This window comes from Streptomyces angustmyceticus (assembly GCF_040701845.1).
Classification (GTDB): Bacteria; Actinomycetota; Actinomycetes; order Streptomycetales; family Streptomycetaceae; genus Streptomyces; species Streptomyces angustmyceticus_A.
Genome location: NZ_JBFBHQ010000032.1, coordinates 1 through 56,123, shown reverse-complemented (window position 1 = coordinate 56,123; position 56,123 = coordinate 1). Strand labels below are relative to the sequence as shown.

51 protein-coding genes, 1 pseudogene and 1 riboswitch (1 of these 53 running past the window's edge) are annotated in these 56,123 nt (G+C 74.1%); of the genes and pseudogenes, 27 read left to right on the top strand and 25 right to left on the bottom strand.

What is annotated here, in order from left to right:
• From sufD to AB0411_RS34755, 10 genes are all read left to right on the top strand, one after another.
• Positions 1-670, top strand: the 3' portion of a protein-coding gene (sufD, locus tag AB0411_RS34800; protein ID WP_366421237.1) for a Fe-S cluster assembly protein SufD. It extends 515 nt beyond the left edge of the window; 670 of the gene's 1,185 nt are visible here — the last part of the coding sequence; its start codon lies off the left edge, out of view; the stop codon is at positions 668-670.
• Complete coding sequence (locus AB0411_RS34795; RefSeq protein WP_018091858.1) at positions 667-984, top strand: non-heme iron oxygenase ferredoxin subunit; 318 nt, start codon at positions 667-669, stop codon at positions 982-984. The genes sufD and AB0411_RS34795 overlap by 4 nt, the downstream gene beginning before the upstream one ends.
• A gap of 7 nt (positions 985-991) precedes the next feature.
• Positions 992-1,756 carry a Fe-S cluster assembly ATPase SufC gene (gene sufC, locus AB0411_RS34790; RefSeq protein WP_366421236.1) on the top strand — a complete coding sequence of 255 codons (765 nt, stop codon included), beginning with the start codon at positions 992-994 and terminating at the stop codon, positions 1,754-1,756.
• Positions 1,753-3,009: a cysteine desulfurase gene (locus tag AB0411_RS34785; protein ID WP_366421235.1), complete on the top strand. Its 1,257-nt coding sequence runs from the start codon at positions 1,753-1,755 to the stop codon at positions 3,007-3,009. The genes sufC and AB0411_RS34785 overlap by 4 nt, the downstream gene beginning before the upstream one ends.
• A 20-nt stretch (positions 3,010-3,029) precedes the next feature.
• Positions 3,030-3,488, top strand: coding sequence for a Fe-S cluster assembly sulfur transfer protein SufU (sufU, locus tag AB0411_RS34780; RefSeq protein WP_030411905.1), 459 nt, complete (start codon positions 3,030-3,032; stop codon positions 3,486-3,488).
• Complete coding sequence (locus AB0411_RS34775) at positions 3,485-3,820, top strand: metal-sulfur cluster assembly factor (RefSeq protein WP_086718002.1); 336 nt, start codon at positions 3,485-3,487, stop codon at positions 3,818-3,820. The genes sufU and AB0411_RS34775 overlap by 4 nt, the downstream gene beginning before the upstream one ends.
• Positions 3,821-3,948: 128 nt before the next feature.
• On the top strand, positions 3,949-4,269 hold the full coding sequence (locus tag AB0411_RS34770; protein ID WP_366421234.1) for a DMT family transporter: 321 nt from the start codon (positions 3,949-3,951) through the stop codon (positions 4,267-4,269).
• On the top strand, positions 4,269-4,808 hold the full coding sequence (locus tag AB0411_RS34765; protein WP_366421233.1) for a TetR/AcrR family transcriptional regulator: 540 nt from the start codon (positions 4,269-4,271) through the stop codon (positions 4,806-4,808). Before AB0411_RS34770 ends, AB0411_RS34765 begins: the two co-directional genes overlap by 1 nt.
• Positions 4,809-4,923: 115 nt before the next feature.
• A complete protein-coding gene (gene dapD / locus AB0411_RS34760) occupies positions 4,924-5,919 on the top strand; it encodes a 2,3,4,5-tetrahydropyridine-2,6-dicarboxylate N-succinyltransferase (RefSeq protein ID WP_366421232.1) in 996 nt (331 codons plus the stop codon).
• A 139-nt stretch (positions 5,920-6,058) separates the two neighbouring features.
• Positions 6,059-7,009 carry an EI24 domain-containing protein gene (locus AB0411_RS34755; RefSeq protein ID WP_366421231.1) on the top strand — a complete coding sequence of 317 codons (951 nt, stop codon included), beginning with the start codon at positions 6,059-6,061 and terminating at the stop codon, positions 7,007-7,009.
• Here AB0411_RS34755 and dapA read toward each other — a convergent pair.
• The 3 genes from dapA to AB0411_RS34740 all read right to left on the bottom strand — a co-directional run bounded on the left by dapA (position 6,918) and on the right by AB0411_RS34740 (position 10,147).
• Positions 6,918-7,877, bottom strand: coding sequence for a 4-hydroxy-tetrahydrodipicolinate synthase (dapA, locus tag AB0411_RS34750; protein ID WP_366421230.1), 960 nt, complete (start codon positions 7,875-7,877; stop codon positions 6,918-6,920). The two genes, AB0411_RS34755 and dapA, sit on opposite strands and share 92 nt — an antisense overlap.
• Before the next feature lie 157 nt (positions 7,878-8,034).
• Positions 8,035-8,184, bottom strand: a complete 150-nt coding sequence (locus AB0411_RS34745) for a hypothetical protein (RefSeq protein WP_167392758.1) — start codon at positions 8,182-8,184, stop codon at positions 8,035-8,037.
• A 124-nt stretch (positions 8,185-8,308) separates the two neighbouring features.
• On the bottom strand, positions 8,309-10,147 hold the full coding sequence (locus tag AB0411_RS34740; protein WP_366421229.1) for an endonuclease/exonuclease/phosphatase family protein: 1,839 nt from the start codon (positions 10,145-10,147) through the stop codon (positions 8,309-8,311).
• A gap of 246 nt (positions 10,148-10,393) precedes the next feature.
• On the opposite strand from AB0411_RS34740, the gene AB0411_RS34735 reads away from it, so the two are divergent.
• A complete protein-coding gene (locus tag AB0411_RS34735; protein ID WP_366421228.1) occupies positions 10,394-11,911 on the top strand; it encodes a hypothetical protein in 1,518 nt (505 codons plus the stop codon).
• A gap of 201 nt (positions 11,912-12,112) precedes the next feature.
• Positions 12,113-13,564 (top strand): alkaline phosphatase PhoX, encoded by a 1,452-nt coding sequence (locus tag AB0411_RS34730; RefSeq protein WP_366421227.1) that lies wholly within the window; start codon positions 12,113-12,115, stop codon positions 13,562-13,564.
• Between the two features lie 29 nt (positions 13,565-13,593).
• Here the strand turns inward: AB0411_RS34730 and AB0411_RS34725 are convergent, their stop codons facing one another.
• The 4 genes from AB0411_RS34725 to AB0411_RS34710 all read right to left on the bottom strand — a co-directional run bounded on the left by AB0411_RS34725 (position 13,594) and on the right by AB0411_RS34710 (position 17,319).
• Positions 13,594-14,469: a class I SAM-dependent methyltransferase gene (locus tag AB0411_RS34725; RefSeq protein ID WP_366421226.1), complete on the bottom strand. Its 876-nt coding sequence runs from the start codon at positions 14,467-14,469 to the stop codon at positions 13,594-13,596.
• 271 nt (positions 14,470-14,740) lie between these two features.
• Positions 14,741-15,985 (bottom strand): TerD family protein, encoded by a 1,245-nt coding sequence (locus AB0411_RS34720; protein ID WP_366421251.1) that lies wholly within the window; start codon positions 15,983-15,985, stop codon positions 14,741-14,743.
• A 75-nt stretch (positions 15,986-16,060) separates the two neighbouring features.
• Positions 16,061-16,333, bottom strand: coding sequence for a GlsB/YeaQ/YmgE family stress response membrane protein (locus AB0411_RS34715; protein ID WP_086721970.1), 273 nt, complete (start codon positions 16,331-16,333; stop codon positions 16,061-16,063).
• A gap of 176 nt (positions 16,334-16,509) precedes the next feature.
• Positions 16,510-17,319 carry an NAD-dependent epimerase/dehydratase family protein gene (locus tag AB0411_RS34710; RefSeq protein WP_366421225.1) on the bottom strand — a complete coding sequence of 270 codons (810 nt, stop codon included), beginning with the start codon at positions 17,317-17,319 and terminating at the stop codon, positions 16,510-16,512.
• Between the two features lie 208 nt (positions 17,320-17,527).
• On the opposite strand from AB0411_RS34710, the gene AB0411_RS34705 reads away from it, so the two are divergent.
• Complete coding sequence (locus tag AB0411_RS34705; protein ID WP_437044320.1) at positions 17,528-18,535, top strand: 5-dehydro-4-deoxyglucarate dehydratase; 1,008 nt, start codon at positions 17,528-17,530, stop codon at positions 18,533-18,535.
• Positions 18,535-19,764 carry a hypothetical protein gene (locus AB0411_RS34700; protein WP_366421223.1) on the top strand — a complete coding sequence of 410 codons (1,230 nt, stop codon included), beginning with the start codon at positions 18,535-18,537 and terminating at the stop codon, positions 19,762-19,764. Before AB0411_RS34705 ends, AB0411_RS34700 begins: the two co-directional genes overlap by 1 nt.
• A 133-nt stretch (positions 19,765-19,897) precedes the next feature.
• Here the strand turns inward: AB0411_RS34700 and AB0411_RS34695 are convergent, their stop codons facing one another.
• The 3 genes and pseudogenes from AB0411_RS34695 to AB0411_RS34685 form a co-directional block, all read right to left on the bottom strand.
• Entirely contained in the window at positions 19,898-20,608 is a 711-nt protein-coding gene (locus AB0411_RS34695; protein WP_366421222.1) for a response regulator transcription factor, read from the bottom strand.
• A gap of 248 nt (positions 20,609-20,856) precedes the next feature.
• Positions 20,857-22,020 (bottom strand): annotated as a pseudogene (locus tag AB0411_RS34690) (sensor histidine kinase); the annotation flags it as partial.
• Between the two features lie 226 nt (positions 22,021-22,246).
• The gene (locus AB0411_RS34685) at positions 22,247-23,017 is read right to left on the bottom strand and encodes an IclR family transcriptional regulator (protein ID WP_366421220.1); all 771 of its coding nucleotides are present in this window, start codon (positions 23,015-23,017) and stop codon (positions 22,247-22,249) included.
• 136 nt (positions 23,018-23,153) lie between these two features.
• Here AB0411_RS34685 and AB0411_RS34680 point away from each other — a divergent pair, with 136 nt between their 5' ends.
• Positions 23,154-24,695, top strand: coding sequence for an aldehyde dehydrogenase (NADP(+)) (locus AB0411_RS34680; RefSeq protein WP_366421219.1), 1,542 nt, complete (start codon positions 23,154-23,156; stop codon positions 24,693-24,695).
• A gap of 5 nt (positions 24,696-24,700) precedes the next feature.
• On the top strand, positions 24,701-25,240 hold the full coding sequence (locus AB0411_RS34675; RefSeq protein ID WP_366421218.1) for a GNAT family N-acetyltransferase: 540 nt from the start codon (positions 24,701-24,703) through the stop codon (positions 25,238-25,240).
• On the opposite strand, the gene AB0411_RS34670 is transcribed toward AB0411_RS34675, so the two are convergent.
• A complete protein-coding gene (locus AB0411_RS34670) occupies positions 25,191-25,880 on the bottom strand; it encodes a class I SAM-dependent methyltransferase (protein WP_366421217.1) in 690 nt (229 codons plus the stop codon). The genes AB0411_RS34675 and AB0411_RS34670 overlap by 50 nt on opposite strands.
• A gap of 79 nt (positions 25,881-25,959) precedes the next feature.
• On the opposite strand from AB0411_RS34670, the gene AB0411_RS34665 reads away from it, so the two are divergent.
• The 3 genes from AB0411_RS34665 (at position 25,960) to AB0411_RS34655 (ending at position 29,003) form a co-directional block, all read left to right on the top strand.
• On the top strand, positions 25,960-26,664 hold the full coding sequence (locus tag AB0411_RS34665) for a DsbA family oxidoreductase (RefSeq protein WP_366421216.1): 705 nt from the start codon (positions 25,960-25,962) through the stop codon (positions 26,662-26,664).
• 113 nt (positions 26,665-26,777) lie between these two features.
• A complete protein-coding gene (locus tag AB0411_RS34660) occupies positions 26,778-27,839 on the top strand; it encodes an aminotransferase class V-fold PLP-dependent enzyme (RefSeq protein WP_366421215.1) in 1,062 nt (353 codons plus the stop codon).
• 93 nt (positions 27,840-27,932) lie between these two features.
• Positions 27,933-29,003, top strand: coding sequence for an alkene reductase (locus AB0411_RS34655; RefSeq protein WP_366421214.1), 1,071 nt, complete (start codon positions 27,933-27,935; stop codon positions 29,001-29,003).
• Positions 29,004-29,127: 124 nt separating this feature from the next.
• Here AB0411_RS34655 and thpD read toward each other — a convergent pair whose 3' ends face one another.
• The 4 genes from thpD to ectA all read right to left on the bottom strand — a co-directional run bounded on the left by thpD (position 29,128) and on the right by ectA (position 32,559).
• The gene (gene thpD, locus AB0411_RS34650) at positions 29,128-30,027 is read right to left on the bottom strand and encodes an ectoine hydroxylase (protein WP_366421213.1); all 900 of its coding nucleotides are present in this window, start codon (positions 30,025-30,027) and stop codon (positions 29,128-29,130) included.
• Positions 30,028-30,124: 97 nt separating this feature from the next.
• Positions 30,125-30,541, bottom strand: coding sequence for an ectoine synthase (locus AB0411_RS34645; RefSeq protein WP_366421212.1), 417 nt, complete (start codon positions 30,539-30,541; stop codon positions 30,125-30,127).
• Between the two features lie 46 nt (positions 30,542-30,587).
• Positions 30,588-31,856 (bottom strand): diaminobutyrate--2-oxoglutarate transaminase, encoded by a 1,269-nt coding sequence (gene ectB / locus AB0411_RS34640; RefSeq protein WP_366421211.1) that lies wholly within the window; start codon positions 31,854-31,856, stop codon positions 30,588-30,590.
• Between the two features lie 136 nt (positions 31,857-31,992).
• Positions 31,993-32,559 (bottom strand): diaminobutyrate acetyltransferase, encoded by a 567-nt coding sequence (gene ectA, locus AB0411_RS34635; RefSeq protein ID WP_366421210.1) that lies wholly within the window; start codon positions 32,557-32,559, stop codon positions 31,993-31,995.
• A gap of 575 nt (positions 32,560-33,134) precedes the next feature.
• Between ectA and AB0411_RS34630 the strand changes: the two genes are divergently transcribed.
• Positions 33,135-34,226, top strand: coding sequence for an amidohydrolase family protein (locus tag AB0411_RS34630; protein WP_366421250.1), 1,092 nt, complete (start codon positions 33,135-33,137; stop codon positions 34,224-34,226).
• Positions 34,227-34,539: 313 nt separating this feature from the next.
• Complete coding sequence (locus AB0411_RS34625) at positions 34,540-35,517, top strand: SCO1860 family LAETG-anchored protein (RefSeq protein ID WP_366421249.1); 978 nt, start codon at positions 34,540-34,542, stop codon at positions 35,515-35,517.
• Between the two features lie 201 nt (positions 35,518-35,718).
• Here the strand turns inward: AB0411_RS34625 and cobC are convergent, their stop codons facing one another.
• The 8 genes from cobC to AB0411_RS34585 form a co-directional block, all read right to left on the bottom strand.
• Positions 35,719-36,810 (bottom strand): Rv2231c family pyridoxal phosphate-dependent protein CobC, encoded by a 1,092-nt coding sequence (gene cobC / locus AB0411_RS34620; RefSeq protein ID WP_366421209.1) that lies wholly within the window; start codon positions 36,808-36,810, stop codon positions 35,719-35,721.
• 2 nt (positions 36,811-36,812) lie between these two features.
• Complete coding sequence (locus AB0411_RS34615) at positions 36,813-37,652, bottom strand: sirohydrochlorin chelatase (RefSeq protein WP_366421208.1); 840 nt, start codon at positions 37,650-37,652, stop codon at positions 36,813-36,815.
• Positions 37,649-38,281, bottom strand: a complete 633-nt coding sequence (locus AB0411_RS38195; RefSeq protein WP_437044313.1) for a cobalamin biosynthesis protein — start codon at positions 38,279-38,281, stop codon at positions 37,649-37,651. Before AB0411_RS38195 ends, AB0411_RS34615 begins: the two co-directional genes overlap by 4 nt.
• Positions 38,282-38,447: 166 nt before the next feature.
• Entirely contained in the window at positions 38,448-39,869 is a 1,422-nt protein-coding gene (locus AB0411_RS34605; protein WP_366421207.1) for a cobyrinate a,c-diamide synthase, read from the bottom strand.
• A 25-nt stretch (positions 39,870-39,894) separates the two neighbouring features.
• A complete protein-coding gene (cobO, locus tag AB0411_RS34600; protein ID WP_366421206.1) occupies positions 39,895-40,491 on the bottom strand; it encodes a cob(I)yrinic acid a,c-diamide adenosyltransferase in 597 nt (198 codons plus the stop codon).
• On the bottom strand, positions 40,491-42,605 hold the full coding sequence (locus AB0411_RS34595) for a putative cobaltochelatase (RefSeq protein ID WP_366421205.1): 2,115 nt from the start codon (positions 42,603-42,605) through the stop codon (positions 40,491-40,493). The genes cobO and AB0411_RS34595 overlap by 1 nt, the downstream gene beginning before the upstream one ends.
• A 70-nt stretch (positions 42,606-42,675) precedes the next feature.
• Positions 42,676-44,217, bottom strand: a complete 1,542-nt coding sequence (locus tag AB0411_RS34590) for a cobyric acid synthase (RefSeq protein ID WP_366421204.1) — start codon at positions 44,215-44,217, stop codon at positions 42,676-42,678.
• Positions 44,218-44,227: 10 nt separating this feature from the next.
• Positions 44,228-45,289, bottom strand: a complete 1,062-nt coding sequence (locus AB0411_RS34585; RefSeq protein ID WP_366421248.1) for a cobalamin biosynthesis protein — start codon at positions 45,287-45,289, stop codon at positions 44,228-44,230.
• A gap of 151 nt (positions 45,290-45,440) precedes the next feature.
• Positions 45,441-45,589, bottom strand: a riboswitch (cobalamin riboswitch).
• Positions 45,590-45,794: 205 nt separating this feature from the next.
• On the opposite strand from AB0411_RS34585, the gene AB0411_RS34580 reads away from it, so the two are divergent.
• Genes AB0411_RS34580 through AB0411_RS34570 form a run of 3 tightly spaced genes read left to right on the top strand, consistent with a single transcriptional unit; the run spans position 45,795 to position 50,271 of the window.
• On the top strand, positions 45,795-46,238 hold the full coding sequence (locus AB0411_RS34580) for a hypothetical protein (protein ID WP_366421203.1): 444 nt from the start codon (positions 45,795-45,797) through the stop codon (positions 46,236-46,238).
• 5 nt (positions 46,239-46,243) lie between these two features.
• Positions 46,244-48,877, top strand: a complete 2,634-nt coding sequence (locus AB0411_RS34575; RefSeq protein WP_366421202.1) for a caspase family protein — start codon at positions 46,244-46,246, stop codon at positions 48,875-48,877.
• Positions 48,874-50,271 carry an extracellular solute-binding protein gene (locus AB0411_RS34570; protein ID WP_366421201.1) on the top strand — a complete coding sequence of 466 codons (1,398 nt, stop codon included), beginning with the start codon at positions 48,874-48,876 and terminating at the stop codon, positions 50,269-50,271. The genes AB0411_RS34575 and AB0411_RS34570 overlap by 4 nt, the downstream gene beginning before the upstream one ends.
• A 57-nt stretch (positions 50,272-50,328) precedes the next feature.
• Here the strand turns inward: AB0411_RS34570 and AB0411_RS34565 are convergent, their stop codons facing one another.
• Together AB0411_RS34565 and AB0411_RS34560 are read right to left on the bottom strand one after the other, a co-directional pair.
• Complete coding sequence (locus AB0411_RS34565; protein ID WP_366421200.1) at positions 50,329-50,565, bottom strand: hypothetical protein; 237 nt, start codon at positions 50,563-50,565, stop codon at positions 50,329-50,331.
• A 22-nt stretch (positions 50,566-50,587) separates the two neighbouring features.
• Positions 50,588-51,919, bottom strand: coding sequence for an inorganic phosphate transporter (locus tag AB0411_RS34560; protein WP_366421199.1), 1,332 nt, complete (start codon positions 51,917-51,919; stop codon positions 50,588-50,590).
• A gap of 388 nt (positions 51,920-52,307) precedes the next feature.
• Between AB0411_RS34560 and AB0411_RS34555 the strand changes: the two genes are divergently transcribed.
• The 3 genes from AB0411_RS34555 to AB0411_RS34545 all read left to right on the top strand — a co-directional run bounded on the left by AB0411_RS34555 (position 52,308) and on the right by AB0411_RS34545 (position 55,877).
• Positions 52,308-52,964 (top strand): class II aldolase/adducin family protein, encoded by a 657-nt coding sequence (locus AB0411_RS34555; RefSeq protein ID WP_366421198.1) that lies wholly within the window; start codon positions 52,308-52,310, stop codon positions 52,962-52,964.
• Positions 52,965-53,069: 105 nt separating this feature from the next.
• On the top strand, positions 53,070-54,197 hold the full coding sequence (locus AB0411_RS34550) for an alpha/beta hydrolase (RefSeq protein ID WP_366421197.1): 1,128 nt from the start codon (positions 53,070-53,072) through the stop codon (positions 54,195-54,197).
• A gap of 240 nt (positions 54,198-54,437) precedes the next feature.
• Positions 54,438-55,877, top strand: a complete 1,440-nt coding sequence (locus tag AB0411_RS34545) for a hypothetical protein (RefSeq protein WP_366421196.1) — start codon at positions 54,438-54,440, stop codon at positions 55,875-55,877.
• The last annotated feature ends 246 nt before the right edge of the window (positions 55,878-56,123 follow it).

Genomic DNA, 56,123 nt, shown 5'->3' with positions numbered 1-56,123 from the left:
CGACTACCTCCTCGGCGACGGCGCCAAGCTGACCGTCGTCTCCGTCCAGGACTGGGACGACCACGCGGTCCACGCGGGCCAGCACAACGCCCTCGTCGGCCGGGACGCCAGTTTCAAGTCCGTGGTCGTCACCTTCGGCGGCGACCTCGTCCGCCTGCACCCGCGCGTCACCTACGCGGGCCCCGGCGGCGAGGCCGAGTTCTACGGTCTGTACTTCACCGAGCAGGGCCAGCACCACGAGCACCGTCTCTTCGTCGACCACGAAGCGACCAACTGCCGCTCCCACGTCGTCTACAAGGGCGCGCTGCAGGGCGACAACGCGCACGCCGTGTGGATCGGCGACGTGCTGATCCGGGCCGCGGCGACCGGCACGGACACCTACGAGCTCAACCGCAACCTCGTCCTCACCGACGGCGCGCGGGTCGACTCGGTGCCCAACCTGGAGATCGAGACCGGCGAGATCGTCGGCGCCGGCCACGCCTCGGCGACCGGCCGCTTCGACGACGAGCAGCTCTTCTACCTGATGGCCCGTGGCATTCCGGCCGACGAGGCGCGCCGGCTGGTCGTCCGCGGCTTCTTCGCCGAGCTGGTCCAGCAGATCGGTCTCCCGGACGTCGAAGAGCGTCTGATGAGCAAGGTCGAGGCCGAGCTGGAAGCGGCCGCGGCATGACGTACGTACGCGCAGCGGCGCTCAGCGAGCTGGAGGAGGACACCCCCAAGCGGGTGGAACTCGACGGCACGCCCGTCTCCCTGGTCCGCACCGAGGGCGAGGTGTTCGCGATCAACGACATCTGCTCGCACGCCAACGTCTCCCTCTCGGAGGGCGAGGTGGAGGACTGCTCCATCGAGTGCTGGCTGCACGGTTCGAGCTTCGACCTGCGCACCGGCAAGCCGAACGGCCTTCCCGCGACGCGCCCCGTCCCCGTATACCCCGTAAAGATCGAAGGGGACGACGTGCTCGTCTCCGTCACCCAGGAGTCCTGAGTTCCCCATGGCAACGCTTGAGATCCACGACCTGCACGTCTCCGTCGAGGCCGAGAACGGCCCGCGCGAGATCCTGAAGGGCGTCGACCTGACCGTGAAGCAGGGCGAGACGCACGCCATCATGGGCCCCAACGGCTCCGGCAAGTCGACCCTCGCCTACTCCCTTGCGGGTCACCCCAAGTACACGATCACCGGCGGCACCGTCACCCTCGACGGCGAGGACGTCCTGGAGATGTCCGTCGACGAGCGCGCGCGGGCCGGCGTCTTCCTCGCCATGCAGTACCCGGTCGAGGTGCCCGGCGTCTCCGTCTCCAACTTCCTGCGCACCTCCGCGACCGCGATCCGCGGCGAGGCCCCCAAGCTGCGGCTGTGGGTCAAGGAGGTCAAGGAGGCCATGGAGCGGCTCCAGATGGACCCCGCCTTCGCCGAGCGCAACGTCAACGAGGGCTTCTCCGGCGGTGAGAAGAAGCGCCACGAGATCCTCCAGCTGGAGCTGCTGAAGCCCGCGATCGCGATCCTCGACGAGACCGACTCCGGTCTGGACGTCGACGCGCTGCGCACCGTCTCCGAGGGCGTCAACCGCGTCCGCGAGACCGGCGAGGTCGGCACCCTGCTGATCACCCACTACACGCGCATCCTGCGCTACATCAAGCCCGACCACGTCCACGTCTTCGCCAACGGCCGCATCGCCGAGTCCGGCGGTGCCGAGCTCGCCGACAAGCTGGAGGCCGAGGGCTACGAGGAGTACACGAAGGGTGGCGCAACCGCGTGACACAGCTGCCGGGCCTCCTCGACACCGAGGCGATCCGTAAGGACTTCCCCATCCTGGATCGTCAGATCCACGACGGGCGGAAGGTCGTGTACCTGGACAACGCGGCGACCTCGCAGAAGCCGCGTCAGGTTCTCGACGCCCTGAACGCCTACTACGAACGTCACAACGCCAACGTCCACCGCGGCGTGCATGTGCTCGCCGAGGAGGCCACGGCGCTGTACGAAGGCGCCCGCGACAAGGTCGCCGCCTTCATCAACGCGCCGAGCCGCGACGAGGTGATCTTCACCAAGAACGCCTCGGAGTCGCTCAACCTCGTGGCCAACATGCTCGGCTGGGCCGAAGAGCCCTACCGCGTGGACCGCGAGACCGAGATCGTCATCACGGAGATGGAGCACCACTCCAACATCGTGCCGTGGCAGCTGCTCTCGCAGCGCACCGGCGCGAAGCTGAAGTGGTTCGGCATCACCGACGACGGCCGCCTCGACCTGTCCAACATCGACGAGATCATCACCGAGCAGACGAAGATCGTCTCCTTCACGCTGGTCTCCAACATCATGGGCACCATCAACCCGGTCGAGACGATCATCCGCCGCGCCCAGGAGGTCGGCGCGCTGGTCTGCATCGACGCCTCGCAGGCCGCCCCGCACATGGTGCTGGACGTCCAGGCGCTGCAGGCCGACTTCGTGGCCTTCACCGGCCACAAGATGTGCGGCCCGACCGGCATCGGTGTGCTGTGGGGCCGCCAGGAGCTGCTGGAGGACCTCCCGCCGTTCCTCGGCGGCGGCGAGATGATCGAGACCGTCTCGATGCACTCCTCGACCTATGCGCCCGCGCCGCACAAGTTCGAGGCCGGTACGCCCCCGATCGCCCAGGCCGTCGGCCTCGGCGCGGCCGTGGACTACCTCGCCTCGATCGGCATGGACAAGATCGCCGCGCATGAGCACGCGATCACCGAGTACGCCGTCAAGCGGCTGCTGGAGGTCCCCGACCTGCGCATCATCGGCCCGAGCACGGCCGAGGACCGCGGGGCGACGCTCTCCTTCACGCTCGGTGACATCCATCCGCACGACGTCGGCCAGGTGCTGGACGAACAGGGCATCGCGGTCCGCGTGGGTCACCACTGCGCGCGGCCGGTGTGCCTGCGCTTCGGAATTCCTGCGACCACGCGAGCGTCGTTCTATCTGTACTCCACCCCGGCCGAGGTCGACGCCCTGGTCGAGGGCCTGGAGCACGTCCGCAACTTCTTCGGATGAGGACGAGGACTGACTGAGCCGTGAAGCTGGATTCCATGTACCAGGACGTCATCCTGGACCACTACAAGCACCCGCACGGGCGCGGTCTTCGGGACGGCGACGCCGAGGTGCACCACGTCAACCCCACCTGCGGCGACGAGATCACGCTGCGCGTGCGGCTGGACGGCGCGACGATTGAGGATGTGTCCTACGAGGGCCAGGGCTGCTCCATCAGCCAGGCCAGCGCGTCGGTGCTCAACGACCTCCTGGTCGGCAAGGAGCTCGGCGAGGCGCAGAAGATCCAGGAGACGTTTCTGGAGCTGATGCAGTCCAAGGGGCAGGTCGAGCCGGATGACGCCATGGAGGAGGTGCTGGAGGACGCGGTGGCGTTCGCCGGCGTCTCGAAGTACCCGGCGCGCGTGAAGTGCGCGCTGCTCAGCTGGATGGCCTGGAAGGACGCCACGGCCAAGGCCCTCTCCGAGGAGGCGAAGACCGCATGACCGACACCCCGACCACCACCAAGCCGGCGTCCGAGGAAGAGGTCCGCGAGGCACTGTACGACGTCGTGGACCCCGAGCTGGGCATCGATGTCGTCAACCTCGGGCTGATCTACGGCATTCACGTCGACGACGCCAACATCGCCACCATCGACATGACGCTGACCTCCGCGGCCTGCCCGCTGACCGACGTCATCGAGGACCAGGCGAAGTCCGCCACGGACGGCATCGTCAACGAACTCAAGATCAACTGGGTCTGGATGCCCCCGTGGGGCCCGGACAAGATCACCGACGACGGCCGCGAGCAGCTCCGCGCGCTGGGCTTCAACGTCTGACGAGATCCCCCGAGCAACACGGCCGTGCCCGCCAGCCACCACTGGCGGGCACGGCCGTTTCGCGTTGCGGGGCACGGGACGCGCACGCGTATGTACACCCGTACGCATCGTTGTGTACGCTCGTACGCATGGTCTATGTGACGCTCGCCGCCGCGATCCTCTCCGAGATCCTTGCGACCTCCGCGATGAAGTACAGCGACGGCTTCAGCCGGCTGTGGCCGTCGCTGGCCACCGGGGTGGGGTATCTGGTCGCCTTCGCGCTGCTGGCCCAGACGCTCAAGTCGATGAGCGTCGGGACCGCGTACGCGATCTGGTCCGGTGCCGGGACGGCGGTGATCGCGGCGATCGGGATGGTGTTCCTGGGGGAGAGTGCCAGTGCGCTGAAGGTCCTGGGGGTGCTGCTGGTGATCGCCGGGGTCGTGGTGCTCAATCTGGACGGGGCGCACTGATGGCCCGGCGCTACGACCCGAACCGGCGGCAGCGGATCATCGACGCGGCGATCGCCGTGGTCGGCGAGCGCGGTATCGCCGGGCTCAGCCATCGCTCGGTGGCGGCCGCCGCGGATGTCCCGCTCGGCTCGACCACCTACCACTTCGCCACCCTGGACGAGTTGCTGGTCGCCGCGCTGCGGCAGTCCAACGTCGTGTGCCTGGCCGGCTTCGCGCGCTGGGTGGACGGCATCGACCCGGCGGCACCGCTCGCCGAGGAGGTCGCGAGGCTGGTCGAGGACACGCTGACCGGTGACCGCCGGCGGATGGAGCTGGAGTACGAGCTTTATCTGGCGGCGCTGCGGCACGAGGCGGTACGGCCGATCGCCGCCGAATGCCTGGACGAGATGGTGCGGCTGCTCGGGCAGCGGATCGGCGACCTGCGCACGGCGCGGACGGTGGTGGCCCTCACCGACGGGCTGGTGTTGCAGCACCTGCTGACCGGGCAACCCTTCGACCCCGACGCGGTGCGGGCCGGACTGGCCGGGGTGCTGGGGTGAGCTGTCGGCGGGCCGGTGTGCGGGGCCTGGTGGAGGGGCGGATGCGACCGTACGGCCGGGCCCGGTCGCTGAGACCGGTTCGCCTCGACGGGCGCCCTCCGGTTAGGTTTCGGATATGACCGATGCTGCTGTTTCCGCTTCCCCTCTCACCGGCGCCGTCGCCGCCGGGCTCGCCACCGTCACCTCCGACGGCACCGTTCTGGACACCTGGTTCCCGGCGCCCGAGCTGGTGGGCACGCCCGGCCCGGCCGGCACCGAGCACCTCGACGACGCGCGCGCCGCCGAACTGCTGGGCGCCGCCGTGCTCAAGGCGATCGGTCCCGACCCGGTCCGTGGTGTCGAGGTCGTCGCCGTCCGTACGGTCATCGCCTCGCTCGACGACAAGCCGCTGGACGCGCACGACGCCTACCTGCGCCTCCACCTCCTCAGCCACCGCCTGGTCAAGCCGCACGGGCAGAACCTGGAGGGCCTCTTCGGGCTGCTGGCCAACGTCGCCTGGACCTCGCTGGGCCCGGTGGCCGTCGACCAGGTGGAGACGGTGCGGCTGAACGCCCGCGCCGAGGGGCTGCACCTGGCGGTCACCAGCATCGACAAGTTCCCGCGGCTGACCGACTACGTCGCGCCCGCCGGGGTGCGGATCGCGGACGCCGACCGGGTGCGGCTGGGTGCGCACCTCGCGGCCGGTACCACCGTCATGCACGAGGGCTTCGTCAACTTCAACGCCGGGACGCTGGGCACCTCCATGGTCGAGGGCCGGATCAGCGCGGGCGTGGTCGTCGGCGACGGCTCCGACATCGGCGGCGGCGCCTCCACCATGGGCACCCTCTCGGGCGGCGGCAAGCAGATCATCTCCATCGGCCGGCGCTGCCTGCTGGGCGCCGAGTCGGGCATCGGCATCGCGCTCGGCGACGAGTGCGTGGTCGAGGCCGGGCTGTACGTGACCGCCGGTACCCGCGTCACGCTGCCCGACGGCCAGATCGTCAAGGCCCTGGAGCTCTCCGGCGCGGACAACATCCTCTTCCGCCGCAACTCCACCACCGGCACCGTCGAGGCCCGTCCGAACAAGGCGACCTGGGGCGGCCTCAACGAGGTGCTGCACAGCCACAACTGAGGCCATGGGCCGGGCCGGTCGTGCGGCCGGCCCGGCACGGCAGCGTCAGCGGCCCGGCGGGAGACCCGCCGGGCCGTTTCGGCTGCCGCCCCCGCCGCCCCGGTCCCCGCGCCGCCCGGACGCCGATAGGCTGTGTGCCATGCGTGATCTTGTAGCGGGGATGCGGTATCTGGGCAAGGGGCAGCGCTGGGTCGCCCAGCACGGCCGGTGGTGGGGCTTCGGGCTGATCCCGGCGCTGATCGCCCTGGTGCTGTACGCGGCGGTGCTGACCGTGCTCGCCCTCTGGTCCGGCGACATCGCCGCCTGGGCGACGCCGTTCGCCGACGGCTGGGGCGCGCCCTGGCAGGGGCTGCTGCGCGGGGTGTTCGTGGCGCTCTTGATCGCCGGCGGGCTGATGCTGTCGGTGCTGACCTTCACGGCCGTCACGCTGCTGATCGGCGACCCCTTCTACGAGTCGCTGTCGGAGAAGGTCGAGGAGTCCGAGGGCCACTGCCCGCCGTCCCCGGACCGGCCGCTGTGGCAGGAGATCTGGATCGCCCTGCGGGACAGCGTCCATGTGCTGCTGCGGGCCGCGGGCTTCGGGATCCTGCTGTTCGTCCTCGGGTTCGTGCCCTTCCTCGGGCAGACCGTGATCCCCGCCGTCGGCTTCTGCGTCTCCGGTTTCTTCCTCGCCGTCGAGCTGACCTCGGTGGCCATGCAGCGCCGGGACGTGCCGGTGCGGGAGCGGCTGCGGCTGCTGCGGGGCCGCAAGGGGCTCGCGGTCGGCTTCGGCACCCCGGTGGTGCTGCTGTTCCTGATCCCCTTCGTCGCGGTCGTGCTGATGCCGGGCGCGGTGGCCGGTGCCACGCTGCTGGTGCGGGACCTGATGGCGGACGAGGAGGAGCCGCCCGCACCGGAGCGGGGCGAGGGAGCCGCAGCGCAGGGCCCGGCCGCCGGCGCGCCGTACGGGCAGCCGGGCGCACCGGGTGGCTTCGGTCCGGCCCCCGCAGCGTTCCCCGCTAGCCAGGGACAGCCGCAGGCACCGCAGCAGTATCCGCGTCCGCAGTCCGGTCCAGGGTCGTCCGCAGCGCGTCCACCAGCCGGCCGGTGAGGTCGGCGTCCGCCGCCAGCAGCGGGCCGCGGACCGGGCCGGCGGGCAGGCCGAGGTGGTTGAGCAGCGCCTTCGCGGTGACCGTGCCGGGGGCCTGGCCGCCGGTCAGCTGCTCGACGAGCGGGACCAGCGCGAGCTGACGGCGGGCCGCCCCGGCCGTGTCGCCGGTGTCGAAGGCGTCCAGGACGGCGCGCACCGCCCGCGGCGCGGCGTTGGCGGCGGTGCTGACGCAGCCGGCGCCGCCGAGCGCGCGCAGCGGCAGGATCTGCTCGTCGCAGCCCGCGTAGTAGGCCAGGTCCGTCGCGGCCAGGACCTTCGCCGACTTCAGCAGGTCGTAGCCGCAGTCCTTGACGGCCGCGATCCGCGGATGGGCGGCCAGCCGCAGCAGCGTGTCCGTGGTCAGCGCGATGCCGGTGCGGCCCGGGATGTCGTAGAGCATCACCGGCAGTCCGGTGACGTCCGCGACCGTCCGCAGGTGGTGGGCGACGGCCTCCTGGGTGGGCCGTGAGTAGTAGGGCGTGACCACCAACAGGCCGTGTGCGCCCGCCCGTTCGGCGCTGCGGGCGAGGGTGACGGAGTGCCGGGTGTCGCTGGTGCCGACCCCGGCGGTGATCCGTGCCCGGTCGCCGACGGCCTCGATCACCGCCCGCAGCAGGGCCTCCTTCTCGGCGTCCGAGGTCGTCGGGGCCTCCCCGGTGGTGCCGCTCAGCACCAGTGCGTCGCAGCCGCCCTCGTCGACGAGGTGGGTGGCGAGCCGCTGGGCGCCGTCGGTGTCGAGCGCCCCGTCGGCGGTGAACGGGGTGATCATGGCGGTCGCGGTACGGCCGAAGGGCGATGCCGCGACCGGGGGTGCGAGGGGGGCGGGCATGGTCTCCCTGCCGGGGGTCTGGGGGCGCCTCATATGTCACGTCCACTTGGTTGTGCCGGCTGGTTCCTCGAACAGCGCTCCGTCCGGTGCGGGGCCGGAACGCGGAAGCGGCCGCCGCGCCTTCCGGTGCGACGGCCGCTCGGGCATCACAGGCCCATCACGCGCCAGTCAGGCCGTTCCGCGAACGCTTCAGGTCCTGGGTCCGCTCGGTTGCGGACTCCTCCGACGACTTCGGCTTCCGCTGGTCGGTGCGCCTCTCGGCGGCACGGTCCTTGTTGCCCGACTTACGGTTCTGGGACTTCGGCATGATGACTCCCTATGTCTCGCCGAATGGTTCTTACATGCCCAGTACCGCACCCCCCGCGGCAGTCGGCCCCCCGGCGTGGGCCAGGCGGGTGACAGGAGGGTCACACGGGGTGATAGGCCGAGGATCACGGCTTGATGCGCAGGACCTGCGGATCGTGGTCGCTGGCCTGGTCCGCGTACTCGGCGTTGATGTGCACGATGTCGTAGTCGGCCCGGGTCAGCGGACGGCTGGTGAGCATGTGGTCCAGCACCTGCGAATTGCCGTTGTAGACATAGCCGTAGCGCTCCGCCGCGGGCAGCCGGCGGACCTGGTCGGTGAGCACGCCGCCGGCGGTGAGGTTCTTCAGCGCCGGTGAGAACTCGTAGTCGTTGAGGTCGCCGGCCACCACCACACCGGCCTTCGGGTCCTTGGCCAGCAGGTCCTTGACGAAGGTGTTGACCAGCCGGGCCTGGGCGGTGCGCTGGGTCTCGGAGCTCCGGGCCGGGGGCTGGAAGCGGCTGTCCAGGCTCTGGTCGCCGCCCTTGGAGTTGAAGTGGTTGGCGATCACGAACACCCGGCTGCCGGGGCGGCTCTTGGCCGAGAACTGCCCGACGAGGGGCTTGCGGCTGTCCTTCCACGCCTCCTCGGCGGGCGCGATCCGGCCCGGGGACGCGGACAGCGTCGCCTTGCCGTGGTCGTCGACCACCTTCACGGGGGTGGTGGCGTCGCCGCCCTTGATGTCCGTGAAGGACGCCCGGTCGGGGTTGAACAGGAACGCCGTCCGGATGTTGCCCCCGGGCTGGCCGCCGTCCTGGTCGTTGGCCGGGTCGATCTGCCGCCATTCGTACGCGGGGCCGCCGGCCGCCTTGATGGCGTCGGTCAGCTTCTTGAGCGTCTCCCCGGCGGTCACCACCCCGTTGTCCTTGGCGCCGCTGTCGTCCTGGACCTCCTCCAGCGCGACGACATCGGGCGAGGACAGGTTGTGCACCAGCGCCTTCGCCAGCCGGTCGAACTTGGCCTGCGGGGTGGTGGGGGCGAGGTTCTCGACGTTGTAGGTGGCCACCGCCAGCTCGTCGGACTTCTGCTTGCGGGTGGTCTCCGGCGCGGGGCCGTGGTCGGCGAGGGCGCCCAGCTCGGTGGCCTGGAGCGTGTAGCCGCCGAAGTTGTCGTAGTCGAGCGGGCCCGCGGTGGTGCCGGTCAGCGCGTCGCCGACATCGGCCACCGGGAAGGGGCGCTCGGCGAACGGGATCAGCGACGTCACCTTCACCCGGCCGCCGTTGGGGTCCGCGTACGAGCGGTAGAGGGTGCCGCCGCGGGCCGTGCGGTGGTGGCGGGGCTCGGCGGTCACCCACAGCTCGTGGTGGGTGTTGGTCGCGCCGACGACCGGGGCGTCGGCGACCGCGACGCGCATGCCCTCCAGGGACTCGTAGCGGTCCAGGGCGTACGAGCCGGGGCGCAGCTTGAGGGACTCGATGCTCTTGCCGCCCGCGGAGGGGGCGTAACGGTTCGGCACCGAGGCCGGGTTGAGCTTGAAGGCGGCCGGCAGCGGGGCGCCGGAGGAGTCCGTCTTCCAGGTGGCGTCCGTGATCTCGGTGACGGACTGCAGGCCGGCGTCCTTGCCGCCCGGGTAGTACTCGCTGACCGTGCCGGAGAAGGTGATCGCGTCGCCGACGGCGACCTTCGGCGTCTCCTTCCCGGTGTAGACGAAGACCGCCTCGCTGGTGGCCGGGTTGCGGTCCGGGTGCGGGTCCTGCACCCAGAAACCGCGCGCCGAGCCGAACGACCGGATCGCGGTGACCGTGCCGGGCACCTCGCTGACCTGCTGTCCGGCCAGCGGGGATATTCGGGTGCTGCCCTGGATGTCGTGGATGCGCGCACCGGCCGCCGAGGCGGACTGGGTGGCGGTGAGCAGTCCGCCGGCCAGGGCGGCACAGACCACCGCGCTGACGGCGACCGGTGTGCGGAGCGAACGACGGGACGGCATGCATGCCTCCGAGGGTGATGGGGGGTGGTCGTGCAGCGTGCCTACGGGTCGGTAACCAGCACGCTACGCGCGTCAATCTCTTGTGCACGGAGGGGAGTTGTCAAGCTTTCTCCCGATGACCGGGAGGGGGCGCGTGGGTGAAGCGTCCGAGTTACGGCGAATTCCGTCTACGCTTGGTCGGCGCACTCCCCAGCCACCGCGGGGAGGTACCCCCAGCCGTAGTCCGTCCGAGGAGCTGAACACCCGATGTCCGCAGACCGCCCCACCCTGCCGCCGGTGCGGCTGCACTCCGAAGCGGAACTGGCCAGGGACGCGCTGAGCACCCCGCTGCTGGCCCGCGCCGCGAAGCTGGCCCGCTGGGCCGAGCGGGGCGTCCCGGTCGGCGTCGGCGGCCAGATCCTCGACGAGCCGCTGGCCGCCGCCACCGAGCACCTCGGCCTGGCCGGCGACGAGGACGGCGCCGCCTACACCGCCGAGGCCTGGCAGCTGGCCGTGGACACCGGACTCGTGGAGATCGAGGAGACCGCCGACAGCGAGGACGGCGACGACCTCCCCGACGATGCCGCCGCCGGCACCGCCACCCCCGGCGAGGAGCTCGGCCTGCTCACCTCCGGCAGCCCCCAGGACATCCTCGACATCTGGCTCGGCGGCATGGAGACGGTGCTCGCCGACGCGGCCGCCCCCGACCTCGCCGACCTCGCCGACCAGCTCACCGAGGGCGGCGAACTCGACCTGGACGCCATCGACTGGAACCCGGAGGAGGAGGCCGAGCTGCTGGACGGCATCCTCGGCAACCTCTACCTGCTCACGGCCCTGAACGAGAACCCCGGCCAGGACGTCCCGCTGCCCGCGCTCGCCGCCTCCATGATCGTCCCGGACGACATGGACGAGCCCACCGACGACGTCCTCGAAGAGGTCTCCGAGGCGATGATGCGCCTGGACGACCAGTTCCGGGTGCTGGAGCCGATCGGCCTGGTCGCCTACCGGCCCGTCGACGAGGCGCTCATCGAGGAGCTGGACGAGGACGGCGAGACGGTCCTCTCCCCGGGGGCCTCCGGGGACGGCTCCGGCGCCGAGCCGCTGTCCGAGGAGGACGTCTCCCGCTACGGCCTGGTCCGCCTCACCCCGCTCGGCGTCTACGGGGTGCGCGCCCGGATGCTGGACGCGGGGGTGCACGCCCCGGCCGTCGGCGACCTCGCCGACAAGGGCGCCGACGTCCTCCTGGACGCGCTGCCGGACTACCCCGAGGCGCTCGCCCAGGCCGAGTCCGAGCAGTGGCTCGCCGCCCGTACGCCCCTGGACGCCGCCCGGGACCTGCTCACCGCCGCCCGCGGCGACGACGACCGTGCCCCGCGGCGCCGGCTGGCCGCCCAGCAGACCCTCTCGCTGGTCTCGCCGGACGCCGAGGCCGCACTGCGCGAGGTGCTCGACGACCGGCAGCTCGGCGGCCTGGCCCGGGTCTGGCTCGCCGAGCGCGCGCTGCCCGGCATCCCCGAGCCCTCCCAGGAGCTGATCTTCTGGCTGACGGTGGACACCATCGCGGCGCAGCTGGACAGCGCCGACGAGGACGCCGCGGACGAGCTGCGCGACCTGGTGCAGGGCCTGACCGAGCAGCACAGCGGGTTCTTCGACACGGCCTGGCGGGTGGACCACCCGGCCACCGCCGACGTCCTGGAGGCCATGGGCCGGCTGCACCCGGACAAGAAGGCCGCCAAGGAGGCCCGCAAGGCCGCGTTCAAGGCGCGCTCGCGGCAGTCCGGCTGACGCGGACACCGGACACGGCCGGGGCGGATCGCCGCCCCCGGGGCCGGTCCGGCGGATCACGGCCCGTCCGGCCGCGGTCCGCCGGACCGGCCCCAACTGCTTCCTGGATGTCGCGCGGCGTTCAACTGGAGTTCGGCGACGCACGAGAGCGTGTGCGGCGCAGGCACAGGGGAGAAGACACCGGCCATCCAGGAGATGAGAATGCCGCTCACCCGCAGAGACTTCGCCAAGCGTTCCGCCCTCGCCGGCGCGGGGGTCACGCTGGCCGGCAGCGTCGGGGTGCTGGCCACCGCGCCCGGAGCCATCGGCGAGGAGTTGCCGGACGCCGCACAGGACGGCGCGGCGGACGGCCACGGCGCCGGCTACGGCCCGCTGGTCCCGGACCCGGAGGGCATCCTCGCGCTGCCCGCCGGATTCTCGTACCGGATCATCACCCGGACCGGCGTCACCAAGCTCGACAGCGGTGAGTCCACCCCCTCCAACCACGACGGCACCGGCACCTTCCCGGGCCACCGCGGCACCACCCTCCTGGTCAACAACCACGAGCTGAAGGGCCCGCGCGCCGACTGGCCGCACCCGGTGCCGCTGGCCGAGGGGCTGGTCTACGACCCGGCGGCGTCCGGCGGCTGCACCGTCGTCGAGGTCGCCAAGGACGGTACGCCGGTCGGCGAGTGGGTGGGGATCGCCGGTACCTCCACCAACTGCGCGGGCGGAACCACCCCGTGGGGCACCTGGCTCACCTGCGAGGAGAGCGAGGACAAGGCCGGCGAGCACGGCATGACCAAGGACCACGGCTACGCCTTCGAGGTCGACCCGCACGACCGCCGGGCGGGCCGCGACCCCCGCCCCGTCAAGGCGCTGGGCCGCTACGCCCACGAAGCGGTGGTCGTCGACCCCCGGCGCGGCCACCTCTACCTGACCGAGGACGCCTCCGACCCCAACGGCCTGTTCTACCGCTGGACCCCGCCGCACGGCTTCCGCCACGGCCGCGGACAGCTGCGCACCCTCGCCGACGACGCCGGCGTGCTGGAGGCCTTCAAGTGCTTCGACTCCGGCGGCCGGTTCGTCGACGACCTCTCGCGTGCCACCAAGCCCGGCACCGTCTACGGCGTCGACTGGGTCGAGGTCCCCGACCGCGACGCCCGCAAGGTGTCGGTGCGCAAGCAGTTCACGGCCGGTGAGGTCACCCGCGCCCGCAAGCTGGAGGGCCTGTGGTGGGCCGACGGCGGCGCGTACGTGGTGTCGTCGTACGCCCGGGACGAGAGCCCGGTCCAGCACGACGGCCAGGTCTGGTTCTACGACCCGCGGCGGCGGACCCTGACGCTGAAGGTGCTGCTCGGCGTCAACAAGGAGCCGTCGAAGGACGGCGCCCTGGACGGCCCCGACAACATCACCGTCTCGCCCTACGGCGGGCTGGTCATCGCCGAGGACGGCGAGGGCGTACAGCACCTCTTCGGGGCCACCGACGACGGCCGGACCTACCCGATCGCCCGCAACGAGCTCAACATCGGCACCGCGGAGGAGCCGGAGTTCAGCGAGTTCACCGGGCCGGTGTTCTCCCCGGACGGCCGCACGCTGTTCGCCAACATCCAGGAGCCCGGCATCATGCTGGCCATCACCGGCCCCTGGAAGCGGCACCGCCGTCAGCGGTAGCACCGCCCCGGCGGCGGCCGGCGGGTGTCTCAGCCCGCCCCGGCCGTGAGCAGGTAGTAGTCCAGCAGCCCGGTCTCGTACGCCGTCAGATAGCGGCGCGGCCACTCGTCGCGGAGGGCGGGCTGCTGGGCCATGTAGCGGTCGTAGCACTCCCAGACGCCGTCGCCGATGGACCGCACCCGGACCTCGCGCAGCCCCGCCGCGGTCAGCGCCGCGGCGGCCTCGTCGATCACGTGCGGGACGTCCAGGCCGTCGGCGTACGGGGGCAGCAGGGCCGGCAGCGCCCGGGCGGCCTCCGGGGTGCGGGCGAAGAAGGTCGTCAGCGCCAGCCGGCCGCCCGGGCGCAGGACCCGCGCCGCCTCCCGGGCGAAACCGGGCAGATCGCGGAAGTGCTGCGCCGCCTCGACGGAGAAGAGGCAGTCGACGCAGCCGTCGGGGAGCGGGATGTCCTGGGCCGCGCCCCGCAGGAACTCCAGCCGCCCCGGGGAGCCCGCGCGGGGGGCGAGCAGCGCCGCGTTCGCCTCCCGGGCACGGGCGATCTGGTCGGGGTGCGCGTCCATGCCGATGACGCTGCCCAGGCCGAACTCCCGCAGCGCCAGCGCGGAGCCCAGCCCGCGTCCGCAGCCCACCTCCAGGGCGGTGCGGCCCTGCGGCCGGTCGAAGGCACCGAGCACCAGGCGGTAGAGGTCCTGCTCGCTGCGCACCCGGTCGTCCTCGGTCAGCGGGCGGCCGGCGGGGCCGGGCAGCCCCGTCCAGTAGCCGAAATTGATGAAGCCGCCGGCGAAGGCGGGGACGGTGCTGAGGTCGAACTCGCCGTAGACCCGGGCGACCCGGTCGGGAAGGTCCGGGGACGCTGGGCCGTCCGGGGGGTCGGCGGGTTGGGCAGGCGGCGGATGCTGCGTCATCGAACGCTCCTCATGTGTGCCGTGGGGACGCGCCGTGACGGGCCGGACCAAGGCGGCCGTGACGGTGCGGGGCGAAGGGCGTGGCGGGAAAGGCGACGGTCGGGGCGGGCGGACGGGGACCGGGCGGCGGTGCGCCGCACGGCACGGACGCCGCGAGGGGCGGGCACGGACGCCACAATTTTCGGTCCTGGACCGGTCCCGCACCAGGGAGGGCGCCGCCCGCGCGTCCCCGACGCGCCCGGAGGCCGTCGGGGACGCGGGGGTCAGCGGTTCACAGGGCCTGCGCGGCGGGCTTGACCATCCCGCGCACCGTACGGGCGTCGACGAACTCGCCCATCGCGGTCATCTCCCACTCGCCGGAGAACTGACGGATCAGCTTCGCCATCATCACGCCGGTACGGGGCTCGGCGTGGGTGAGGTCGAAGCGGACCAGCTCCGCGCCGCTCTGGGTGTCCACCAGGCGGCAGTACGCCTTGGCGACATCGGAGAACTTCTGGCCGGAGAAGGAGTTCACGACGAAGACCAGGCCGGTCACCTCCGGGGGCACCCCGCCGAGGTGCACGGTGATCGCCTCGTCGTCGCCGGCGCCCTCGCCGGTGAGGTTGTCACCGGAGTGCTGGATCGCGCCGCCCAGGATCATCAGCTTGCCGAAGAAGCAGTTGTCGATCTTCTTGCGGTCCGGGCCGTAGGCGATGACCGAGGCGTCCAGGTCGATGCTCTTGCCGCGGAAGGCGGGCTCCCAGCCGAGGCCCATCGTGACCGAGGTGAGCAGCGGCCGGCCGCCCTTGACCAGCGACACGGTCTGGTTCTTCTGGAGGCTGACGCGGCCCTTGTCGAGGTTGATCTTGCCGGTGCCGGGGGCGGACGCCGCTGCCGGGGCGGCGGCCGGGGCCGGGGGTGCGGCGGCCGGCGGCGGGGCGGCCGGGGCCGGGGTGCCCGCCGGCGGTCCCCACTGGGCCGCGGGGGCCGGGGGAGCGGGCGGTGCCGGGGGAGCCGGGGGTGCCTGCGGGGCGGCGGCCGGGGCCGGTTCCTCCACGGTGACGCCGAAGTCGGTGGCGATCCCCGCCAGGCCGTTGGCGTAGCCCTGGCCGACGGCCCGGACCTTCCAGACGCCGCCGCGGCGGTAGATCTCGACGACCACCAGCGCGGTCTCGGGCCCCAGCCGCGGCGGGGTGAAGGAGGCGATGACGCTGCCGTCGTCGGCGTTGCGGACCGTGCCGGTCGGCTCGGTGCCGGCGAAGGTCGCGCCGGGGGCGTCCGGACTCGCGGTGACCACGATCTTCTCGATGCCCTCGGGGACGGCGGCGGTGTCGACCGTGATGGTGTCGCCGCCGCCGGCCGCGGCGGAGTGCGTCACGCCCGGTCCGCTGGGCTGGTTGTAGAACACGAAGTCGTCGTCGGAGCGCACCTTGCCGTCGGCGGCGAGCAGCAGGCCCGACACGTCCAGCCGCACGGGGGCGGTGACGTCCACCGCCACCCGCACGGCGTTGAGCGGGAGGTTCGAGCCAGGAGTCATAGCGGTCATGCCGGGCTCAACGATCGGCCCGCCTTTGCGGTTCCATTACCTGCGGCCGGCCGCACCCCGGCCCGGTCACCGGCGTTCCCGGGAGTTGCCGAAGAGCAGCCGGTAGGCGATCAGCAGGACCAGGGCCCCGGCGATCGAGGCGATCCACATGGACGGTTCGCCGAAGTCCTTGGGGATCGGGCGGTGCAGGAACTTGGTGGAGAGCCAGCCGCCGATGAAGGACCCGACGATGCCGATGAGGGTCGTGCCGACGATGCCGCCCGGGTCCCGTCCCGGCAGCAGGACCTTCGCGATGATGCCCGCGATCAGCCCCAGTACGAGCCAGCTGACGATGCCCATGATGCGTTCCTCGTTCCTGCGCGACGGGTGGGTACACAGACCAGGACGCCGACCGGGCGGCGGGGGTTCCGCGGGGTGGCAGGGGCCACGTTCTCCCGGGCCGGGCACCGCGGCCGGGCAGCCGGCAGGTGCGGACCCCGGGCGGACGCGTCAGCACCGTCACCGGGGCGGACGCCTCAGTGCCGCCACCGCGGCGGGTCGGTGCAGAAGGTGCCGCCGAGGTGGGCGTGGTCGGGGTTCCCGGCCTCCAGCGCGCCCTGGGCGGCGAGCAGCTCTTCCGCGTACGGCTCGGAGTCGTCCTGCGGCTCGTACCCCAGGGCGCGGGCGCTCGACAGGTCCCACCATAGGCGGGTGTTGGCGGAGGAGCCGTAGACGACGGTGTGGCCCACGCCGGGTGCGGTGAGCGCGGCGTGCAGCAGCCGGGCGCAGTCGGCCGGGCTCAGCCAGATCGACAGCATCCGCACCGAGGTCGGCTCGGGGAAGCAGGAGCCGATGCGGACCGAGACCGTCTCGATGCCGTGCCGGTCCCAGTAGAGCGAGGCCAGATCCTCGCCGAAGCCCTTGGACAGCCCGTAGTAGGTGTCGGGACGGCGGGGCGTGCCGACGGGGATGGCACCGGAGCCGTCCGCGGGGCGCGGGGTGAAGCCGACGGCGTGGTTGGAGGAGGCGAAGACGACACGGCGGACGCCCGCCTCGCGCGCCGCCTCGTAGAGGTGGTGCACGCCCTCGATGTTGGCGCGCACGATCTCCTCGAACCCGGCCTCCAGGGAGATGCCGGCGAGATGGATCACCGCGTCGACCCCGCGCACCGCCTCGCGCAGCGCCCCGGTGTCGGCCAACTCGGCGGTGATCGCGTCCGGTTCGCCCTCGACGGGGCGCCGGTCGAAGAGCCGCAGCCGGTACCCGTAGGGCGGCAGCAGCTCGCGCATCAGGGTGCCGAGCCCGCCGGCGGCGCCGGTGAGCAGGACGGTGCGGGGTGCGGTCATGGGCGGTACTCCTCCGGCTGAACTCCAGGGCTGACTGCCCGTCGGCATTCAGATGTGTGGACACGCTAGGAAGCGGGATCTCGGCCGGTCAAGACGCTTGACGGGGCGGGTGAATCCGCTTGCGGCGCGGGAGTTGCGCACTCTTGACCGGTCCGGGAGGGCTACTCTAGCGTGACCACGTTCAGAAACATGGACACCAATCAGAGGCATGCACGAGCAGGTATGCCAGGGAGAACCCGTGACCCCAGACGCTCCCCCAGCTGCCGCTGGGAGGTCCCCCCGACTCGCCGACCGCCTCGACGGAGTGCTCTTCTTCCCCGTGACCGCGTACGGGTCCGACGGCGCCCTGGACCTGACGGCCTTCCGTGCCCATGTACGCGCGGGCGTCGAAGCGGGCGCCGCCGCCGTCTTCGCCTGCTGCGGCACCGGCGAGTTCCATGCCCTCGCGCCCGGGGAGTTCGCCGACTGCGTCGCGGCCGCGGTCGAGGAGGCCGCGGAGAGGGTCCCGGTGATCGCCGGTGCGGGCTACGGCACCGCGCTGGCCGCCCAGTTCGCCGGCCTCGCCCACGAAGCGGGCGCCGACGGCCTGCTGGCCATGCCGCCCTACCTCGTCGCCGCGGGACAGGAGGGGCTGCTGCGGCACTACACCGAACTCGCCGCCGCCACCCCGCTCCCCGTCATCGTCTACCAGCGCGACAACGCCGTTCTCACCCCGGCCTCCGTCGCCGCCCTGGCCCGGACCGAGGGCATCATCGGGCTCAAGGACGGCATCGGCGACCTCGAGCTGCTGCAGCGGATCATCAGCACCGTCCGCACCGACGCCCCCGACGAGGACTTCCTCTACTTCAACGGCCTGCCCACCGCCGAACTCACCGGCCCCGCCTACCTCGGCCTGGGCGTCCGTCTCTACTCCTCCGCCGTCTTCGCCTTCGCCCCAGAGATCGCCCTCGCCTTCCACCGCGCGCTGACCTGCGGCGACGACGACACCGTACAGCGGCTGACGGACGGCTTCTTCCGGCCGCTGGTCGACCTGCGCAACCAGGGCCACGGCTATGCGGTCTCGCTGGTCAAGGCGGGTGTGCGGCTGCGCGGCCTGGACGTCGGCGAGGTCCGCGCGCCGCTGTGCGAACCGGCCCCCGCGCATGTCACGGAGCTGGCCGAACTGATCGACCACGGCCTGGCGCTGGTCGGGTACCCGGCGGGGGACGGCGACTGATGCGCGCCGGCGCGTTCCTCTACCCCTGGGACGTGGTCGGTGACCCGGACGCCGCGGCCCGCCTCGCCGGACTCGGCATCCAGCAGGTCACCCTGGCCTCCGCCTATCACTCCACCCGCGCCCTCACCCCGCGCCACCCCCGCCACCGCATCGTCACCGCCCGGCACGCCGCCGTCCTCTACCCTCCCGACCCCGCCCGCTGGGCCGGCCGCGCGCTGCGCCCCGCCACCCAGGACTGGACGGCGGGACCCGACCCGTTCGGCACGGCCGCGCGGGCGCTGGCGGACGCGGGGCTGGAGGTGCACACCTGGGTCGTCCTGGCGCACAACTCCCGCCTGGGTGCCGCGCATCCGTCCGCCGTCGTCCGCAACGCCTACGGCGACCCGTACCCGTGGGCGCCGTGCATCGCCCGGCCCGAGGTGCGCGAGTACCTCGTCGACCTGGCCGCAGAGGCGGCCGTACGCCCCGGCGCCCGGGGCACCGAGCTGGAGTCCTGCGGCTGGTACGGGCTGGCGCATCTGCACGCCCACGACAAGACCGCCGGGGTCGTGCTGTCCGGCGCCGCGCAGTACCTGATGTCGGTCTGCTTCTGCACGGTGTGCGCGGCCGGCTACACCCGGCTGGGCCTGCCCGCACGGGAGGTGCGCGCCGCCGTGGTGCGGGCCCTGGAGCCGCACTGGGCGGGCGCCCGGCCCGCTCCGGCGGACCGGGCCGGGGAGTGGGCCGCGGTCGAGGAACAGCTCGGCGCGGAGCCGGCGGGCGTGCTGCGCACCTGGCGGGACGGTGCCGCCGCCGCGCTGCGGCGGCAGGCCGTGGGCGCGGTGCGGCAGGCCGCGGCCGAGGGGTTCCGGGTGCTGCTGCACGCCGATCCCGCCGCGCACCGCTGTGGCGCCGACGCCGGTGCGGACCCGGCCGGGGCGCTGGCGGTCGCCGACGGTGTGGTGCTGCCGTGCACCGGCGACGCAGCCGCCCGCGCCGCGGTGCTCGGCCCGTTCGCCGCCCGCCCGGCCGGGGCCGGGGAGGCGGTGGTCGCCGCCAACTTCACCGTGGTCTCCGGCCTGGGCGGCAGCCCCGGCAGCCTCGCCGCCGACGCCGCGCACGCCGCCTCGCTGGGCGCGAACGCCCTGCGGCTCTACCACGCGGGCCTGGCGAGCGACCGCGACCTGGCGGCCGTACGGGACGGACTGCGCGAGATCGGGGACACCTCCGGGACCGGGCCCGCCTGCTGACCCGTCCCGCCGGGTAGGCCCGAGACCGGGGGCCCGTTCACCCCGTACGGGCCTCCCCTACGGTTCCGCCCTGCCCCGCCCTCGTCCCCGCGCCCGCCCCGCCCTCGTCCCCGCGCCCGCGCCCGCCCCGCCCTCACCCCGGCCGGACGAACCCGCACTCGTACGCGGCGATCACCGCCTGGGTCCGGTCCCGCACCCCGAGCTTGGCCAGCACTCCCGCCACATGCGTCTTGACCGTGGCCGGGCCCACCCCCAGCCGGTCCGCGATCTCGGCGTTCGTCAGCCCGGCCGTCATCAGCCGCAGCACCGCCCGCTCCCGCCCGGACAGCCTGGCCCGCAGCGCCGCCGCCGCGTCGGCCGCGGCCCGCTCCCCGGCGTGCCGGGCGGCCAGCCGGCGGACCGCCGCGGGGAACAGCAGCGAGTCGCTGCGCGCCACCAGCCGTACGGCCTGCACCAGGTCCTCCGCTCCGGACCGCTTGAGCAGGAACCCGCTGGCGCCGGCCCGCAGCGCGTCGTAGACGTAGGCGTCGTTCTCGAAGGTGGTCACCACGATGATGCGGGGCGGCTCCGGCATCCCGGCCAGCACCTGCTCGGTCGCCCGGATGCCGTCGATCTCCGGCATCCGTACGTCCATCAGCACGAGGTCCGGGCGCAGCGCACGGATCAGCCCGACCGCCTCCGCGCCGGTCGACGCCTCGCCGACGACCTCCATGTCCGGCTCGGCGCCCAGGATCGCGCGCAGCGCCGTCCGCACCATCCGCTCGTCGTCGGCGAGCACGAGGCGCAGCGGGCGGGGGCCGTCCCCGCCGTGGGCCCCGGGGCCGTTCTCCTGCCGTGTGGTCATGTCACCTGGTGTGGTCATGCCATCTGGTGTGGTCATGCGCCGCTCACCCCGTTCCCGTCCCTGGCCCCGTTCCCGTCCCCGGCCCCGGCCCCGGCCCCGTCCCTGGCCCCGGCTCCGGTCCCGTCCCCGTCCGTGGCCCCGTCCCCGGTCGTGGGCCCCTTTCCCGGCCGGGGGGCCGATGCCCTTCCGTGCTCCGCTCCTGGCACTGTCGCCCCCGTCGCCCCCGTCGCCCCCGTCGCCCCCGTCGCCCCCGCCGACGGCAGCCGGACCGCCAGCCGCCACACGCCGTCCCGGGCCGCGGCCGTCGCCTCGCCGCCCAGCAGCCGGGCCCGCTCGGCGATCCCCCGCAGCCCGCGGCCGCCGCCGGGACGGGCCGCCGTGGCGGAGCGGGCGACCGGGGGAGCGGCCACCGGATTCTCCATCAGGATCGTCAACTCTCCCTCGGTCGCCCGCAGATGCAGCCGGACCGGTACCGGACCGGCATGCCGCAGCGCATTGCCGAGGCCCTCCTGCACGATCCGGTAGGCCTCCCGCGAGACCACCGGCGCCAGCTGGGCGCACCGCCCCTCGACCACCGCCTCGACCACCACGCCCGCCGCCCGGGTCCGGCCGAGCAGCGCCGGAAGGCCGTCCAGGGTGGGTGCGGGCGCGGCGGGATCGGTGCCGTCCTCCGCGCGCAGCAGGCCCAGTACGGTGTCCAGTTCGGCGACCGCCTCGCGGGTGGTCTCCTCGATGGCGGCCAGCGCCCGGCGGGCGAACTCCGGGTCGGCGTCGAGCACCCGGCGGGCCGCGCCCGCCTGGAGGGTGACCGCGCTCAGCGCGTGCCCGACGGCGTCGTGCAGCTCGCGGGCCAGCCGGTTGCGGGTCGCCAGGTCGGCGGCCCGGCGTTCGGCGGCGGCCAGCCGGTCGGCGGGCGTCGGCCCCAGCAGCACCGGGGCCAGGCGCCCCAGCAGCGCGCCGGCCCCCCAGGCGGTGCCGGTCATCAGGGCCAGCAGCGCCAGCCCCGCGAGCGGCCCCAGGACGCCGGGCAGCTCGGGCCAGCCCTGCGCGGTGTGCCGCAGCGGATCGGCGAACGGCAGCAGCAGGAGCACGATCGCGGCCGGCGGCGCGGACAGCGTCATACCGCTGACGATGCCGCCCGCCAGCAGATGGGCCGTGAACCACAGCGCCGTGCGCCGCCGGGCCGCCCACGAGAGCGCCGGCCCCTCGGCCAGCAGCTCGGCGGGCACCGCGCACAGCGAGCGTACGGCGGCCACCTCCAGCGGCCGCACCAGCGGGAAGAGCAGCCCGGCGAGGGCGGCCGGCGGCAGCGCACAGCCGAACGCGACGAACTGCCAGCGCACGTCCCGCAGCGGGTCGGCGCCGTCCACCACGGGCGGGATCACCACCGAGACCAGCAGGAGGAACGGCATCAACAGCGCGCCGCCCAGCACCAGATGGACCCAGCGCCTGCCGGTCAGCCGCACCGGACGGCCTCGTGTGCGGCGGTGCCGGGCGGTGGCGGCTGCGGCGCCCGTGCGGGGCGGCCGGTGCGGGGGTCCATGGCGGCCAGCCTTCCGGAGGCCGCCCCCGGAGCGCGTCGGTCCCGGCGACGATCCGCCTCCGCCGTACGGGGGAGGCGACGGCCCGGCCGGGGCGTCACAGCCGCCGGGTGGCCAGCGTCAGCCGGTCGCGGGCGTCGAACAGGGTGTCCTTGATCATCTGCTCATGGGCCGGGGTCAGCCGGGCCACCGGCACCGAGCAGCTGATCGCGTCCCTGGCCGGGGTGCGGTAGGGGATCGCGACACCGAAACAGCGCAGGCCCAGGGTGTTCTCCTCGCGGTCGACCGCATAGCCCTGCTCGCGCACCGCGTGCAGCTCCTCGATCAGCTGCTCGCGGTCGGTGAGGGTGTGCTCGGTCAGCTGCGCGAGGGCCGGCGGCAGCATCGCCCGCACCTGGTCGTCGGTGTACGTGGCGAGCAGCGCCTTGCCCAGCGAGGTCGAGTGCGCGGGCAGCCGCCGGCCGACGCGGGTGAAGGGCCGCAGGTAGTGCTGCGACTGGCGGGTGGCGAGGTAGACGACGTTGGTGCCGTCCAGGCGGGCGAGGTGGATGGTCTCCGTGGTGTCGTCGGAGAGCCGGTCCAGCGTCGGCCGGGCCGCGGCGACCACCTCGTCGCCGTCGATGTAGGACGTGCCGACCAGCAGCGCGCGCACGCCGATGCCGTAGCGGGTGCCGGTGGCGTCGGTCTCCACCCAGCCCAGGTCGACCAGGGTGCGCAGCAGCATGTAGAGGCTGGACTTCGGGTAGCCGACGGCCTCCTGGACGGACGCCAGGCTGTGCATGCCGGGGCGGCCCGCGAAGTACTCGAGCAACTCCACCGTCCGCACGGCGGATTTGACCTGAGATCCACCGGTCTCGGCAGCTGACATCGCCCTTGACCCCTCTGTTCCGACAGCCATAGAGTCCCGTTGTTCACCATCTGGGACAGCGTTCAGCATATCGAACGCTCCGCAGTGCGGCAGGACGTGGAAAGACTCGGCAGGCATCGCCCGGGAGGAATGCACGGTGACAGCAGCACCAGTCTGGAGTGTCGACCCCCGAACCGGGAAGCAGCGGGAGCAGGTTGCGGTGGAGGCCACAGCCGACGAGGTGGATACCGTGGTCCGCGCGGCCCACGCCGCCCGTGGCGCGCTCGCCGACCGTGGCCTGCGCACCGCTTTGCTGCGCCGCGCCGCCGACCTGCTCGACGAGGCGGGCGAGGCGGTCATCGAGGCCGCCGACGCCGAGACCGCCCTCGGCCCCGGCCGCCTCACCGGCGAACTCGGCCGCACCACCTACCAGTTGCGGTCCTTCGCGGACCAGGTGGCGGAGGGCTCCTTCCTCGACGTACGGATCGACCACGCCGATCCCGGCCTCACCCCGCCCCGGCCCGACCTGCGCCGCTACAAGATCCCGCTGGGCGCCGTCGCGGTCTACTCCGCCAGCAACTTCCCGCTCGCCTTCTCGGTCCCGGGCGGCGACACCGCCAGCGCGCTCGCGGCCGGCTGCCCCGTCGTCGTCAAGGCGCACCCGGACCACCCCGCCACCTCCGAGCTGTGCGCCGCGCTGCTGCGCCGGGCCGCCGCCGAGGTCGGGCTGCCGGAGGGCGTGCTGCACCTGGTGCACGGCTTCCAGGCCGGTATCGACCTGGTGCGCCACCCGCTGATCACCGGGGCCGGGTTCACCGGCTCGGTGCGCGGCGGCCGCGCGCTGTACGACGCCGCCGCGGCCCGCCCGCACCCCATCCCCTTCCACGGCGAGCTGGGCAGCCTCAACCCCGTCGTGGTCACCGAGGCCGCGGCCCGGGAGCGCGCCGAGCAGATCGGCGCCGGGCTGGCCGGCGCGATGACGCTCGGCGTCGGACAGTTCTGCGTCAAGCCGGGCCTGGTCCTGGTGCCCGGGGGAGCGGCGGGCGACCGGCTGCTGACGTCGCTGACCGCCGCGGTCAGCGACACCGAGGCCGGGGTGCTGCTCGACCACCGGATGCGGGAGGCCTTCCTCGACGGGGTGCGCACCCGTGCCGCCCTCCCCGACGTCGAGGCGCCGGTGACCCCCGGCGCGGGCGGCCCGCACACCGTCAGCGGCGGCTTCCTCGCCGTCCCCGCCGCCCGCCTCGCCGCCGACGGCCCGCACGACCTCCTCCTGGAGGAGTGCTTCGGCCCGGTCACCGTCGTCGCCCGCTACACCGACGAGGCCGAGATCCGCGCCGTCCTCGCCCGGCTGCCCGGCAACCTCTCCGCGACCCTCCAGCTCGGCGACGCGGAGAGCGCCGGCACCGACGACGAGGGCGCCGGAGCCCGGCTGCTGGCCGAGGTCACCCCGCTCGCCGGCCGGGTGGTCGTCAACGGCTGGCCGACCGGTGTCGCGGTCGCCCCCGCCCAGCACCACGGCGGCCCCTACCCGGCCACCACGTCCACCTCCACCTCCGTCGGCGGCACCGCCGTCGAACGCTGGCTGCGCCCGGTCGCCTACCAGGACGCCCCCGCCGCGCTGCTGCCGCCCGAGCTGCGCGAGGACAACCCGCTCGGCCTGCCGCGGCGGGTCGACGACCGCGCCGAGGGCGCGTAGGCGCCGTGCGCCCCGCCCCCGACGCCGCCCTCCAGGTCCGCGCCGCGACCCGCGCGGACCTGCCGGCGATCGCCGCCCTGCACACCGGCGCCCGCGCCGCCCTGCACCGCGCCCGCTTCCCCGACGCCCCCTTCGACGCCCCGGCCGAGCACACCCGCTGGCACGACGCCTGGTCGCGCGTCCTGGCGGAGGACGGCACCCCCGTACTGTGCGCCGTACGCCACGGCGCGGTCGTCGGCGCGGCCTCCTACCGCCGGCGCGACGGCGCGGGCCGGCCGGCCGTCACGCTCCACCAGCTCCATGTCGACCCCGGCCACTGGGGCACCGGCATCGGCCGCGCCCTGCACGCCTCCTGCCTGCGGGCCTGGCACACGGACGGCTTCACCCGGGCGGGCCTCGACGTGCTCTGGCACAACCACCGCGCCCGCGGCTTCTACGCGGGCCTCGGCTGGCGCCCCGACCCGGACCGCCGCCCCGCCCCGGACGCCACCCACCTCACCCTGACACTGGACCTGGCGACGGCTCCGGCCCGGCCGGCTCCCTGACGGCGATGAGCTGCAGCCGCTCCGCCGTCCGCCCGTCCAGCGTGCCCACCACCCCCGCCCGCTCCTTGCGCACCGCGAAGCCGGCCTCCCGCAGCAGCCCGCGCAACCGCTCCGGCGGATGGTGCCGGAACACCCCGCCGTCGGGCGTCTCGAAGACCCCGTACGTCCCGTAGCGGTCCGCGAACCGCGCATACCGCTCGCGGTTGAGCGCATCGCCCTGCAGCGGCACATCGCTCAGGTACACCACCCCGCCGGGCCGCACCAGCCGCCCCAGCTCCGCGACGATCGCCGTCTGGTCCGCGTCCCCGGGAACGCAGGTGAGCACCGCGAACAGCAGCGCCGCGTCGAAGGCGCCGTCCTCGAACGGCAGCGGGAACCCGGCGCAGTGCAGGAGCTCCAGCCCCGGATGCTCGCGCCGGCCCCGCGCGATCAGCGCCGCCGAGACATCCACCCCGCGCACCGCGCGGTACCCGAGCCCGGCCAGCTCGGCGGTCAGCCGCCCGTAGCCGCACCCGTAGTCCAGTACCCGCGCGCTGTGCGGCACATAGGCGTCCAGCAGCGCCGGATCGAGCGGATGGGTGAAGGTCTTGGCCGATCCGGTCGTCTCCCAGAAGCCGAGAAATCCCTGTGACGAGGTCATGCGGGGACGGTACCCACGGAATACCCCGCCGCCCCCCGGGGTTGCCCCGGGACACATCCACGACGAGGAAAGCCGGCTCATGCGCGTCGAAATCTGGTCCGACATCGCCTGCCCCTGGTGCTACATCGGCAAGGCCCGCTTCGAGGCCGGGCTCGCCGCCTTTGCGCACCGCGACCGTGTCGAGGTGGTGCACCGCTCCTTCGAGCTGGACCCGAAGGCACCGGCCGCCACCGACGTCCCGGTGCTCGACATGCTCGCCGCGAAGTACGGCGTCACCCGTGAGCAGGCCGGGGCGATGGAGGCCCGGGTCGCCGAGGCGGCCGCCGGGGAGGGGCTCGGCTACCGCTCCGACCGGATCCACGGCAACACCTTCGACCTGCACCGGCTGCTGCACGCCGCCGCCGCGCACGGGGTACAGGACGCGGTGCTCGACGCCTTCTACCGCGCCAACTTCGCCGAGGCCAGGACGCTCGGCGACCCCGCCGTGCTCCGTGCGGTCGCCGTCGGCGCCGGGCTGCCCGCCGAGGAGGCCGACCGGGTGCTCGCCGACCCCGGCGCCTATGCCCAGGAGGTGCGCGCCGACGAGCGCGAGGCCGCGGAGCTGGGCGCCACCGGCGTCCCGTTCTTCGTCATCGACCGCCGCTACGGCATCTCCGGCGGCCAGCCCGCCGAGGTCTTCCGGCAGGCGCTGGAGCGCGCGCACGAGGAGGCCCCGGTGCGGCCCGCGGCGGACGGCGAGGCCGCGGTGTGCGGCGACGACGGCTGCGCCGTGCCCGGGAAGTGACCGCGGGCCGGCCCGTACGCACCCCCTGTGACCTGCACGGATAAGGAGCACTTGCGGGCCGGCCAAGCGGATTCGCCATGGACGCGGCGCAGTTCGGCGAGCACAGTGGGGTCATGCAGCGACTCGAGCCACTCGGCGGGGACGAATTCGCCCCCGAGACGACCTATCTGAACTCCGCCTCCAGCGGACTCCTTCCCCGGCGCAGCGCCGCCGCGGTGCGCGCGGCCCTGGAGGAATCCGCCTCCTACGGCACCATGGGCCGCGACTACTTCGCCGCCGCCACGGCCTCCCGGGCCGCCTTCGCCCGGCTGCTGGACGTCCCCGCCGAGCGGGTCGCCGTCGGCAGCTCGGTCGCGGTGCAGTCCGCGTTCGTCGCCGCCTCGCTCCCGGCGGGATCCGAAGTGCTCGCCCCTGAAGGCGACTTCAGCTCGCTGGTCAATCCGCTCGCCGCCCACCCGGGCATCAAGCTGCGCACCGTGCCGCTGGAGGCGCTCGCCGACGAGGTGCGCCCCGGCACCGCGCTGGTCGCCTTCAGCGCCGTGCAGTCCCTGGACGGCCGGATCGCCGACATGCCGGCGATCCGCGAGGCCGCCCGGGCCCACGGGGCGCGCACCTACCTGGACATCACCCAGGCCGCCGGCTGGCTGCCGCTGCGCGCCGCGGACTTCGACTTCGTGGTCGCCGGCGCCTTCAAGTGGCTGCTGTGCCCGCGCGGGGCGACCTTCATGACGTTCGGCGGGGACGTCGGGCGGGGCGAGGAGTGGCCCGCCGCACTCCACGCGGGCTGGGTCGCGGGGGAGGACATCGGCGAGTCCAACTACGGGCCGATCCGGCCGGCGGCCACCGCCCGGCGCTTCGACGAACCCCACGCCCACTACTCCTACATCGGCGCCGAGCACTCCCTCGGTCTCCTCAAGGAGCTGGGCGTGTCCGCCATCCACGCCCACAACACCGCGCTCGCCGACCGCTACCGCGCGGGGCTGGCCGAGCGCGGTCTGACGCCCCGCCACGCGCCCGGCTCGGCGATCGTCTCCACCCCCGGGCTCGCGGACGCGGAGGGCCGGCTCGCGGAGGCGGGCGTGCGGGTCGCGGTGCGCGGGGGGCTGCTGCGCGCGGCCTTCCACCTCTACAACTCGACCGACGACGTGGACCGGCTGCTGAGCCTGCTGGACTAGGTGCCGGGGGAGGACGGGGCGGGCGCGGGAGCGGCGGAGAAGCTGATGTAATGGACAACGATCTTGTTCCGCACAGCAGTTGAGAGGCCCTCAGTGACCACCGCGTTCGACCCCGTCGACCTCGCCGGCATCCCGCTCGCCAACCGCATCGTGATGGCCCCGATGACCCGCAACCGCGCCACCGGGGGCGGCGGGGTGCCGACCGACTCGATGGTCACGTACTACGCCCAGCGCGCCTCGGCCGGGCTGATCGTCACCGAGGCCAGCCAGACCTGCGTCGTGGGCCAGGGCTACCCCTTCACCCCGGGGCTGCACACGCCCGAGCAGGTCGCCGGCTGGCGCCGGGTGACCGACGCGGTGCACGCCGCCGGCGGCCGGATCTTCGCGCAGCTGTGGCACGGCGGCCGGATCGGCCACCCGGTGCTGCTGCCGGACGGGCTGGTCCCGGTCGGCCCGTCCCCCGTGGCCGCGGCCTGCCAGGTCTTCACCGAGGACGGCATGAAGGACTGCGTCACCCCGCACGAGCTCACCGACGCCGAAATCCGCACGACCGTCGAGGAGTTCGCGGCCGCGGCCCGCAACGCCGTCGAGGCGGGCTTCGACGGCGTGGAGATCCACGGCGCCAACGGCTACCTCGTGCACCAGTTCCTGGCCCCCAACAGCAATCTGCGCACCGACGGCTGGGGCGGTCCGGGCCAGGGCCGTATCCGCTTCGCCGTCGAGGTCACCCGGGCGGTGGCCGAGGCGGTCGGGGCCCACCGCACCGGTCTGCGGCTCTCCCCGGGCAACCCGTTCAACGGCATCGAGGAGCCGGCCCCCGAGCCGCTCTACACCGCGCTGCTGCAGGCCGTCGAGCCCCTGGGCCTGGCCTATCTGCACCTGTGCGACGTGCCCGACCACGAGCTGATCGCGCGCCTGCGCCGGCACTTCACCGGCCCCCTCGTCCTCAACCCGGCCGACGACGGGCGCCCCGCCGGCCCCGAGGACCTGCCGCTGGTCGAGGACGGCACGGCCGATCTGCTGGCCTTCGGGCGGCAGTTCCTCGCCAACCCCGACCTGCCCCGGCGGCTCGCCCGCGGCGGCCCCTTCAACACCCCCGTCCGGGAGAGCTTCTACGGCGGCGACGACACCGGCTACCTGGACTACCCGGCGCTGGACGCCTGAGGACACACCGCCCGCGCGGGGCGGTCCCGGCCCCGGGCCCCGCGCGGCAGGCACCGCACACACCAGCGCGGCCGCCGCACAGTCCCTGCTGTGCGGCAGCCGCGCCACCCGTGCTCCGCCGTGCCTACCGCACCGGCGTGAAGTCCCGGGCTCCGATGTACTCCGGGCGCCGGACCGGCGCCGCGAACGGCTCCACCGCTTCGTTGTCCACGCTGTTGAAGACGATGAAGACATTGCTGCGCGGGTACGGCGTGATGTTGTCGCCCGAACCGTGCATGGCGTTGCAGTCGAACCACGTCGCCGAGCCGGCCTTGCCGGTGAACAGCCGGATGCCGTGCTTGTCGGCCATCTTCGTCAGCACCTCGTCCGACGGGATGCCCGCGTCCTGCATCTGCAGCGACCGCTTGTAGTTGTCCTTCGGCGTCTCGCCCTCACAGCCCACGAAGTGCTGGTGCGAGCCGGGCATGATCATCAAGCCGCCGTTGGTGTCGTAGTTCTCCGTCAGCGCGATCGAGACCGACACGGTGCGCATGTTCGGCAGTCCGTCCTCGGCGTGCCAGGTCTCGAAGTCCGAGTGCCAGTAGAAGCCGGAGGCACCGAAGCCGGGCTTCACATTGATCCGCGACTGGTGGACGTAGACGTCCGAGCCGAGGATCTGCCGGGCACGGCCGACCACACGCGGGTCGGAGACCAGCTTGGCGAACACCTCGCTGATCTTGTGCACCTCGAACACGGTCCGTACGTCCTGGGACTTCGGCTCGACGATGGAGCGCGGGTCGGCGCGCATCGTCGGGTCGAGGACGAGACGATCCAGTTCGGCGCGGTACACCGCGACTTCTTCCGCCGTCAGCAGCTCCCCGATGGCGAAAAAGCCGTCGCGTTCGAAGTCGCTCAGCTCGGACGGCGCGAACGGGCCGGCCGTTCCGGGCTGCGACCACACCACCGGGTCCTTCCGCGGGGTGATGACCTCAGCGGTCCCACGGGTCGGGTACAGGTCGGCGGTGCGCTCGGGTGCGGTGGTCATGGTGTTGCCTTCCTCTCCTCTCGTACGGTCTCTGGCTTCCGTGCGTGTGGGCGTGCCTTCCTCATCTGCCGGACGGGGCAGGCGGCTGCCGACGCCGTCAGACCGACTCGGTCTCCGGCTCGGGCTCGGTGAGCAGCGGGTAGACCCCGTTCTCGTCGTGGTCCTCACGGCCGGTGACCGGCGGGTTGAAGACGCAGACGCAGCGGAAGTCCTTCTTGATCCGCATGGTGTGCTTCTCGTGCCCGTCGAGCAGGTACATCGTGCCGGGCGTGATGAGGTGCTTCTCGCCGGTCTCGTCGTTCGTGAGCTCGGCCTCGCCCTCTACGCAGAGTACGGCTTCGATGTGGTTCGCGTACCACATCGAGGTCTCCGTACCGGCGTACAGGGTGGTCTCGTGCAGCGAGAAGCCGACGCGCTCCTTGGCGAGCACGATGCGCTTGCTCTCCCAGGTACCCGACTTGGCCTTGACGTGGCGGTCGGTGCCCTCGATGTCCTTGAAGGATCGGACGATCACGGTGACTCGGTGCCTTTCTGTGGAACGGTAAGGAACTCTGGAGTGGTCAGACGCAGTCGCGGACCGCGCGGGCGAGGATCCGCAGGCCCTCGTCCAGCTCCTCGGGGGTGGTCGTCAGTGCGGGAAGCAGCTTGACGACCTCGCTCTCCGGGCCGGAGGTCTCGATCAGCAGACCCAGCTCGAAGGCGCGCTTGGCTATCTTGTCGGCGACGGGCTTGTCGTTGAGCTCCATGCCCCACACCAGGCCGCGGCCGCGGTACTCGGCGATGGCCTCCGGGTGCTCCTCGGCGATGGCCTTGAGGTGTGCTTCGACGATCTCACCGCGGGCGAGAGTCTGCTTCTCCATCTGGCCGTCGGCCCAGTAGGTGTCCAGCGTCGCGGCGGCGGTGACGAACGCCGGGTTGTTGCCGCGGAAGGTGCCGTTGTGCTCGCCCGGCTCCCAGATGTCCAGCTCAGGCTTGAACAGGGTGAGCGCGAGCGGCAGGCCGTAGCCGCTGATGGACTTCGACACGGTGACGATGTCCGGCACGATGCCCGCCTCCTCGAAGGAGAAGAAGGCACCCGTACGGCCGCAACCCATCTGGATGTCGTCGACGATGAGCAGCATGTCCCAGCGCTCGCACAGCTCGGACAGGGCGCGCAGCCACTCGGCACGGGCGACGTTGATGCCGCCCTCGCCCTGGACCGTCTCGACGATCACGGCGGCGGGCCGGTTCAGGCCGGAGCCCTGGTCCTCCAGCAGCCGCTCGAACCACAGGAAGTCCGGGTAGGTGCCGTCGAGGTAGTTGTCGAACGGCATCGGGGTGCCGTGGACCAGCGGGATACCGGCACCGGCGCGCTTCATGGAGTTGCCGGTGACGGCGAGGGCGCCCAGCGACATGCCGTGGAAGGCGTTGGTGAAGGACACGATCGACTCGCGGCCCTTGACCTTACGGGCCAGTTTCAGCGCGGCCTCGACGGAGTTGGCGCCCGTCGGGCCCGGGAACATGACCTTGTAGGGCAGGTCGCGCGGCCGCAGGATGATGTTCTGGAAGGACTCCAGGAACGCCCGCTTGGCCGTGGTGGACATGTCCAGGCCGTGGGTGACGCCGTCCCGCTCGATGTAGTCGATCAGGGCGCGTTTGAGCACCGGGTTGTTGTGCCCGTAGTTGAGCGAGCCGGCCCCGGCGAAGAAGTCGAGGTAGGTGTGGCCGTCCTCGTCGGTCATGCGGCTGCCCTGCGCGCGGTCGAACACGGTGGGCCAGCTGCGGCAGTAGCTGCGGACCTCGGACTCCACGGTCTCGAAGACGCTCAGATCGGGCTGGGTGATGGTCACAACATGCTCCTGGGAGATGAGTGGCGAAAAGGATCAGGAAGTCTGTGGGGGCTGGGCGGTGCCGGCGGTGTCACGGGTGTGGTGCCGGCTCCCGCGTGGCCGCTGCGGCGCGGTGGCCGCGCGCGGTCCTGGGGCGTCAGTGCTCCGGGCGGGCCGGTGGCTCGAACGGGCCGATGAGGTGCAGCACCTCCGGCTCGTGGCCCTGCTCCGGGAACAGCCCCGCGTCGAAGAGCACCTCACGCTTGATCGGCACGGAGTGCCGCTCGGCGAAGGACGCGAACAGCCGGTTGGAGGCGGCGTTGTCGGGGGTGATGGTGGTCTCGACGAAACGCATGCCCAGCTCGTCCACGGCCCGGGCGCTGAGCCCGTCCAGGAGCGCGGCGGCGAGCCCCTGGCCACGGTGCGCGTCGTCGACGGCTACCTGCCAGACGACGAGGGTGTCCGGGCGCTCGGGGCGGATGTATCCGGTGACGAAGGCGGCCGGCTCGCCCTCCGCGTCGCGGGCGACGACGGAGGTGGCGGCGAAGTCGCGACACCACAGGAGGTAGCTGTAGGAGGAGTTGAGGTCCAGCGCCTTCGAGTCGCGGGCGATACGCCAGATCGCGGCTCCGTCCTCCACGCGTGGGGTGTCGAGCTTGAAGCCCTCCGGAAATTCTCTGATATCGCTTCGGGCACCTGCATGGTCTGCTTGTGCGGCGGTCATAGAAATTAAATTTACCCAGGGAAAAAGGAAATTGCATCGTGGGCAGGGGTTACGGAAGCGCCGAAGATGTGTTATCGCGCGGGGGCGCCCGGACGCGCGATGCCACCGCGTGATGTCCCAATTTGACCTGGATGTTCGGGGCGAAACGGACACGGTGTGTAGTCGGTCACAGCTCCGTAACGTCGATGAGATCCGTCCGAATTACGGAACCTGACACCCTCAAAATCGTGGCGTTTGAGCTGCGGAAAAGCGGGCAGAAGAATACGGGAAGCTGTACTCCAGGGAAATGGGAATTCGTCCCCGGAAGGCTGGGCGCAAGGCCCATCGAAACCCGCGCGACAAGGCCGTGGCAAGGGCTGCGGGAACATGCGCGAGAAGATGTCCCAAAGCGTGCGGAGAACGTACGCAAAGCCGTGCACGGAACGTGCGGAAGCTCCACGGAGAGCGACCGGGACGAAAGGCGCGGCGAGGTGGCTGATTTCGGGGGAACGATCGGGGGAATGCGCCCGCGCGATGCGCCCGGCGGCCGCTGCCGCACGCAGCGTGACGCCGCCTAGAGTGCCGGTATGACGTCCATGAGCGAAGGTGCGGTGCTGCACCTCAAGGGGAGGGTCCTCGTCGGACCGGACGACGTGCGCGACGAGCTGTGGGTCGTCGGGGGCCGGGTCACCTACGACCGGCCGGCCATGGCACGGGATGCCACCACCGTGACGGGCTGGGTACTGCCCGGCCTGGTCGACGCCCACTGCCACGTGGGCCTGGACGCGCACGGCCCGGTGGACGCCCCCACCAGCGAGAAGCAGGCGCTCACCGACCGTGACGCCGGCACCCTGCTGATCCGTGACGCCGGCTCCCCGTCCGACACCCGCTGGATCGACGACCGCGAGGACCTGCCGCGGATCATCCGCGCCGGCCGCCACATCGCCCGCACCAAGCGCTACATCCGCAACTACGCGCACGAGATCGAGCCGGAGGACCTGGTCGCCTACGTCGCCCAGGAGGCCCGCCGAGGCGACGGCTGGGTCAAGCTCGTCGGCGACTGGATCGACCGCTCCACGGGCGATCTGGAGGCCTGCTGGCCGCCGGGCGCGGTCGCGGCGGCCATCGCCGAGGCCCACCGGCTGGGCGCCCGGGTGACGGCCCACTGCTTCGCCGAGGACTCCCTCGCCCCGCTCGTCGAGGCCGGCATCGACTGCATCGAGCACGCCACCGGGCTCACCGAGGAGACCATCCCGCTGTTCGCGGAGCGCGGCGTCGCCATCGTGCCCACGCTCGTCAACATCGCCACCTTCCCGCGGCTCGCCGACGGCGGCGCGGAGAAGTTCCCGCGCTGGGCGGACCACATGCGGCGGCTGCACGCACGCCGCTACGACACCGTGCGGGCGGCCTACGACGCCGGCGTGCCGGTCTTCGCCGGCACGGACGCCGGCGGCTCGCTCGCCCACGGCCTGGTCGCCGAGGAGGTCGCCGAGCTGACCCGGGCCGGCCTGTCCGCCGTGGCGGCCCTCTCCGCCACCACCTGGGGCGCCAGGGACTGGCTCGGCCGCCCCGGCCTCACCGAGGGCGCCCCGGCGGACCTGGTGGTCTACGGGAGCGATCCGCGCGAGGACGTCCGGGTGCTGGCCGCGCCGCGGCGGGTGGTGCTGCGCGGGCAGGTCGTGGGATAGGCGGGGGGCGGCTGCGCCCTGGTGCCCGAAGGGGTGACCCGGGGCAACCGGGCCGGTCAACCCGGGTCACCCGGGCGGTGTGACCGCTGTGGCGGGGGTGGTGCCCCGTGCTGCGGGAATCGAACAATTACGCGAAAACCACCCATTGGGATGAACTGACGTCGCGTGGCTGCCCGTTCACCCTCCGTGCGGACACGATGTGCGGGTCGAGGTCGTCGGCCCGCGTGATGTCCCCCATTGGCGCGGCCGGCGGCTCCATTTCTCCTGTGAGGGTTCCACACACGTGTCCACCAGTCCCACCTGCTCCTTCGGCATGCCCCGGCGCCTCGCCACGACCGTCGTCGCCACCGCACTCACGGCCGGCCCCGTCCTCCTGCTCGGCGCCGTCCCCGCGCATGCCACCGGAGCCCACGGCCCGGCCCGCGGCACCGCCGACGCGGTCGTGCTGCGCACCGGCCTGAACGTCGGGCTGCTCCACAAGACGCTCGACGTCCCGCTGAACACCTCCCTCAACGAGGTGCACGCCCCGGCCTCGGCGTCCAAGACGGCGCTCACCGTCCGCCTCGACGGCATCGACCACGGCAGGCCGTTCAGCGTGCTGCGCGCCGACGTCGCCACCGCGCGGGCCACCACGGGCCACGGCAGGACCGAGGGCTACGCCCACCTCGTGCGGGCGAAGGTGCACGTGCCCGGCCTGGTGCTGCGGTCCCTGATCGAGGTCCAGCAGGTCACCGCCAAGGCGGTGTGCGAGGCGGGCGAGCGGCCCCGGGCCGAGGCCAATGTGCTGGGCGACGTCCTCGTGCTGGGCAAGCGGGTGCGGCTCACGGCCGGCGGGACGACCGAGGTCGAGGTGCCGGGGGTGGGCGAGGTGCGGCTCGACCTGTCCCGGAAGAACGTCCAGTCCAAGAGCGCCGCGGCCACCGCGCTCGACCTGAAGGTGTCCCTCAACCCGCTCAAGCTCGGCGTCGCCGAGGTGCGCGGCGGGGTCACGCTGGCCCGGGCCGCCTGCACCGCGCCGGGCGTCAAGGCCCCCGAGCACCACGGCACCGGCGGCGGCACCGAGCCCACCGCGGGCACGAAGCCCGCGGGCGGCAGCAAGCCGGCCGGCGGCAAGGACACCGAGGTGACCGGGGCCGGCTCGCGGCCCAGCACCCAGAACCTCGCGGAGACCGGCGGCAGTTCGGCCACCCCGTACCTCGCCGGCGGCGCGGCCCTGCTGGTCGCCGCGGGCGCCGGATCGGTCGCCTACGCCCGCCGGCGCCGCAACGCCGCACAGGGCGGCCGCGACTGACGGACCCCGTACCCCGCGCCCGGTGCTGTGGGGGCGTCGCGCGCGGGGTACGGCCGAGGTGCGCCGGCCGGGCCGGAGACAGCCGGTACGGCGCACCTCACCCTCGCCGGGGGCCCTCCGACGTGGTGTGCGGGACCCCGGCGAGGCCCGCCCGGCCGGCCGCCGGGACTGATGCTCTCCCGGCCGCGGCCCCGGGCGCCGCTACCCGAGCACCTCGCCCAGCGCCGCCGCGAACCGGTCCGTGGTGGCCCGGTCCCGCACCGCGAGGCGCAGCCAGCCGGGGCCCAGGCCGGGGAAGGTGTCCCCGCGGCGCACCGCGAAGCCGCGGACCCGCAGCGCGGCCCGTACCGCGTCCGCGTCCGGCAGCCGGATCAGCACGAACGGGCCCGCCGCCGGGCCGGCCGCCCGGATCTGCCCGAACTCGCCCAGCCGGGCCAGCAGATGGTCCCGGTCCGCGGCGATCTCCCCGGCCGCCGCCTCCGCCTCCGCCAGCGCCCGCGGCGTACAGCACGCCTCGGCGGCGGCCAGCGCCGGGCTGGAGACCGGCCACAGCGGTTGCGCCCGCTCCAGGGCGGCGACGGTGTCCGCGGCGGCCAGCACATAGCCGATCCGCAGCCCGGCCAGCCCCCAGGTCTTGGTGAGACTGCGCAGCACGACCAGACCCGGCAGGTCCGTGCGTCCGGCCAGCGCCTCCCGTTCACCGGGCACCGCGTCCATGAAGGCCTCGTCCACCACCAGCGTCCGGCCGGGCCGCGCCAGGGAGGCCAGCACGCCCGCCGGGTGCAGGACCGAGGTGGGGTTGGTGGGGTTGCCGACGACCACCAGATCGGCGTCCTCGGGCACCGCGGCCGGATCCAGCCGGAAGCCGTCGCCCGCGTCGAGCAGCACCCGCCCGACGTCGTGCCCGGCGTCCCGCAGCGCCGCCTCGGGCTCGGTGAACTGCGGATGCACCACGACCGGCCGGCGGGCCCGCACGGCGCGCGCGATCAGCACGAACGCCTCCGCGGCCCCCGACGTCAGCAGTACCCGCTCCACGGGCAGACCGTGCCGGGCCGCGACCGCCCGGCGTGCCGCGCGGCCGTCGGGGTAGGCGGCGAGGGTGTCCAGTGACGCGGCGATGCGGGCCTTGAGCCAGGCCGGGGGAGTGCCGGTGCGGACATTGACCGCCAGATCCGTCACGGCGCCGTCCGCGCCCCGTACTTCGGCATCGCCGTGGTGGCGCAGATCGGGTTCGTGGGGCGGTGCCTCCTGGCCGGGGTCCCGGAGCGGCGCGGGCCCGGTGTGCGCCGGCATGCTCACCGCTCCCCGGCGTCCGTCGCCACCGGGGCGCTGCCCGGCGCCCCGTCCGCCACCGTGGCGCGGTAGCGCTCCATGACCACCTCCGCGACCTCGGCCGTCGCGCCGAGTGCCGCCGCGACGGTCACCTCCGTGCCCGGACAGGCGGCGGACCAGCCCTCGGCCTGCATCCGCAGCCGCTCCCACAGCCCGCCGGGGAAGACGAAGTAGGGCAGGACCACGATCCGGGCCGGCCTGCCGGGCGCCGCGGCGGCGGCCAGTGCCCGGCAGCGGTCCAGGCCCGCGGGCACATCGGGCGCCGCCTGCGAGACGAAAGCGGTCTCCACCCCCGCGAAGCCGCGCCCCTCCCACAGCAGCCGCGCGGCCCGCGCCACCTCGGCATTGGCGTACGGATCGGACGCGCCGCGCCCCACCAGCAGCACCGTGGTGCGGGCCCGGTCCTCGGGCCTGCGGGCGCCGCCGCCCAGCGCCTCGTCCAGCCGGCGTTCCAAGGCGTCGAGCACCTTGGGATGCGGCCCCAGTTCGGCCCCGCAGGCGTAGCCGAGCCCCGGGTGGCGCTCCGCCGCCCGCTCCAGCGCGGAGGGCAGCGCTTCCGGCACCGGCCCCGTCGGGGCCAGCAACAGCGGTATGACGGCGAGCCGGGAGGCGCCCCGCTCGACGAGCCCGTCGACGGCGTCGTCCAGCGGCAGGGGAGAGGCCCGGACGCCGAAGAACCCGCCGGCGACGGGCACTTCGGGGTGCCGCTCGCCCAGCACACGCACCAGCGCGCGCAGAGCCTCGGCCCCGCCTTCGTCACGGGTGCCATGACCGGCGATGAGCAGTGCGGGAGGAGTGGTCACTGGATCTCCTTGGTACCGGGGGGTGCGCAGTCGGGCGCCGGCTCGCCGACGTCCGCCGTCCGCCGATCCGGGCCACGGCGGGGCGGGTTGGGGGAGGTCATGACGATAACCGCCCCGGTGGAGGGCACGGCGGCCGCTCCCTCCCTACCAGCGGTAAGGGCACCGTTGTCCGATACAGCCCCCACGGCGAGCGCACACGTCGCCCGGGCCCGCGCCGACTTGCGCTTGCCGGCGGCCAGGGCGGCGCCCGGCCCCGCGGCCAGCAGCGCGGCGGCCTCGGCCACGCTCGGCGTGCCGACGGCGGCCGCCGCGGCCGCGGACGGCTCCGGTACCCGTACGTCCGCCAGCGCCGCCGCCGGGAACGACCGCAGCGGCACCCCCAGTTCGCGCGCCGCCCCGGTCAGCCCCGGCTCGGCCGCCTTGGCGGCCACCGTCGCCAGGGCGGTGACCTGCCGGACGGCGTACCCCGCCGCCGCGCAACTCGCCGCGATCAGCTCCAGCACCTCGGACACCGGGACGCCGCATCGCGCGCCCAGGCCGGCGACCAGCGGTACGACAGGTGCGCGCGGCGCGTCGGCCTCCTCCGCACCGCAGGTTTCGCCGGCACCGGCGGCCGCCCGGAGGTTCATCCCGCGCCGCCGGCCGGACCGGCGGCCTTCGGGGCCGGGCACTGCGGACCGGGCGCGGCGGGGGAGGGGCGGCCGACGGCGGGACGGCCGGGGACATGGCGTGCGGCACCGGGCCGGCCGGGGGCGGCGGCGTGGCCTGCGGCCCGCCTCCCGCCGCCGCCCCCGGTCATCGGGCGGCGCTCCGGGCCCCGCCGTCGCCCGCCGCGCGCGCCGCACCTGCCGCTGCCGCGCTCGCCACCAGGCGGCCGGCCAGCGACGGTTCGGCGGCCCAGTGCACATGCAGGTACGAGGCGTGCACCCCGCCGGAGACGAAGCCCTCCACCCGCCGCTCCGGGTGCGTCAGCCCCCACGCCGGGTCCGCGCCCGCGCCCGGCTCCAGCACCGTGCGGTGGAACTCGTGGCCGCGCACCCGGGTCCCGGCCGCCGCGAGCGCGTTGTCGCGCAGCGCCACCGCCTCGCGGTAGCCGAGGGCGAGGCGTTCGGTCATCCGGGACTCGGCGGGCAGCACTCCGCACATCGGCTTCCCGTCGAGCGACCGGGAGAGGTAGAGCAGCCCGGCGCACTCGGCGGAGACCGGCGCCCCGGAGGCGGCCAGCGCGGCCACCGCGGCACGCAGCGGTGCGTTCGCCGACAGGTCCGGTGCGTACATCTCGGGGAAGCCGCCGCCGATCACCAACCCCTGGGTTCCGGGCGGCAGTCGTTCGTCCCGCAGCGGGTCGAACGGGGCCACGTCGGCGCCCGCGGCGGCCAGCAGCTCCGCGTGCTCGGCGTACGAGAAGGTGAACGCGGCGCCGCCCGCCACGGCGATCAGCGGCCGCCCGGAGGCGGTCGTCCCCGCCGCGGGGGCGAGCTCCGCCGCCGGGTCCCAGGGCGCGTCCGGCAGCTCGGGCACCGTACGCGCCAGCGTCAGCAGCGCCTCCAGGTCGCAGCCCGCGCGCACCCGCGCGGCGAGTTCGGCCACCGACTCCACCGCCTCGGTCCGCCGTTCGGCGACCGGCACCAGGCCGAGGTGACGGGACGGCGTACCGGCCCGCCCGTCCCGGCGCAGCGCGCCCAGCACCGGCACGCCGGAGGAGTCCATCGCCTCCCGCAGCAGCTCCTCGTGGCGGTCCGAGCCGACCTTGTTGAGGATCACCCCGGCCAGCCGCACCTCCGGGTCCCAGGAGGCGAAGCCGTGCACCAGCGCGGCCACCGACCGCGACTGCGAGGACGCGTCCACCACCAGCACCACCGGTGCCCGCAGCAGCTTCGCCACCTGCGCCGTCGAGGACAGCTCGCCCATGCCGGACGCCCCGTCGAACAGCCCCATCACGCCCTCGACGAGCGCGAGATCGGCGCCCGCCGCGCCGTGCAGGAACAGCGGCGCGATCCGGCCGGGCCCGCACAGGTAGGCGTCCAGATTGCGGCCGGGGCGCCCGGTGGCCAGGGAGTGGTAGCCCGGGTCGATGTAGTCCGGTCCCACCTTGTGCGGCGACACCACGAGCCCGGCCTCGGCGAACGCCGCCATCAAGCCGGTGGCCACCGTCGTCTTCCCCGCGCCCGAGGACGGTGCGGCGATCACCAGCCGGGGGATCGCACCGGTGCTCATGCCGCGCCCGCCCTGCCGGCCCGGCTCACCATTCGATGCCCCGCTGGCCCTTCTGGCCGGTGTCCATCGGGTGCTTGACCTTGGTCATGTCCGTCACCAGATCGGCGAAGTCCAGCAGCGCTTCGGGGGCGCCCCGCCCGGTGATCACGACATGCTGCGTACCGGGACGGTCGCGCAGCGCCGACACCACCTCCTCGGTGTCGATCCAGCCCCACTTCAGCGGGTACGCGAACTCGTCCAGCACCAGCAGCTTGTACGTCTCCGCGGCGAGGTCCCGCTTGACCTGCTCCCAGCCCTCGCGCGCCGCGTCCTCGCTGGAGGCGATGTCGCGCTGCACCCAGGACCAGCCCTCGCCCATCTTGTGCCAGGCGACGGTGCCGCCCTCGCCGGACTCCCCGAGCACCTTCAGCGCCCGCTCCTCGCCGACCTTCCACTTCGCCGACTTCACGAACTGGAACACCCCGACCGGCCAGCCCTGGTTCCAGGCGCGCAGCGCCAGCCCGAAGGCGGCGGTGGACTTGCCCTTGCCCTGCCCGGTGTGCACGAACACCAGCGGGCGGTTGCGGCGCTGGCGGGTGGTGAGACCGTCGTCCGGCACGACGGCCGGCTGTCCCTGTGGCATTACGCTGCCTTCCTGTTGCCTTGCACGGTCCGTACGAGCGCGGAGACGCTGTCCGCGCGCAGTTCGTCGAGCGTGACCGCGGTGCCCTGCAGGTCACGGGCCAGCTCGCCCGCCAGCCCCAGCCGCACCGGGCCCGTCTCGCAGTCCACGACCACCGAAGCGGTGCCCTCGCCCGCCAGCAGCCGGGCCGCGCGGGCGGCGCGGGCGACGGGCTCCGGGCCGCCGGTCGCCCGGCCGTCGGTGACGACCACCAGCAGCGGCCGCCGCGAGGCGTCCCGCATCCGCTCCACCCGCAGCACCTCATGGGCCTTCAACAGGCCCTCCGACAGCGGCGTGCGGCCGCCCGTCGGCAACTGCTCCAGCCGTGCCGCGCCCGCCTCGACCGAGGACGTCGGGGGCAGCGCCAGTTCGGCGCCGGTGCCCCGGAAAGTGATCATGCCGATCTTGTCGCGCCGCTGGTAGGCGTCCAGCAGCAGCGAGAGCACCGCGCCCTTGACGGCGCTCATCCGCTTCCGCGCCGCCATCGAACCGGACGCGTCCACGACGAACAGGACCAGATTGCCCTCCCGCCCCTCGCGCACCGCCTCGCGCAGATCGTCCCGGCGCACCACCAGACCCCGCCCGTGGCGGCCGCGCGCCCGCTGGTGCGGCGCCGCGGCCTGCACGGTCGCCGCCAGGTGCAGCTTGCCCAGGGCGCCGTGCGGGCGCCGCGCCCCGGTCGTCCGGCCGTGCGCGGTGCGCGCCCGCGACCTGCGGCCGTCCGCGCCCTCGCCCAGGCCCGGGACGTCCAGCCGCCGGGTGCGGAACGGCTCGCCGGCGCCGACCGCCGGCCTCTCCCCGGCCGCGGACCCCTGCGGCGCGCTCTCGGGCTCGGGCTGCTCGGCCCGCTCGGGCGTCTCCGGGGCCTCCCGGTCCTGCTGGTGCGGAAGGCCGGACTCCGGCGGGAGCGGGGACTCGTCGGGACCGCCGTCCTGCGGGGGCTGCCCGCCGCCGCCGTCCGGACCGCCCCCGTCGGGACCGCCCCCGTCGGGACCGCCGTCCGGACCGTCCGGCTCCGGGTCGTCGTCGCCGTCCGCGTTCTCGTCCGCGCCGAACTCCTCCAGCGTCCGGTCGAGTTTGTCCTCGTCCAGGCCGGGCGCGTCGAAGGGGTTGCGGCGCCGGCGGTGCGGCAGCGCCAGCAGCGCCGCCTGCCGCACGTCCTCCTCCAGAACGTCCGTCCGGCCCGCCCACGCGGCCAGCGCGGTGGCGGTGCGCGCCATCACGATGTCCGCGCGCATCCCGTCCACCTCGAACGCCGCACAGGTCGCGGCGATCTGCCGGAGCGCCCCGTCGCCCAGGGTCACCTGCGGCAGCAGCTCCCGGGCCGCGGCGATCCGGCCGCGCAGCGCGTCCTCCTCGGCCGCCCAGCCCGCCGCGAATCCCGCCGGGTCGGCGTCGTAGGCCAGCCGGCGCCGGACCACCGCCACCCGCTCGTCGGGCTCGCGCGAGGCCGCGACCTCGACCGTGAGCCCGAACCGGTCCAGCAACTGCGGCCGCAGCTCGCCCTCTTCGGGGTTCATCGTCCCGACGAGCAGGAAACGGGCCGCGTGCCGGACGGAGACGCCTTCGCGCTCCACGTACGAGGCACCCATGGCGGCCGCGTCCAGCAGCAGGTCCACCAGGTGGTCGTGGAGGAGGTTGACCTCGTCGACGTAGAGGATGCCGCGGTGCGCGTCGGCCAGCAGGCCGGGCTCGAAGGCCTTCACGCCCTCGGACAGCGCCCGCTCGATGTCCAGCGCGCCCACCAGCCGGTCCTCGGAGGCGCCGACGGGCAGTTCGACCATCCGCGTCGGACGCTCCTCGACGCCGGCGGTCTCGTGCGGCCCGTCGGGACAGCCGGGGTCGGGCGCGGCCGGGGCGCAGGCGAAGCGGCAGCCGCCGACCACGTCCACGGGCGGCATCAGCGACGCCAGGGCGCGGACGGCGGTGCTCTTGGCGGTGCCCTTCTCCCCGCGGACCAGCACGCCGCCCACTGCGGGGCTCACCGCGTTCAGCAGCAGCGCGAGGCGCAGATCGGCCATGCCGACCACCGCGGTGAAGGGGTACTGCGGGGTCGTGTTGTGCGCGGTCGTCATGCTGTGTCGTCCTCCAGGTCGTCGGGCGGCTGCGTCGTCGGTGTCCGTGGCGGTCCTCCAGTGCGTACCCTCATGGCGCCCCCGGAGGCACGAACGGCAGCCCCTCCGGTACGCCCTGCTCGATCAGCCGCAGCAGCGCGCCGGTGTCCGCGTGCTCCTCGATCAGATCTCCCAGCCGGTCCAGTTGCTCCTCGCGCAGCGCCTCGAAGCAGGTGTCCGGGGCCGGTACGAACGCCCGGCCCGCGCCGGCCGCGACCCGCCGCAGGAAGGCCCGGCGGAAGCCGTCGCTCTCCAGCGAGCCGTGCCAGTGCGTGCCCCAGACCGAGCCGGTCCGGCAGCCGTCGAGGAACTCCTCGTCGCCGCCGGTCACGTCGGCGACGCCGTGGTGGATCTCGTAGCCGGTCACCGGCTCGCCCAGCGCCTCGCCGGCCGGCCGCGCCAGGGTCTTCTCCGCCGCGAACCGCACCCGGACCGGCAGCAGCCCCAGCCCGTCGACCACGCCCGCCTTCGACTCGACGTCGTCCTCGATGCGCTCGCCCAGCATCTGGAAGCCGCCGCAGATGCCCAGCACCGGGCGGCCCTCGGCGGCCCGCCGGACGAGCGCGTCCGCCAGCCCGCGCTCGCGCAGCCAGGCCAGGGCCCGGACCGTGCCCCGGGTCCCCGGCAGCACCACCAGGTCCGCGTCGGCCAGCTCCTCGGCCCGGTCCACGAACCGCACCACCACGCCCGGTTCCGCGGCCAGCGCGTCCACGTCCGTGAAGTTCGACATCAGGGGAACGGCACAGACCGCCACCCGCAGCACCTGGGCGCCGTGCGGCGGGGCCACCACGCTCTCGCGCACCGCTCCCCGCAGCGACACCCGCAGGCCGTCCTCCTCGTCGATGCCCAGGCCGTGCGAGAAGGGCAGCACCCCCAGCGTCTGCCGCCCCGTCAGGCCGCGCAGCATGTCGAGGCCCGGCTCCAGCAGCGTCACATCGCCCCGGAACTTGTTGACGAGGTACCCGGCGACCAGCGCCTGGTCCTCCTTCGACAGCAGCGCGGTGGTGCCGAAGAAGGAGGCGAACACCCCGCCGCGGTCGATGTCCCCGACCACCACCACCGGGATCCGGGCGGCCCGCGCCAGCCCCATGTTCACGATGTCCGTGCGCCGCAGGTTGATCTCGGCGGGGCTGCCGGCACCCTCGCAGATCACCGCGTCGTGGGTGCGCCGCAGCTCGGCCAGGCAGTCGGTGACCGTGCCGAGCAACTGCTCCTGGCGCCCGTCGTGGTAGCCCCTGGCGCTGAGCTCGCCCACCGGCTTCCCCAGCAGCACCACCTGGCTGCTGCGGTCGCTGCCGGGCTTGAGCAGGACGGGGTTCATCAGCGCGGTCGGCTCCACCCGCGCCGCGGCGGCCTGCATCGCCTGGGCCCGCCCGATCTCCGCGCCCTCGCGCGTGACGAACGAATTCAGCGACATGTTCTGGGCCTTGAACGGCGCCACCCGTACGCCCTGCCGGGCCAGCCAGCGGCAGATGCCCGCCGTCACCACGCTCTTGCCGGCGTCGGACGTCGTGCCGGCCACCAACAGGCCACCGCCGACGGCCCCACCGGATGCCTCGAACCGCCCGTTCACCGGGTCCTCCTCATGCGCCGGGGCCCCGGCTGTCGTGAGCCGTGCGCGCCAGTGCAGCCACCGCCGCGCGTGTCCTCGCACCCGGGGCCCGGCGGGTGGCGGGCGACGGGGCCCGCCGCACCGCACCGGCCGCCAGCCGCGCCGTCACCGTCGTCACCAGCGCCAGGGCGCTCACCCGGCGCGAGAGCCGCACGGCCCGTTCGATGTCGGGCACCGCCACCGGCGCGGCCCCGTCGTTGAGCACCGGCCGGTGCTCCACCCGCCCGCCGTACGCCAGCGTGCCGCCCAGCCGGACGCCCAGCGCGCCCGCGAACGACGCCTCCACGGGGCCCGCGTTGGGGCTCGGATGGGCACCGCCGTCCGCCCGCCAGGCCCGCAGCGCACCGCGCCGGTCGGGGCCCGCGAGCACGGTGAGGGCGGCGGTCAGCCGGGAGCCGGGCCAGCCGGCGAGGTCGTCGAGCCGGGCCGAGGCCCAGCCGAAGCGGCGGTGGCGCGGCGACTTGTGCCCCACCATCGCGTCCAGGGTGTTCACCGCCCGGAACGCCACCAGGCCGGGCACGCCGCCCAGCGCGCCCCAGACGAGGGCGCCCACCACGGCGTCCGAGGTGTTCTCGGCGACCGACTCCACCACCGCGCGGGCCATCTGGGGCCCGTCCAGCGCCTGCGGGTCGCGCCCGCACAGATGGGGCAGCCGCTCCCGCGCCACGTCGAGGTCGCCCGCCGCCAGCGCCCCGCCGACGGCCCGGGCCTCCCGGCCGAGCGAGGTGCCGCCCAGCACGGCCCAGACCGTCGCCGCGGTCAGCGCGATCCGGGCACCGTCGCGCAGGGGGGCCGGGGCGGCGGACCGTACGGCGCGCTGCACCAGCGCGGCACCGGCGGCGGCACCGCCCGCGCACAGCACGGTGTGCACCGCTCCGTAGCCGCGGTGGTCGCGCCACAGGCGGCGTTCGACGGCGGCCGCGGCCCGGCCGAAGGCGGCCACGGGATGGCCGCGCCGGGGGTCCGCCGCGATCAGGTCGCCGAGAAAGCCGAGGGCCGCGCCGCACGCATATCCCGCGTGTTCGCCGCGCACCGGATCAGACCGCCGCCAGGGCGTGTCCACGACGTGCCACGCCTCGAAGGGGCCCTGCGAAAGCGGGCAGTGGGGCTCTCGACGGGCAGCCGGGCATGGCGGTATGTCCTCACTCAGGGTCCGCGCCCTGGCTCGACGTGACGGCGACCAGAGTCTCCTGGCTCCCCGGATCGGCGGCTCCTCCGGCCTTCCAGTCCCGCGTGCGTCGGCGGACGCAGACGAGGCGGACCGTGGCCTTCGCTGGAGGAACGCTCCCCGGTGACAGTGGCGGGACCGCGCCGGATTCGCACCGGACTTCCTCAGCTGTCGCCGAATGGCTCCGGCAGTCCACCACGTCCCGCGAATGCCCGTCAACTCACCCTTGACCTGCGACGCAGCCCTGTGGCAGGCGCTGTGGTGCACGCCACAGCGTGGCGGCGGGATCACCCACGGTTGCCCCCGCCCCTGATCCCGCGTCACTATCTGGTGCACGGCGGCGACGGGGCCGCCGGAAGGGGGCCGGGGGATGCCGCAGCGCGCTGACCGACATGAGATCCGCATCAGGATCACGGGCACGAACAATCCCGACCGGGACGTCGAGGACCTCAAGGCGTGGCTGGAGCGCGAGCCGTGGCTGGATCGCCGCCGGCACGACTGGCTGCTGCGGCCGCGGCCCGCCGACGGGGGTGCGGAGGGGCCCGGCGACATGGCCGTCGGCATCGACGACCTGATCCTGGTCGTCGTCGGTGCCGTGGCCGCCGAGATCACCAAGAGCCTCGGCATCGCCCTGCAGGAGTGGCTGCGGCGGCGCCGGGAGGAGCGCGACACCGGCGAACGGCCCGCCGTCGCGGTCGGGGCCGGTGACGGCGACCTGCACCCGCTCGACGAGCCGGGCCCGGGCGCCGCGGCCCCCGAACACCCCGATCCCGGCAGCCCGGCGGACGGGAGCGGCAGCACTGCCGGGGACTGAGCCGGATGTCCGAATACGACGCACGAGGCAAGGTCAACCGGGCGCTGCTGATCTGTGTCGACGACTACCGGCACCTGCCCCCGCTCCCCGCGGTGAAGGACAACGCCCGGGAACTCGAACGCGTCCTGCTCGCCCCCGGCACCGACCTGTTCACCCGCGGCGAGGTCGTCATCTGCCGCCCCCAGGAGCCGTGGGAGGTGGAACAGGCGCTGGACGCCGTCACCCAGGACGCCCGCGGACTGCTCCTGGTCTACTTCTCCGGCCACGGCCGGGTGGGCCGCGACGGCGGCAATCTGCAGCTGACGGTCGGCGCCTCGGAACGGCGTCACAAGACCGTCTCCTGGCAGGACATGGTGCTGCCCTACCTGGACAACGCACGGGCCGACCGGATCGTGATCGTCCTGGAGTGCTGCTACGCGGGCAACGCGAGCGAGGCCTTCTACGCCTGCCGCAAACCCACCTCGCTGCTGATGGCCGCGCAGCCCAACCGCCGCATCTTCAGCGGCGAGGAACCCACCGGGGGCAGCGTCTTCAACCGCGCCCTGGTGCAGACCCTGGAGCGGGGCGTACCCGGCAAACGGTTCGTCACCTTCGAGGACCTCGTCCGGTCCCTGCGCGACCAACTGGCCGCCGAACGGACCCCGATGGGCGACGTCTGGGAGCCGCGCTCGGCCAAGCAGAACACCGTCGACGACGTCGTGCTGTCCTTCGCCACCCCCGAGGCCCGCCCGCCGACCCCGCTGCGGATCCGCTTACGACGCCGGCTGAAGTCGTACGTCCGGCACTGGCCCAGGATCCTGCTGAGCCTCGCGATCGTCCTCGTCCCGGCCACCACCGGCGCCGTCCTGCTCACGCTCCCGGACCGCGAGGCACCCTGCCCGCCCGCCCTCGAACTGCGGCTGCTCACCGCCCCCGAGGCCGAACCCGCGCTGCGCCGGGCGGCCTTCGACTACGAGATGTCCGAGGCCAACACCCGGCCGCTGAGCGGCGAGGGCGACCTCCCCGACGGCTGCCGGCGCGCCCAGATCACCGTGTACTCCGCCGCCAAGGACCAGGTCGACCAGGGCTTCGCGGCCGCCGACCGCTGGCAGGGCGAGGCCCGCGGCACCGGCAGGAGCCGGCCGGGCGGCCAGGTCACCGACCCCCTCTACCGGCCGGGACCGCAGCCCGACATCTGGATCCCGGAGTCCACCGCCGACTACGACGAGGCCCGCCGCGGCATGCCCGCCACGGGGTCCCCGGCCACCCTGCACTACACCGCGCCGGTCGCCTACACCCCCCTCGTCGTCGGCATCCCGGCGCCCCGGCGGCTGGACGACGTCGAACCGGCCGGCGCCTCCTGGCCCGAGCTGCTCACCGGCACCGACCGCGCCCACCGCGACCTCAAGCTCCTGCGGCCCAGCCCCGTCCTGTCCGGCACCGGCCTGCTGCACACCCTCGGCCTCTACCTCGCCCGCGACGGCTCGGGCACCGCGGCGGCGGGCACCCCCGACCCCGCCCTCGCCCGGCAGGCCGAGGAGCGGCTCGCCGCCCCCGGCAGCCAGTACGCGGGCAGCACCGAACTGCTGTGTTCGCTGCGGCCCGACACCGACGCCGCCGGCGCCGTCGACCGGACGAAGTCCGCGCCCCTGGTGTCGGAGAAGTCCCTCGCCGACTACAACCTGGGCCACGCCATCGGCAGTTGCCCCGCCCTGGACTCCCCGCTCCCCCTGCGCGACCGGTACATCGCGTACTACCCCGGCAACGTCCCCGCGCTCGACCACCCCCTGATCCGCGTCGACTGGCACGGCGCCGCGGACGCCGCCCCGCGGCAGGCCGCCGTGGCCCGCTTCGCGACGTGGCTGCGCGCCCCCGACGGCGGCCAGCGCACCCTGACCGACCAGGGCTACCGCGGGGTGCGCGACAGCGGCCCGCGCCGGGGCTCACCGCTGCTGGACAGCCGCGCGGACGTCAGTCCCCTCGTCGCCCCCACGGTCCCCTTCACCGCGGACCCGGAGCAGGTCTCCCGGGTCCTGGACGGGTACGACAAGGCGCAGCGCTCCAGCCAGGTGCTGATCCTCATGGACGCCTCCACCTCCATGGCGGAGAACGGCAAGCTCCCGGTCGCCCTCGGCGCGGCCGGGCGGGCCGTGGAACTGGCCGGTCCACGGCACACCTACGGCCTGTGGACCTTCCCGGACCGCACCCGCCCCGGCGACCGCGACGCGGTGCGCGAACTCGTCCCGCTCGGCAGCCCCGACCCCGCCCGGGGCCGGGCCGCCCTGGACCGGATCGCGGGCCGCCCGGACGGTGAACTGGTCGACCACGGCGCCGCGATGGAGGAGGCGCTGACCCGCGCCCTGCGGACGATGAAGGAGTCCCCGGCCACCAACAAGGCCATCGTGCTCGTCCTCGACCAGGACGACGGCGCCGCCGGGCGCGCGGCGGGCGTGGAGCGCACCCTCGGCAGCCTCGTCGAGGACGGGCCCGAAGTCCCCGTCCTGGCCCTGGTGATGGGCAAGTCGGGCTGTGACACCTTCGCCCTCCAGCACCTGGCCGACGCCTCCCACGGCCAGTGCGTGCCCAGCGGTCCGCAGGCCGTCGACACGCTCGCCGGGCGGATCGCCTCCATCGGCACGGCCACCAAGGGGGACCGATGACCACCCCGCGCACCCGGGCGAGGGCCGTACTGGTCGGCCTGGCGCTGCTGCCGGCGGCCGGCGGCTGCACGGCGGGGGAGCCGTCCGGCCCGGAGCGGGGCGCGATCGTCCTCGCCACCGGCAGCGACCTCAGCAGCTCCGGCATCCGCCAGGACCTGATCCGCGCCTGGGAGAAGGAGCACGGCCGCACGGTCCGGATCGTCAAGCTCCCCGACACCGCCGACGGCCAGCGCAGCCAGCTGCTGGCGGCGGGCCAGTCCGGCAACGGCGGCTACGACGTGCTCAACCTCGATGTCGCCTGGACCGCGGAGTTCGCCGAGGCGGGCGTCATCCGCCCCTGGGCCGACCGTCTGGACGGCGACTTCCTCGACAGCGTGGCCAAGACGGTGGAGTACGACGGCAGGGTGTGGGGCGTCCCCTTCAACACCGACGCCGGGCTGCTCTACTACCGCAAGGACCTCCTGGCGGAGTACGGCCGCCCCGTCCCGTCCGACTGGGACGAGCTGGAGAAGACGGCGCAGGACGTGGCGAGCGCCTACAACCGCAAGGCCGCCGGCGACGCCCGCGGCCACGGCAGGAAGCCGCCGAGGATGTACGGCATGGTCGCCCAGCTGCGGCCCTACGAAGGGCTGACGGTCAACACCCTGGAGTCGGCCTGGGCCGACGGCGGCGACCCCGACGCCACCAGCTTCACCAAGGACGAGCAGGTCGGCGCGCTCCAGCAGGGCGTCACCGACCTCAAGGGCCGGCTCGACGCGATCATGCCGCACGAGGCCACCACCATGGACGAGACGGAGAGCCGCCGCTGGTTCGCCGACGGCCGGGCCCTGTTCATGCGCAACTGGCCGGTCGAGTACGCCTCGGTGGCCGAGAAGCTCACGCCCGGCGTGCAGTTCGACGTCACCCAGCTGCCGGCCCGCCGCAGCGACGGCAAACGGATGTCGGTGCTGGGCGGGCAGAACCTCGCGATCTCGGCCGGCAGCAAGCGGCCGGCCGGCGCCCGGTCCCTGATCGAGGCGCTGACCGGCCCGCGCAGCGAACGCTGCCTGCTGGAGCGGGGGTTCGCGGCGACCCGCGAGTCGGCGTACCGCGAGAGCGCCGGGGCGCCGCGCTGCCCGCCGCACAGCGGTGCGGAGCGCGGCGAGCACGGCGCCGCGGGAGCACCGGAGCCGCGGCCCGACACCCGCACCCTGCACGAGGCGCTGCTGGCCGCCGAACCGCGCCCGCGCAGCGCCCACTACCAGACCTTCAGCAAGGTCGTACAGCTCGGCGTGTCCGCCTTCCTCAACGGCCGCGGCGGCACGGCCATCGCCGACCGGCTGGCCCGGGAGGCGGACGACGCGCTCGGCGGACGGGGCGCACCGACGACGAGGCGCCCGGCGGACGACGGCTGATGCCGAGGTCCGCCGGGCGCCGGGTACCGTCCGGTGCCGCTGCCGTCTCCGGTGGGGTCAGGCGGCGACGATCAGGTAGATGCCGTAGGCCACCGCCGCCGCGCACAGGGCGAAGGCGGTGACCGCGCCGGCCCGCGCGCCCGTACCAGGTGCGGCGGCCGCGGTCGCGGCGCCCTCCGGCTGCGGCTTGCGGGACGTCCCGACGATGCCGACGGTGAACAGGCCCACGATCCCGACCGTCACCGCGAGGGTGACGCCGAAAACCTGGCCGAGAGCTGCCCAGTCGATGTTCATGGGGTTCCTTAGGTGATGACGGCTAGCGGGAGACCGTCGCGGCCCGGGGGCGCGGGGCAGGAGGAGTGGAGGTGTCGGCGCCGGACACCTGGGCGGGGATCCCGGCGGTGTCCGGGGCGTCGGCCACGGTCGCCGCGGCGTCGGTCACCGGGACGTCGGCCGCCGGGGTGTCGGCCGGGGCCGGCTGCCCCGCCGGGGGAGGGGAGACGGCGCGCAGCGCGGCGGTCACCACGCCCACCGGCTCCGCAGCCGGACCTTCGTTGACGTTGGTGTGGTCGACCGGCTTGCGCCGGGAGGCGGCCCAGATCGCGCCGCAGATGCCCAGGCCGAGGACGGCCACCGCCGCCACGCCCCAGTCGCCCTGGCCGGCCAGGAACGCGGCGCCCGCCGCGACCGCACCGGCGGCCGGCAGCGTCAGGCCCCAGGCGAGGACCATCCGGCCCGCCGTGGACCAGCGCACCACGCCGCCCTTGCGGCCCAGCCCCGAGCCCATCACGGAACCGGAGCAGACCTGGGTGGTGGAGAGCGCGAAGCCCAGGTGGGAGGAGGCCAGGATGGTGGCCGCTGCGCCGGTCTGGGCGGCGAAGCCCTGCGGCGGCTGGATGTCGGTGATGCCCTTGCCCATGGTGCGGATGATCCGCCAGCCGCCCAGGTACGTACCGAGCGCGATGGCGAGACCGGCCGAGGCGATGACCCACAGCGGCGGGTCGGCGTGCGGGGCGACCACACCGCCGGTGATCAGCGCGAGGGTGATCACGCCCATCGTCTTCTGGGCGTCGTTGGTGCCGTGGGCGAGGGAGACCAGGGCGGCGGAGGCGATCTGGCCCGCGCGGTAGCCCTTGGCGGTGTCCGCCTCGTCGCGGTTGCGGGTCAGCCGGTAGGTGAGCCGGGTCGCCGCCATCGCGGCCAGGCCGGCGACGATCGGGGCGGCCACCGCCGGGATCAGGACCTTCATCACCACGGCCTCGCCGTGCACCCCGTGGGTGCCGACCGACACCAGGGTCGCGCCGATGAGACCGCCGAAGAGCGCGTGGGAGGAGCTGGAGGGGAGGCCCGCGAGCCAGGTCAGCAGGTTCCAGACGATCGCGCCGACCAGGCCGGCGAAGATCACTTCAGGTCGGATGCCGGCGCCCTCGTCGATGATCCCGCCGGAGATGGTCTTGGCCACCTCCACGGACAGGAACGCACCGACGAGGTTGAGCACTGCCGACATCGCCACCGCGGTCCTGGGTCGCAGGGCGCCGGTGGAGATGGTGGTGGCCATTGCGTTGGCCGTGTCGTGGAAGCCGTTCGTAAAGTCGAACACCAAGGCCGTGACGATCACGATCCCGATGAGAAGCGTGATGTGTTCCATTCACCCGGGCAATCAGTTCGAAGGTCAGTGTCGTTGGGACCGTACGGAGAGCGGGTGAACGGAAAGTGAACTGGGACGGGCGTGGTGGTGACACCCCCGCAGTGTTCACGGGGAGGAGTCCCCGGCGTCACTTCCGCCTCACCCGTTGGCGAACTCGATGAGTTGGGACGGCGGGCGGTCTCCCCGGCCGCGCCGTGCACCGGCTCCCGGGCGACGTTAACGGAGGAGGAACGCAAGATGGCCTATCTCCGGCCAATCCTCCGTAGTAGGTGCGATATCCCCATATGGCGGATAGCGGACAGACGGGCCCCCGGCGTACTGTGCCCCGGCCTGCTCGTACGGTGACGCGCACCGCATCCGCCATTCGCCGCACCGCGCCGGAGGACCCATGAAGGACCGCGCCGACCGCCTCGCCGAAGCCTGGGGCGAACTGGTCGCCACCGCCCGCAGAACCGTCACCGACGGCCTGGTCGTCGGCACCTCGGGCAATGTCTCGTGCCGCATCAAGGACCTGGTGCTGGTCACCCCCAGCGGGGTCCCCTACGACCGGCTCGGGCCCGGCGACACCACCGCGGTCGACCTCGAAGGGCGCCAGATCATCGGCACCCTCCGGCCGACCAGCGAACTCCCCATGCACCTGGCGGTCTACCGCAACACCACGGCCACCGCCGTCGTCCACACCCACGCCCCGTACGCCACCGCCGTCTCCGCCCTCGTCCCCGAACTCCCGCCCGTCCACTACATGACCGCGGCGCTCGGCGGCCCCGTCCGCGTCGCCCCTTACGCCCTCTACGGCAGCGCCGAACTCGCCGCGAACATGCTGGCGGCGCTGCGCGACCGCACCGGCTGCCTGCTGCAGAACCACGGCACCCTCACCCACGGCGACAGCCTCGGCCAGGCGCTGGACCGCACCGCCCAGCTGGAGTGGATGTGCCGGGTCTGGCTGACCGCGAGCTCGGTGCCCGGCCACGCGCCGAGCCTGCTGTCCACCGAGCAGCTCGACGCGGCCGCCGCCCAGCTGCGGGACTACGGCCGGCAGGGCTGAGCGCCCGCCGGGGGGACGGCGGCGCCGCACCGGCCGCCGTCCCCCCGGTCACCCGCCGGTCACCGCCAAGTGGCCGGGTCCGGCGCCGCTGCGCACACTGGTGAGGTGCGCCTGGTTACCGCGGCGGCCGTGGCCGCCACCACCGTGATCGGTGCCGGGGCGGCCGCCGTGGCGGTCGGCCGGTACGCCGGCGACATTGCCCTGAAACCGTCGCCCGACGACCCCTTCCCGGGCGACCCCCGCCTCACCGTGCACTCCGCCACCGAGAGCCGCATCGCCCTCACCCGCAGCCTGGCGTCCCTGCGGCCCGGCACCTACGGGCTCACCGGCTCCGGCTGCCACGCGGTGGTCGGCGACGTCATCCACGGCGTCCCGCACCCCGCCGACGCGGTCGTGCGCCGCCTGGTACGGGTCACCCACGGCACCCTCAAGCCGGGCAACCGGATGCGGCTCACCCCGCAGGTGCACCTCGGCAACCCCCGCGACGCCCTCGGCCTGGACTGCGCCGACGTCGACGTCCCCGGCGAACTCGGCGCCCTCCCGGCGTGGTTCCTCCCCGGCGTACGCGACACCTGGGTCATCACCGCCCACGGCCTGGGCACCACCCGCGAACACCCCATGGTGGTCATGCCGTTCCTGCACCGGCACCGGCTGCCCGTCCTCGACGTGGCCCACCGCAACGACATCGGCGCCCCGCGCACCGCCGACGGCATCGACCACCTCGGCGACACCGAATGGCGCGACCTCGACGCCGCGATCCGCTACGCGGTCCGCTACGGCGCCCAGGACATCGTCCTCTACGGCTGGTCCACCGGCGCGACCATGGCGCTGCGCGCCGCCGCCCACTCCGCGCTGCGCGCCCGGATCAGCGGCCTGGTCCTGGACTCCCCGGTCCTCGACCGCAACGCCACGATCCGTGCGCTGGCCACCGCCCGGCGGGTCCCGCGCGCCCTGCTGCCGCTGGCCGTACGCGCCGCCGAGGGCTCCACGGGGATGCCCGTCGACCGGCCCGCCGACGCCGTCGACGTGGACGGCCTGAACGTCCCCATCCTGCTCTTCCACGGGCCCGACGACCTCATCGCCCCCTGGACGGCCTCCCGCTCCCTCGCCGCCCGCCGAGCCGATCTGGTCACCTTCCAACCGGTTCCGCACGCACCGCACGCCGCGATGTGGAACGCCGATCCGCCGAGCTACGAAGAGGCGCTGCGGCGCTTCCTCACCCCGCTCATGTGACGCCGGGCGCGAGGGCGCCGACCCGCGCACGGCGCCGGGACAGCGGCCCCCGCGAACCGGTCCGCGCCGGCCACGGGTCCGCCGCCCCTGCCGCGAGCCCCGCGCCGCCCGGGGGACGCCCGGACCCACGGCGCGACAACTCCCCTCATCGCGGACGTGCCGGGGCGGTGACACGGCCCCGGCAGATCGCAAGCAGGGTTCCGATTGGGCTTTCGGGCCGACAGCGGCAACACTGCTCCTGTGACGTCCCGTACCCCGCGCGACTCCCGGCTCCGACTCGTCCCCCGTCAACCGGTTGCGGCCGCCCGCCGGGCGGTGACAACCCGGACCAAGCGTCCGGCGCCCCGCCCGCCCGAGGGCACGCCGCCGCCCGCGGAACTGGCCCGGCAGGCCCGCGCCGTACTGGCGGGCGCGGCCCGCCTCGCCCGCTGGGCCGACGGCGCCGCGCTGCGCGCCGGAGCGGACGGGGCGCTGCCGGAGGCCGCGGCGGAACGCGCCGCCGAGGCCTTGGGCCTGACACCGCGCCAGGTCCGTACCGACTGGGACCGGGCCCGGCTCTCCGGCCTCGTCGAGCTCCACGACGGCCTCGCCCGCCCCGGCTGGCGGCTGCGCGCCTGGGACCGCGACGACACCGCCGTGCTGCGCGGCTGGGTCGCCCTCTTCGACGCCTGGTCGCTGGCCCGCCCCGCGCCGGCCACGGCCGGCCCCGCGATAGTCGCCGAAGTCGTCGAGGCGCTGCCCCAGTTGCTGTCCCTGCTGCACCTGTCGGCCGGGCCCGTCCGGCTGCCGGTGCTGCTCGACATGCTGGACCAGCGCGTCGCCGAACTGCGCACCGAACGCTGCGAGGTCCCCTACGGCCAGGACCCGGCCCCGGGCAGCGCCGACCATGCCGCGGTGGCGGCCGACGACGCCGCGGGGGCGTCGCTGGCCGAGCTGCTGGGCTGGGCGCTGGAGGCCCTGCTGACCGTCGGCGCGCTGGTGCCGCCGGACGGTGCGCACGACGGCGTCCACGAAGCCTTCCACGACGCGTCCGAGGCGCAGCTCACACCGCTCGGCAACTGGTCGGTGTGGGTCAAGCTGGAACAGATCTGCGTCGCGGCCCAGAGCCCGGCCGGCCACATCGAGCAGTCCGCGGAGGCGATGCTGCGCGGCTGCGCCCGGCTCACCCCCGGACCGGCCCGTGCCGAGTACCGCGCCTGGCTCGCCGCCCGCTCGGTCGGCGCGGCCGTCGAGGAGCTGCTGACCGTGGCCCGCGGTGAGGACGCGCTGCTGCGCGGCCTGGCCTTCGAGGCGCTGCGGGCGGTCGGCGCCCCCGCCGAGCCCGCCGTACGCGCCGCCGCCGACGAGCCGGCCCTGCGGCCGTACGCCCTGCTGTGGCTGGTCGAGCACGAGGGCGGCGACCCGGAGACCGCCCCCGACGTGCTCACCCGCGAGGAGTCCACCTGGCTGTGGGTGGACACCGCGGCGGCCGTCGCCGACCACGGCGAGACCCAACTCCTGGTACGGCACCTCGACTCGGCGGTCCAGGGCTCGGTGCCGCGCCTGCTGGAGGAAGTACGCGCCATCGGCCACCCCCGCACCGTCCAGGTCCTGGTGGCACTGGCCGCCGCCCACCCCGACCCGGCCCTCGCCAAGGCCGTGCGGCGCGCGGCGTTCCAGGTCCACACGGGTGGGGTGTGACGGTTCGCTGCGCTTTGCTTGCGGCCCACGTTTTTGGCTTTCCCGTCGTGGGTTTCGCTGCGCTTTGCTTGTGGCCGCGTTTTTGGCTTTCCCGTCGTGTGGGTTGCTCGCCGTTCTTCGCCCGCTGCGGTGCCGCTGCGCGGGGCTGGGCGCGGTGGGTTGCGCCTGCGGCGGGCGGGGTCCGCTGCGCGGGGCTGTGGGTGCGGTGACGGGCCTGCGGGGCCGGTGTGTGGGACTGCTTCGCTT

Excerpts from the sequence above, each read along its gene's own strand:
- AB0411_RS34795 (WP_018091858.1), top strand. The coding sequence starts at position 667 with ATGACGTACGTACGCGCAGCGGCGCTCAGCGAGCTGGAGGAGGACACC.
- sufC (WP_366421236.1), top strand. The coding sequence starts at position 992 with ATGGCAACGCTTGAGATCCACGACCTGCACGTCTCCGTCGAGGCCGAG.
- AB0411_RS34775 (WP_086718002.1), top strand. The coding sequence starts at position 3,485 with ATGACCGACACCCCGACCACCACCAAGCCGGCGTCCGAGGAAGAGGTC.
- AB0411_RS34770 (WP_366421234.1), top strand. The coding sequence starts at position 3,949 with ATGGTCTATGTGACGCTCGCCGCCGCGATCCTCTCCGAGATCCTTGCG.
- AB0411_RS34765 (WP_366421233.1), top strand. The coding sequence starts at position 4,269 with ATGGCCCGGCGCTACGACCCGAACCGGCGGCAGCGGATCATCGACGCG.
- dapD (WP_366421232.1), top strand. The coding sequence starts at position 4,924 with ATGACCGATGCTGCTGTTTCCGCTTCCCCTCTCACCGGCGCCGTCGCC.
- AB0411_RS34755 (WP_366421231.1), top strand. The coding sequence starts at position 6,059 with ATGCGTGATCTTGTAGCGGGGATGCGGTATCTGGGCAAGGGGCAGCGC.
- dapA (WP_366421230.1), bottom strand. The coding sequence starts at position 7,877 with ATGCCCGCCCCCCTCGCACCCCCGGTCGCGGCATCGCCCTTCGGCCGT.
- AB0411_RS34745 (WP_167392758.1), bottom strand. The coding sequence starts at position 8,184 with ATGCCGAAGTCCCAGAACCGTAAGTCGGGCAACAAGGACCGTGCCGCC.
- AB0411_RS34740 (WP_366421229.1), bottom strand. The coding sequence starts at position 10,147 with ATGCCGTCCCGTCGTTCGCTCCGCACACCGGTCGCCGTCAGCGCGGTG.
- AB0411_RS34735 (WP_366421228.1), top strand. The coding sequence starts at position 10,394 with ATGTCCGCAGACCGCCCCACCCTGCCGCCGGTGCGGCTGCACTCCGAA.
- AB0411_RS34730 (WP_366421227.1), top strand. The coding sequence starts at position 12,113 with ATGCCGCTCACCCGCAGAGACTTCGCCAAGCGTTCCGCCCTCGCCGGC.
- AB0411_RS34725 (WP_366421226.1), bottom strand. The coding sequence starts at position 14,469 with ATGACGCAGCATCCGCCGCCTGCCCAACCCGCCGACCCCCCGGACGGC.
- AB0411_RS34720 (WP_366421251.1), bottom strand. The coding sequence starts at position 15,985 with ATGACTCCTGGCTCGAACCTCCCGCTCAACGCCGTGCGGGTGGCGGTG.
- AB0411_RS34715 (WP_086721970.1), bottom strand. The coding sequence starts at position 16,333 with ATGGGCATCGTCAGCTGGCTCGTACTGGGGCTGATCGCGGGCATCATC.
- AB0411_RS34710 (WP_366421225.1), bottom strand. The coding sequence starts at position 17,319 with ATGACCGCACCCCGCACCGTCCTGCTCACCGGCGCCGCCGGCGGGCTC.
- AB0411_RS34705 (WP_437044320.1), top strand. The coding sequence starts at position 17,528 with ATGCACGAGCAGGTATGCCAGGGAGAACCCGTGACCCCAGACGCTCCC.
- AB0411_RS34700 (WP_366421223.1), top strand. The coding sequence starts at position 18,535 with ATGCGCGCCGGCGCGTTCCTCTACCCCTGGGACGTGGTCGGTGACCCG.
- AB0411_RS34695 (WP_366421222.1), bottom strand. The coding sequence starts at position 20,608 with ATGACCACACGGCAGGAGAACGGCCCCGGGGCCCACGGCGGGGACGGC.
- AB0411_RS34685 (WP_366421220.1), bottom strand. The coding sequence starts at position 23,017 with ATGTCAGCTGCCGAGACCGGTGGATCTCAGGTCAAATCCGCCGTGCGG.
- AB0411_RS34670 (WP_366421217.1), bottom strand. The coding sequence starts at position 25,880 with ATGACCTCGTCACAGGGATTTCTCGGCTTCTGGGAGACGACCGGATCG.
- AB0411_RS34665 (WP_366421216.1), top strand. The coding sequence starts at position 25,960 with ATGCGCGTCGAAATCTGGTCCGACATCGCCTGCCCCTGGTGCTACATC.
- AB0411_RS34660 (WP_366421215.1), top strand. The coding sequence starts at position 26,778 with ATGCAGCGACTCGAGCCACTCGGCGGGGACGAATTCGCCCCCGAGACG.
- thpD (WP_366421213.1), bottom strand. The coding sequence starts at position 30,027 with ATGACCACCGCACCCGAGCGCACCGCCGACCTGTACCCGACCCGTGGG.
- ectA (WP_366421210.1), bottom strand. The coding sequence starts at position 32,559 with ATGACCGCCGCACAAGCAGACCATGCAGGTGCCCGAAGCGATATCAGA.
- AB0411_RS34630 (WP_366421250.1), top strand. The coding sequence starts at position 33,135 with ATGAGCGAAGGTGCGGTGCTGCACCTCAAGGGGAGGGTCCTCGTCGGA.
- AB0411_RS34625 (WP_366421249.1), top strand. The coding sequence starts at position 34,540 with ATGCCCCGGCGCCTCGCCACGACCGTCGTCGCCACCGCACTCACGGCC.
- cobC (WP_366421209.1), bottom strand. The coding sequence starts at position 36,810 with ATGCCGGCGCACACCGGGCCCGCGCCGCTCCGGGACCCCGGCCAGGAG.
- AB0411_RS38195 (WP_437044313.1), bottom strand. The coding sequence starts at position 38,281 with ATGAACCTCCGGGCGGCCGCCGGTGCCGGCGAAACCTGCGGTGCGGAG.
- AB0411_RS34605 (WP_366421207.1), bottom strand. The coding sequence starts at position 39,869 with ATGAGCACCGGTGCGATCCCCCGGCTGGTGATCGCCGCACCGTCCTCG.
- cobO (WP_366421206.1), bottom strand. The coding sequence starts at position 40,491 with ATGCCACAGGGACAGCCGGCCGTCGTGCCGGACGACGGTCTCACCACC.
- AB0411_RS34595 (WP_366421205.1), bottom strand. The coding sequence starts at position 42,605 with ATGACGACCGCGCACAACACGACCCCGCAGTACCCCTTCACCGCGGTG.
- AB0411_RS34580 (WP_366421203.1), top strand. The coding sequence starts at position 45,795 with ATGCCGCAGCGCGCTGACCGACATGAGATCCGCATCAGGATCACGGGC.
- AB0411_RS34575 (WP_366421202.1), top strand. The coding sequence starts at position 46,244 with ATGTCCGAATACGACGCACGAGGCAAGGTCAACCGGGCGCTGCTGATC.
- AB0411_RS34570 (WP_366421201.1), top strand. The coding sequence starts at position 48,874 with ATGACCACCCCGCGCACCCGGGCGAGGGCCGTACTGGTCGGCCTGGCG.
- AB0411_RS34565 (WP_366421200.1), bottom strand. The coding sequence starts at position 50,565 with ATGAACATCGACTGGGCAGCTCTCGGCCAGGTTTTCGGCGTCACCCTC.
- AB0411_RS34560 (WP_366421199.1), bottom strand. The coding sequence starts at position 51,919 with ATGGAACACATCACGCTTCTCATCGGGATCGTGATCGTCACGGCCTTG.
- AB0411_RS34555 (WP_366421198.1), top strand. The coding sequence starts at position 52,308 with ATGAAGGACCGCGCCGACCGCCTCGCCGAAGCCTGGGGCGAACTGGTC.